The organism is Pseudomonas nitroreducens, assembly GCF_014204515.1.
GTDB lineage: Bacteria > Pseudomonadota > Gammaproteobacteria > Pseudomonadales > Pseudomonadaceae > Pseudomonas > Pseudomonas nitritireducens_A.
In genome coordinates this window covers 1-53,545 of the sequence record NZ_JACHLI010000041.1, presented here as the reverse complement: position 1 = coordinate 53,545, position 53,545 = coordinate 1, and the positions used below count along the sequence as shown (strand labels likewise).

The 53,545-nt window shown below is 65.5% G+C and carries 49 protein-coding genes; 32 read left to right on the top strand and 17 right to left on the bottom strand.

Annotated features, from left to right (window positions below):
• Window positions 1-356: 356 nt before the first annotated feature.
• The gene (locus HNP46_RS31755; RefSeq protein ID WP_184597101.1) at window positions 357-722 is read right to left on the bottom strand and encodes a GFA family protein; all 366 of its coding nucleotides are present in this window, start codon (window positions 720-722) and stop codon (window positions 357-359) included.
• Between the two features lie 150 nt (window positions 723-872).
• Between HNP46_RS31755 and HNP46_RS31750 the strand changes: the two genes are divergently transcribed.
• The 8 genes from HNP46_RS31750 to HNP46_RS31715 all read left to right on the top strand — a co-directional run bounded on the left by HNP46_RS31750 (window position 873) and on the right by HNP46_RS31715 (window position 10,491).
• Window positions 873-2,072, top strand: a complete 1,200-nt coding sequence (locus HNP46_RS31750) for an MFS transporter (protein WP_184597098.1) — start codon at window positions 873-875, stop codon at window positions 2,070-2,072.
• A 21-nt stretch (window positions 2,073-2,093) separates the two neighbouring features.
• Complete coding sequence (gene dkgB / locus HNP46_RS31745) at window positions 2,094-2,897, top strand: 2,5-didehydrogluconate reductase DkgB (RefSeq protein WP_184597096.1); 804 nt, start codon at window positions 2,094-2,096, stop codon at window positions 2,895-2,897.
• Window positions 2,898-2,955: 58 nt separating this feature from the next.
• On the top strand, window positions 2,956-3,963 hold the full coding sequence (locus HNP46_RS31740; RefSeq protein WP_184597094.1) for a zinc-binding dehydrogenase: 1,008 nt from the start codon (window positions 2,956-2,958) through the stop codon (window positions 3,961-3,963).
• Window positions 3,964-4,140: 177 nt separating this feature from the next.
• Complete coding sequence (locus tag HNP46_RS31735) at window positions 4,141-4,923, top strand: SDR family oxidoreductase (RefSeq protein ID WP_184597092.1); 783 nt, start codon at window positions 4,141-4,143, stop codon at window positions 4,921-4,923.
• A gap of 112 nt (window positions 4,924-5,035) precedes the next feature.
• Window positions 5,036-5,941, top strand: coding sequence for a LysR family transcriptional regulator (locus HNP46_RS31730; RefSeq protein ID WP_184597088.1), 906 nt, complete (start codon window positions 5,036-5,038; stop codon window positions 5,939-5,941).
• 102 nt (window positions 5,942-6,043) lie between these two features.
• Window positions 6,044-8,194, top strand: a complete 2,151-nt coding sequence (locus HNP46_RS31725) for an FUSC family protein (protein ID WP_184597085.1) — start codon at window positions 6,044-6,046, stop codon at window positions 8,192-8,194.
• 156 nt (window positions 8,195-8,350) lie between these two features.
• Window positions 8,351-8,968: a histidine phosphatase family protein gene (locus HNP46_RS31720; RefSeq protein WP_184597082.1), complete on the top strand. Its 618-nt coding sequence runs from the start codon at window positions 8,351-8,353 to the stop codon at window positions 8,966-8,968.
• Window positions 8,969-9,030: 62 nt separating this feature from the next.
• Window positions 9,031-10,491, top strand: a complete 1,461-nt coding sequence (locus HNP46_RS31715; RefSeq protein ID WP_184597080.1) for a mechanosensitive ion channel domain-containing protein — start codon at window positions 9,031-9,033, stop codon at window positions 10,489-10,491.
• A 12-nt stretch (window positions 10,492-10,503) separates the two neighbouring features.
• On the opposite strand, the gene HNP46_RS31710 is transcribed toward HNP46_RS31715, so the two are convergent.
• Complete coding sequence (locus tag HNP46_RS31710) at window positions 10,504-10,857, bottom strand: SH3 domain-containing protein (protein ID WP_184597078.1); 354 nt, start codon at window positions 10,855-10,857, stop codon at window positions 10,504-10,506.
• A gap of 39 nt (window positions 10,858-10,896) precedes the next feature.
• Window positions 10,897-11,604, bottom strand: a complete 708-nt coding sequence (locus HNP46_RS31705) for a 2OG-Fe(II) oxygenase (protein WP_260403319.1) — start codon at window positions 11,602-11,604, stop codon at window positions 10,897-10,899.
• Between the two features lie 380 nt (window positions 11,605-11,984).
• Between HNP46_RS31705 and HNP46_RS31700 the strand changes: the two genes are divergently transcribed.
• Complete coding sequence (locus HNP46_RS31700; RefSeq protein WP_184597074.1) at window positions 11,985-12,611, top strand: class I SAM-dependent methyltransferase; 627 nt, start codon at window positions 11,985-11,987, stop codon at window positions 12,609-12,611.
• Window positions 12,612-13,351: 740 nt separating this feature from the next.
• On the opposite strand, the gene HNP46_RS31695 is transcribed toward HNP46_RS31700, so the two are convergent.
• From HNP46_RS31695 to paaY, 5 genes are all read right to left on the bottom strand, one after another.
• Complete coding sequence (locus tag HNP46_RS31695) at window positions 13,352-14,842, bottom strand: aldehyde dehydrogenase family protein (protein WP_184597072.1); 1,491 nt, start codon at window positions 14,840-14,842, stop codon at window positions 13,352-13,354.
• 28 nt (window positions 14,843-14,870) lie between these two features.
• Window positions 14,871-15,275: a c-type cytochrome gene (locus HNP46_RS31690; RefSeq protein WP_184597070.1), complete on the bottom strand. Its 405-nt coding sequence runs from the start codon at window positions 15,273-15,275 to the stop codon at window positions 14,871-14,873.
• Window positions 15,276-15,689: 414 nt separating this feature from the next.
• Window positions 15,690-16,607: a transcriptional regulator FeaR gene (feaR, locus tag HNP46_RS31685; protein ID WP_184597068.1), complete on the bottom strand. Its 918-nt coding sequence runs from the start codon at window positions 16,605-16,607 to the stop codon at window positions 15,690-15,692.
• Window positions 16,608-16,771: 164 nt separating this feature from the next.
• The gene (paaX, locus tag HNP46_RS31680; protein ID WP_184597103.1) at window positions 16,772-17,695 is read right to left on the bottom strand and encodes a phenylacetic acid degradation operon negative regulatory protein PaaX; all 924 of its coding nucleotides are present in this window, start codon (window positions 17,693-17,695) and stop codon (window positions 16,772-16,774) included.
• Between the two features lie 77 nt (window positions 17,696-17,772).
• On the bottom strand, window positions 17,773-18,390 hold the full coding sequence (gene paaY / locus HNP46_RS31675) for a phenylacetic acid degradation protein PaaY (protein ID WP_184597066.1): 618 nt from the start codon (window positions 18,388-18,390) through the stop codon (window positions 17,773-17,775).
• 377 nt (window positions 18,391-18,767) lie between these two features.
• Here paaY and paaF point away from each other — a divergent pair, with 377 nt between their 5' ends.
• The 7 genes from paaF to HNP46_RS31640 all read left to right on the top strand — a co-directional run bounded on the left by paaF (window position 18,768) and on the right by HNP46_RS31640 (window position 25,904).
• On the top strand, window positions 18,768-19,541 hold the full coding sequence (gene paaF, locus HNP46_RS31670; RefSeq protein ID WP_184597065.1) for a 2,3-dehydroadipyl-CoA hydratase PaaF: 774 nt from the start codon (window positions 18,768-18,770) through the stop codon (window positions 19,539-19,541).
• Window positions 19,542-19,598: 57 nt separating this feature from the next.
• The gene (gene paaG / locus HNP46_RS31665; RefSeq protein ID WP_184597063.1) at window positions 19,599-20,390 is read left to right on the top strand and encodes a 2-(1,2-epoxy-1,2-dihydrophenyl)acetyl-CoA isomerase PaaG; all 792 of its coding nucleotides are present in this window, start codon (window positions 19,599-19,601) and stop codon (window positions 20,388-20,390) included.
• A gap of 3 nt (window positions 20,391-20,393) precedes the next feature.
• Window positions 20,394-21,911 carry a 3-hydroxyacyl-CoA dehydrogenase PaaH gene (paaH, locus tag HNP46_RS31660; RefSeq protein WP_184597061.1) on the top strand — a complete coding sequence of 506 codons (1,518 nt, stop codon included), beginning with the start codon at window positions 20,394-20,396 and terminating at the stop codon, window positions 21,909-21,911.
• On the top strand, window positions 21,904-22,344 hold the full coding sequence (gene paaI / locus HNP46_RS31655) for a hydroxyphenylacetyl-CoA thioesterase PaaI (RefSeq protein WP_184597059.1): 441 nt from the start codon (window positions 21,904-21,906) through the stop codon (window positions 22,342-22,344). Before paaH ends, paaI begins: the two co-directional genes overlap by 8 nt.
• Window positions 22,345-22,349: 5 nt before the next feature.
• Window positions 22,350-23,555 (top strand): 3-oxoadipyl-CoA thiolase, encoded by a 1,206-nt coding sequence (gene pcaF / locus HNP46_RS31650; protein ID WP_221455188.1) that lies wholly within the window; start codon window positions 22,350-22,352, stop codon window positions 23,553-23,555.
• 172 nt (window positions 23,556-23,727) lie between these two features.
• On the top strand, window positions 23,728-25,047 hold the full coding sequence (gene paaK / locus HNP46_RS31645; protein WP_184597055.1) for a phenylacetate--CoA ligase PaaK: 1,320 nt from the start codon (window positions 23,728-23,730) through the stop codon (window positions 25,045-25,047).
• A 503-nt stretch (window positions 25,048-25,550) separates the two neighbouring features.
• Entirely contained in the window at window positions 25,551-25,904 is a 354-nt protein-coding gene (locus HNP46_RS31640; RefSeq protein ID WP_184597053.1) for a DUF1428 domain-containing protein, read from the top strand.
• A gap of 122 nt (window positions 25,905-26,026) precedes the next feature.
• On the opposite strand, the gene HNP46_RS31635 is transcribed toward HNP46_RS31640, so the two are convergent.
• From HNP46_RS31635 to ftsK, 6 genes are read right to left on the bottom strand one after another with little or no spacing between them, the layout of a single operon-like run.
• On the bottom strand, window positions 26,027-26,368 hold the full coding sequence (locus HNP46_RS31635) for a lysozyme inhibitor LprI family protein (RefSeq protein WP_409372478.1): 342 nt from the start codon (window positions 26,366-26,368) through the stop codon (window positions 26,027-26,029).
• Window positions 26,369-26,370: 2 nt separating this feature from the next.
• The gene (gene cysG / locus HNP46_RS31630; protein ID WP_184597049.1) at window positions 26,371-27,756 is read right to left on the bottom strand and encodes a siroheme synthase CysG; all 1,386 of its coding nucleotides are present in this window, start codon (window positions 27,754-27,756) and stop codon (window positions 26,371-26,373) included.
• Window position 27,757: 1 nt separating this feature from the next.
• Window positions 27,758-29,038: a serine--tRNA ligase gene (serS, locus tag HNP46_RS31625; protein ID WP_184597047.1), complete on the bottom strand. Its 1,281-nt coding sequence runs from the start codon at window positions 29,036-29,038 to the stop codon at window positions 27,758-27,760.
• Between the two features lie 46 nt (window positions 29,039-29,084).
• On the bottom strand, window positions 29,085-30,410 hold the full coding sequence (locus HNP46_RS31620; RefSeq protein WP_184597045.1) for a replication-associated recombination protein A: 1,326 nt from the start codon (window positions 30,408-30,410) through the stop codon (window positions 29,085-29,087).
• 46 nt (window positions 30,411-30,456) lie between these two features.
• Entirely contained in the window at window positions 30,457-31,080 is a 624-nt protein-coding gene (lolA, locus tag HNP46_RS31615) for an outer membrane lipoprotein chaperone LolA (RefSeq protein WP_184597043.1), read from the bottom strand.
• A 19-nt stretch (window positions 31,081-31,099) separates the two neighbouring features.
• The gene (gene ftsK, locus HNP46_RS31610; protein ID WP_184597041.1) at window positions 31,100-33,511 is read right to left on the bottom strand and encodes a DNA translocase FtsK; all 2,412 of its coding nucleotides are present in this window, start codon (window positions 33,509-33,511) and stop codon (window positions 31,100-31,102) included.
• A gap of 221 nt (window positions 33,512-33,732) precedes the next feature.
• Between ftsK and trxB the strand changes: the two genes are divergently transcribed.
• The 4 genes from trxB to infA all read left to right on the top strand — a co-directional run bounded on the left by trxB (window position 33,733) and on the right by infA (window position 36,489).
• Complete coding sequence (trxB, locus tag HNP46_RS31605; protein WP_184597033.1) at window positions 33,733-34,683, top strand: thioredoxin-disulfide reductase; 951 nt, start codon at window positions 33,733-33,735, stop codon at window positions 34,681-34,683.
• Between the two features lie 39 nt (window positions 34,684-34,722).
• Complete coding sequence (aat, locus tag HNP46_RS31600) at window positions 34,723-35,427, top strand: leucyl/phenylalanyl-tRNA--protein transferase (protein ID WP_184597031.1); 705 nt, start codon at window positions 34,723-34,725, stop codon at window positions 35,425-35,427.
• Between the two features lie 31 nt (window positions 35,428-35,458).
• The gene (locus tag HNP46_RS31595) at window positions 35,459-36,166 is read left to right on the top strand and encodes an arginyltransferase (RefSeq protein ID WP_184597029.1); all 708 of its coding nucleotides are present in this window, start codon (window positions 35,459-35,461) and stop codon (window positions 36,164-36,166) included.
• Window positions 36,167-36,270: 104 nt separating this feature from the next.
• On the top strand, window positions 36,271-36,489 hold the full coding sequence (gene infA, locus HNP46_RS31590; RefSeq protein ID WP_002553999.1) for a translation initiation factor IF-1: 219 nt from the start codon (window positions 36,271-36,273) through the stop codon (window positions 36,487-36,489).
• A 91-nt stretch (window positions 36,490-36,580) separates the two neighbouring features.
• On the opposite strand, the gene clpA is transcribed toward infA, so the two are convergent.
• Both clpA and clpS read right to left on the bottom strand, forming a co-directional pair.
• Entirely contained in the window at window positions 36,581-38,854 is a 2,274-nt protein-coding gene (gene clpA, locus HNP46_RS31585) for an ATP-dependent Clp protease ATP-binding subunit ClpA (RefSeq protein WP_184597027.1), read from the bottom strand.
• Window positions 38,855-38,882: 28 nt separating this feature from the next.
• Window positions 38,883-39,245, bottom strand: a complete 363-nt coding sequence (gene clpS, locus HNP46_RS31580; RefSeq protein ID WP_184597024.1) for an ATP-dependent Clp protease adapter ClpS — start codon at window positions 39,243-39,245, stop codon at window positions 38,883-38,885.
• 229 nt (window positions 39,246-39,474) lie between these two features.
• Between clpS and cspD the strand changes: the two genes are divergently transcribed.
• On the top strand, window positions 39,475-39,750 hold the full coding sequence (cspD, locus tag HNP46_RS31575; RefSeq protein ID WP_184597022.1) for a cold shock domain-containing protein CspD: 276 nt from the start codon (window positions 39,475-39,477) through the stop codon (window positions 39,748-39,750).
• Between the two features lie 70 nt (window positions 39,751-39,820).
• On the opposite strand, the gene icd is transcribed toward cspD, so the two are convergent.
• Window positions 39,821-41,074: an NADP-dependent isocitrate dehydrogenase gene (gene icd / locus HNP46_RS31570; protein WP_184597021.1), complete on the bottom strand. Its 1,254-nt coding sequence runs from the start codon at window positions 41,072-41,074 to the stop codon at window positions 39,821-39,823.
• A gap of 356 nt (window positions 41,075-41,430) precedes the next feature.
• Between icd and HNP46_RS31565 the strand changes: the two genes are divergently transcribed.
• The 11 genes from HNP46_RS31565 to HNP46_RS31515 all read left to right on the top strand — a co-directional run bounded on the left by HNP46_RS31565 (window position 41,431) and on the right by HNP46_RS31515 (window position 53,381).
• Window positions 41,431-43,653, top strand: coding sequence for an NADP-dependent isocitrate dehydrogenase (locus HNP46_RS31565; protein WP_184597019.1), 2,223 nt, complete (start codon window positions 41,431-41,433; stop codon window positions 43,651-43,653).
• A gap of 109 nt (window positions 43,654-43,762) precedes the next feature.
• Window positions 43,763-44,206 carry an NUDIX hydrolase gene (locus HNP46_RS31560; protein ID WP_184597017.1) on the top strand — a complete coding sequence of 148 codons (444 nt, stop codon included), beginning with the start codon at window positions 43,763-43,765 and terminating at the stop codon, window positions 44,204-44,206.
• Window positions 44,207-44,279: 73 nt separating this feature from the next.
• Window positions 44,280-45,410: a tRNA 2-thiouridine(34) synthase MnmA gene (mnmA, locus tag HNP46_RS31555; protein WP_184597015.1), complete on the top strand. Its 1,131-nt coding sequence runs from the start codon at window positions 44,280-44,282 to the stop codon at window positions 45,408-45,410.
• Window positions 45,407-46,027 (top strand): high frequency lysogenization protein HflD, encoded by a 621-nt coding sequence (gene hflD, locus HNP46_RS31550; protein ID WP_184597013.1) that lies wholly within the window; start codon window positions 45,407-45,409, stop codon window positions 46,025-46,027. Before mnmA ends, hflD begins: the two co-directional genes overlap by 4 nt.
• Window positions 46,028-46,122: 95 nt before the next feature.
• A complete protein-coding gene (gene purB, locus HNP46_RS31545) occupies window positions 46,123-47,493 on the top strand; it encodes an adenylosuccinate lyase (RefSeq protein ID WP_184597011.1) in 1,371 nt (456 codons plus the stop codon).
• Window positions 47,494-47,553: 60 nt separating this feature from the next.
• Window positions 47,554-48,729: a cupin domain-containing protein gene (locus HNP46_RS31540; protein WP_184597009.1), complete on the top strand. Its 1,176-nt coding sequence runs from the start codon at window positions 47,554-47,556 to the stop codon at window positions 48,727-48,729.
• The gene (locus HNP46_RS31535; RefSeq protein WP_184597007.1) at window positions 48,722-49,150 is read left to right on the top strand and encodes a GNAT family N-acetyltransferase; all 429 of its coding nucleotides are present in this window, start codon (window positions 48,722-48,724) and stop codon (window positions 49,148-49,150) included. The genes HNP46_RS31540 and HNP46_RS31535 overlap by 8 nt, the downstream gene beginning before the upstream one ends.
• A 22-nt stretch (window positions 49,151-49,172) precedes the next feature.
• A complete protein-coding gene (locus HNP46_RS31530) occupies window positions 49,173-49,799 on the top strand; it encodes a histone acetyltransferase HPA2 (protein ID WP_184597005.1) in 627 nt (208 codons plus the stop codon).
• Window positions 49,796-50,611 (top strand): secretin N-terminal domain-containing protein, encoded by an 816-nt coding sequence (locus tag HNP46_RS31525; protein WP_184597004.1) that lies wholly within the window; start codon window positions 49,796-49,798, stop codon window positions 50,609-50,611. The genes HNP46_RS31530 and HNP46_RS31525 overlap by 4 nt, the downstream gene beginning before the upstream one ends.
• Before the next feature lie 510 nt (window positions 50,612-51,121).
• Window positions 51,122-52,717, top strand: coding sequence for an isocitrate lyase (locus HNP46_RS31520; RefSeq protein ID WP_045214761.1), 1,596 nt, complete (start codon window positions 51,122-51,124; stop codon window positions 52,715-52,717).
• Window positions 52,718-52,889: 172 nt separating this feature from the next.
• The gene (locus tag HNP46_RS31515; protein WP_184597002.1) at window positions 52,890-53,381 is read left to right on the top strand and encodes a DUF4442 domain-containing protein; all 492 of its coding nucleotides are present in this window, start codon (window positions 52,890-52,892) and stop codon (window positions 53,379-53,381) included.
• The last annotated feature ends 164 nt before the right edge of the window (window positions 53,382-53,545 follow it).

The following is a 53,545-nucleotide window of genomic DNA, read 5'->3' as shown; positions in this document are numbered from 1 at the left end:
GGGCCCGCTGCGAAGGGCCATCCCTGGCCCATCGCAGCTCTCGCGACATCCATGTCGCTCAACCCCTGGAACTCCGATCACCTTCGGCCTCCTGAAAGGGGCACTCCGGAGCGTGCGGATGTTTCGCTGGAAGACTTCAAATGCCAGAGCAGGAGCTAGAGCCAGCGGCAATCTGCGAGCGTAGGGCGCATAACCCGGCACGGGTTATCCGCCGTCTGCCTTCCGGCGGATAACGCTGACGCGTTATGCGCCCTACGAAGCTGAGGGCTTTCCCGTTGGCGTAGGAGCGGACCTTGTCCGCGAAATCCACCGCGGCGGACTCCAGGATTTCAGGCGGACAGCGAAGTGAATCGCCCCTACGAATTCCTTCCCGCCACAACGCTCATGCTCCTACCATCCACCCGCCGTGCCGGCAGCGCCTCCGGGTCGAACCCGTCGATGCAGCAGGCATTCACGCTGAGCAACGCCGGATTGCTGCGCCGCTGGTGGTAGACGTAGATGCCGCAGGTCCCGCAGAAATAATGCAGCGCCACCCCAGAGTTCCAGCGATACAGGCGCAAGGCCGAATCGCCGCGGGTGAGGCGGAAGGCATCCTTGGGCACCGTGGCCATCAGGGCATTGCGCTTGCCGCACAGCGAGCAGTCGCAGCGCACCAGTTCATCCAGGTCGGCGTCAAAGACGAAGGCCACCGCGCCGCAGTGGCAGGTGCCGGTGTAGTGCATGGCGAAATCCTCATACGAAGTCTCTGCAGCGTAGACCGCCGAGCAATTCGTGACTTGAGCTCAACTATCCTTTGCCCTTCACCGCGTTTTTCTCACAGGCGGACTTGCGGACAATGCCGCCCATCGCATCCATTGTCCGGAGCCCACTCCATGCCCCTCGCCCTTCTGGCGCTCACCCTCAGCGCCTTCGCCATCGGCACGACGGAGTTCGTCATCGTCGGCCTGATCCCCACCATCGCCGGCGACCTGGGCGTCACCCTGCCCTCCGCCGGCCTGCTGGTCAGCCTCTACGCCCTGAGCGTCGCCATCGGCGCGCCGTTGCTCACCGCCATGACCGGGCGCATCCCGCGCAAGGCATTGCTGGTCGGCCTGATGGCGCTGTTCACCGTCGGCAACCTGGTGGCCTGGCAGGCGCCCAGCTACGAGTCGCTGATCGTCGCGCGCATCCTCACGGGCCTGGCCCACGGGGTGTTCTTCTCGGTCGGCTCGATCATCGCCACCAACCTGGTGAGCAAGGAGAAAGCCGCCAGCGCCATCGCCACCATGTTCAGCGGCATGACCGTGGCTTTCGTCACCGGCATTCCGCTGGGCACCTTCATCGGCCAGCACCTGGGCTGGCGCGTGACCTTCCTGGTGGTCGCCGCCTTCGGCGTGGTCGCCCTGCTCGGCAGCCTGCTGTTCGTGCCGAAGAATATCCAGCACAGCCCGCCGGCGCCGCTGCTGCGCCAGGCCCGCGTGCTGCTGCAGCCGCGTCTGCTGCTGGTCTACGCGATGACGGCGGTGGGCTACGGCGGTTCGCTGATCGCCTTCACCTTCCTCGCGCCGATCCTCCAGGACCTCGCCGGCTTCAGCCCGAACATGGTCGGCGCCGTGCTGCTGGCCTACGGTGTCTCGGTGGCCATCGGCAATATCTGGGGCGGGCGCCTGGCGGATAAACGCGGCCCGGTGAGCGCGCTGAAGATCATCTTCGGCCTGCTGGCTTCGGTACTGCTGGTACTCACCTTAACCGCCGGCAACCCATGGCTGGTGGTGCTGACGGTGCTGGCCTGGGGCGCAGTCGCCTTCGGCAACGTACCGGGCTTGCAGGTCTACGTGGTTCAGCAGGCCGAGCGCGTGGCGCCGGAAGCGGTGGACGTGGCCGCTGGCTTCAACATCGCCGCGTTCAACCTCGGCGTGGCCGGTGGCTCCTGGGCTGGCGGGCTGGTGGTCAGTCATCTGGGCCTGGGCCATACGCCCTGGATCGCCGCCCTGGTCACCCTCGCCGCCTTCGGCCTGACCGTGCTCAGCGGTCGCCTGGATCGCAGCAATTCCATGGAACCGGCCGCCCCCGGCGCGGTTCCCACTCACTGAACGACCACAAGGAGTTATTCCATGAGCGTCCCCGCCTTCGGCCTCGGCACCTTCCGCCTCAAGGGCCAGACCGTCATCGACTCGATCCGCACCGCGCTGGAGCTGGGCTACCGCGCCATCGACACCGCGCAGATCTACGGCAACGAAGCCGAGGTCGGCGAAGCCATCGCCGGCGCCAGGGTCAAGCGTGACGAGCTGTACCTGACCACCAAGATCTGGACCGAGAACTACGCCGCCGACAAGCTGATTCCCAGCCTCAAGGACAGCCTGCACAAGCTGCGCACCGACCGCGTCGAGCTGACCCTGATCCACTGGCCGTCGCCCAAGGGCCAGGTACCGGTCGCCGAGTTCATGGGCGCCCTGGCCGAGGCCAAGGCCCAGGGCCTGACGGGCGAGATCGGCGTGTCCAACTTCACCATCGCGCTGATGCAGGAGGCCATCGCCGCCGTGGGCGCCGGCCAGATCGCCACCAACCAGGTGGAACTGCATCCCTACCTGCAGAACCGCAAGGTCGCGGACTTCGCCAGGAGCCAGGGCATTCACATCACCTCCTACATGACCCTGGGCTACGGCAAGGTGCTGGGCGACGAGGTGATCGTAGAGATCGCCAAACATCACGGCGCCAGCCCGGCGCAGGTCGCGCTGGCCTGGGCGATGCAGCTGGGCTACTCGGTCATCCCGTCCTCGACCAAGCGCGAAAACCTCGAAGGCAACCTGCGCGCAGTCGACCTGCGCCTGACCGATGCCGACATGGCCGCCATCGCAGCGCTGGACCGCAACGAACGCATCACCAGCCCGGAAAGCCTGGCCCCGGCCTGGGATTGATCCGCCGCTGTTCGCCAGCCGCCCCTCGGGGCGGCTTCGCCGTTTGCAAGGAGTCCCCATGAGTAACCACGATTACGCCGCCTGGACCTGGACGCCCGGCGCCGGCCTCGACGGCCTGAGCCTGGCCCGACTGCTGGTGCCCACCCCGGGGCCCGACGAAGTACTGGTGGCCAACACCGCCATCGCCCTCAATCCCGTCGACTGGAAGATGATCGATTGGGGCCGTGACGACTGGCAGCAGGGCCAGGTGCCCGGCGTGGATGGCGTCGGCATCGTCATCGCAGCGGGCAGCGAAGTGAACCTGCGCGCCGGCGCCCGCGTCGCCTACCACCAGGCGCTGCCCCGCGGCGGCAGCTTCGCCGAATACACCCTGCTGCGCGCCCGCGCCGTCTACCCGGTGCCCGATGCGCTGGATGACGCCACGGCCGCCAGCCTGCCCTGCCCCGGCCTCACCGCCTGGCAGGCGCTGGACAAGCTGCCGGCCTGCAGCAACCGCGACGTGCTGGTGACCGGCTCCGGCGGCGCGGTCGGTTACCTGCTGGCGCAACTCGCGCTGCAACGTGGCCTGCGCGTGTGGGTGACGGCCTCGGCCAGGCACCGCGAGCACCTGCTGCAACTGGGCATCGCCGGGGTCTTCGACTACCGCGACGGCCAGTGGTCCCAGCAGCTGCGCGAAGCCCTCGGTCCGCGCCGCCTGCACGGCATCTTCGACACGGTGAGCGGCAACCACGCCGCCAGCCTCGCCCCCCTGCTGGGCTACAACGGCCACCTGGTGTGCATCCAGGATCGCCAGGAAAGCGCCCCGTTGCCGGCCTTCAGCACCGCCATCTCGCTGCACGAAGTGGCGCTCAACAGCATCCATGCCCATGGCGAGTCGCTCGACTGGCAGGAACTGCACCAGGCGGCCGCGGGCCTGCTGCAGGCTGTCGCCGACGGCCAGCTGCAGGCGCCGGCGAAGCGCTTCTTCGACTTCGCCGAGCTGCCCGAAGCACTGCGCCGCTTGAAGTCCGGCGAAGGCAGCGGTAAATGGATCAGTCGCCTGCCGGCGCCGATGGTCATTGCCTGACCGGAACGCTCCAGGTAACGCCGAATCGCCGGCTCGCAGGACGAACACCTCGTAGGATGGCGTGGAGCGCAGCGATACCCATCAATGCCGTGCACCCGCCGCATGGGTATCGCTGCGCTCCACCCATCCTACAAAAATGCCCCCCGGAAAATCCGGCCGAACAAACAGGAGAACAGCATGGATCTGGGTATCAAGGGCCGCTGGGCCGTCGTCTGCGCCGCCAGCAAGGGGCTTGGCCGTGGCTGTGCCCTGGCGCTGGCCCGCGAGGGCGTGAACCTGGCGATCAACGCCCGCGACGTCGACACCCTCGCCGCCACCGCGGCCGAGCTGCGCCAGCTGGGCGTGGAAGTGCGCGAAGTGGCCGGCGACATCAGCCAACCGGACGTGCGCGCCGCGCTGCTGGCCGCCTGCCCGCAGGTGGACATCCTGGTCAACAATGCCGGCGGGCCGCCGCCCGGCGATTTCCGCGACTGGGAGCGCGAAGACTGGCTGCGCGCCCTGGAGCTGAACATGCTCACGCCCATCGAGCTGATCAAGGCCACCCTCGACGGCATGGCCGAGCGCGGCTTCGGGCGCATCGTCAACATCACTTCCGGCTCGGTGAAGGCGCCCATCGCCACCCTCGGCCTGTCCAACGGCGCGCGCAGCGGCCTGACCGGCTTCGTCGCCGGCGTTGCCCGCCAGCCCCAGGTTGCCGGCAACAACGTGACGATCAACGGCCTGCTCCCAGGCTCCTTCGATACCGACCGCCTGCGCAGCGGCTACCACCGCGCAGCGACTCTCAGCGGCCGTGACGAAGCCGAACTGGTAGAGGCCGGCAAACAGGAAATCCCCGCCGGACGCTTCGGCACCGCCGAGGAATTCGGCGCCTTCTGCGCCTTCCTGTGCAGCGCCCAGGCGGGCTACCTGACCGGGCAGAACCTGCTGCTGGATGGCGGGGCCTATCCGGGGACTTACTGACCTCGGCCCCCATCATGCCCCGCACCTGGCGCCTATCTCCCCTACGCATACGCTGACAATCGGCCCAGGCCGCTCCTACAATCCACCCCGCCGCTGCCGAACAGGTCCACCGATGAAAGCCCACTCCGACGAACTCAAGACCTTCGCCACGGTGATCGACTGCGGCTCCATCACTGCCGCCGCCGAACAGCTGGGGCTGACGCCCTCTGCGGTAAGCCGGGCCTTGTCGAAGCTGGAGGAAAAACTCGGCACCACCCTGCTCAACCGCACCACGCGGCGGATGAAGCTGACCGAGGAAGGCGAGTTTTTCCTCGAGAACGCCCGGCACATCCTCGAACAGATGGATGCCCTGGAAGAACGCCTCGCCCTGCGCCAGCAATCCCCGGCCGGACGCCTGCGGATCAACGCCGCCTCGCCCTTCATGCTGCACGCCGTGGTACCGCACATCGGTGCCTTCCGCGAGCAATACCCGGACATCGAACTGCAGCTCAACACCAACGACCTGAATATCGACCTGCTGGAGCAGAGCACCGACATCGCCATCCGCATCGGCCAGCTCGCCGACTCCAGCCTGCACGCCCGCCCGCTGGGCAGCAGCCGGCTGAACCTGCTGGCCGCCCCCGCGTACCTGGAGCGCCACGGCACGCCAGCCAACCTGGAGGAACTGCTGGGCCATTCGCTGCTCGGCTTCACCCAGCCCGAGGCGCTGAACGTCTGGCCGATCCGCCACGCCGGTGGCGACACCCTGACGGTCAACCCTTCGCTGTCGGCTTCCAGCGGCGAAACCCTGCGCCAGCTGGCCATCGGCGCCCAGGGCATCGCCTGCCTCGCCAGCTTCATGACCTGCGACGACATCCGCGCCGGGCGCCTGGTCCGCGTATTGCCGCAGATCACCAGCGAACGGCGCCAGCCGATCCACGCGGTGTACTACCGCAACTCCCAGCTGGCGCTGCGCATCCAGTGCTTCCTCGACTTCATCCAGGAGCGTCTGGCGCAATCGCTGCACGCCACCGGCTGAAGGAAAATTCCCGCAAAGCCGCCGAACCTCGACCACACTGATCAGGGTTCGCCGGCACTGCGCTGCAACGCCGTGCCGCCCGCCAAGACCAGAGGGCCTGGCATGTCCCCCATGCTGCTGTACCTGCGCGCCATCCTCCACCCTGGCCGCGATACCCTGCTGTTCGCCCTGCGCACCGTGCTCGCGGGTCTGCTGACGCTGTACCTGGCGTTCCTGCTGGAGCTCGACCAGCCCAAATGGGCGACCATGACAGTGGTGATCATCAGCACCCCGCTGGCCGGCATGACCCTGCACAAGAGCTTCGCCCTGGTGCTCGGCACCACCATCGGTGCCCTGGTCGCCGTGGCGATCGTGGCGCTGTTCGCCCAGGCGCCGCTGCCCTTCGTCGTCAGCCTGGCGCTGTGGCTGGCGCTCTGCACCGCCGGCGCCACGCTGCTGCGCTTCACTTACTCCCACGCCTTCGTGCTCAGCGGTTTCAGCGCGGTGATAATCGCCCTGCTGGCCCAGCCGATACCCGAGTCCAGCTACGCCCAGGCCATCACCCGCGTCAGCGAAGCCCTGCTGGGCGTGGCCTGCGTGACCCTGGTCAGCCTGTTCCTGGCCCGCCCGCAGAGTGTGGCGCGCGGCTGTTTCGCCAAGGTCGACCGGTTGCTCCGCCTGATCGCCGTGCACGCCGCCGCCGTGATCCGCGGTGACGAGCCGGAGGCGGACTTCCAGCAACGGCAGAAGCATCTGCTGGGCGAGATCGCCGCCCTGGAGATGCTGCGCCGCCACCTGTACTTCGACGCCCCGCACCTGCACGGCGCCAACGCGCTGGTGCAGCAACTGGCCAACCAGCTGATGCTGATGACCTCGCGTCTGGCTCTGCTGCGGCGCCAGCGCAAGCTGCTCGAAGCGCACCGGAGCGGCTCGCTGCCCGAGTCCGTTCGCCCGTTGCGCCAGGACGAGCTGGCCTGCCTGGAGGCACTGGCCGAGTTCGGCTGCGCCCTGCCTGGCAGCGTACGCCGGCGCATCACCCGGTTGCGCCAGCGCTTCGACGCCGCCGCGCGGCAGGCCGGGGAGCTGGCTGACGGTCCGCCCACCTCGCTGCGCTCCCTGTCCTGGGCGCTGCGCTTCGAGCGAGCGCGGCTGATGCAGCAGCTGGACGGGATGATCGAGCTGGGCGAGGCGATCCAGGAGGGCCGCCCCGGCAGCAGTTCCTGCCGGCAGAGCCAGACCCAGGCGCTGCACCTGGATTTCCACCTCGCCGCGATGAACGCCACCCGCGCCTTCGTCGCCCTGTGCTGCGCCGGCTGGCTATGGGTGGAAACCGCCTGGGACGGCGCGCGCGCCGGAATGCTGCTGATCGGTATCCTCTGCGCGCTGCTGGCCACTTTCCCGCGCCCGCTGCTGGCGAGCCTGGCCTACCTGCGCGGGCTGGCCATGGCAGTGGTGGCCGCGGCGCTGCTGCAGTTCCTGCTGCTGCCCAGCGTCGGCGACCTGGAGATGCTCGCGCTGTTCCTCGCCCCGCTGCTCTACGTGATCGCGGTGGGGCTGGCCAACCCGCAGACCGCCGGGATCGGCGTCGGCCTGGGTCTGTCGATCTTCCTGCTGGTCGGTCCGCAGGGCCAGGGCGCCTGGGTCGACACTGCGCTGCAGTGGTTCAAGTTCGCCGGCGGTTATGTGAGTGCCGGCGTGCTGGCCCTGCTGATCTATGCCTGGGTGTTCCCCTTCGATGGCGATGCGCGCCTGCGCCGGCAGTCGCGGCGCACCCGCGCCGAGGTGCGCTCGGTGCTGCTGTCCAAGCCCAGCGAGACGCGCCGCTTGCTCTTCGAGAGCCGCCTGGTCGAGCGCCTGGCGATCCTGCTCGGCCTGCTGCCGGCGGCACGCGATGGGCAGTCCGACGAGCGCTTCCAGTGCAGCCTGGCGAGCATGACTCTGGGCGTGGCGCTGCATCAGCTGCGCCGCGAGAGCCTCGACGCCGAAGGTCTGCCACAAGCCCTTCGGCAGCGCCTGTCGCTGCTGCTCGACGAGCTGGCCGCCTGCCTGGACCAGCCCCCCGCCGCACCGCTGCGCCGCGTGCTGCTGGCCATGGGCGAGCTGGGCAGCGAGCTGGACGACCTGCACAGCCACGGCGACGCCAGGCGCCCGGTACTCGACAGCGCTGCAGCGCTGCTGGTGGCCGCGGACCTGCTTGAGCGCTTCCGCGACCTGTATGGCGAATCCAGCGCCTTCCCCAGCGATCACAGCACGGCCGCGCTGCCTGCCCGCTGATCCCGGCTGGGTCCAGCAGACCCGGAGCTTCCGATGGGCTGGCGGAACTTTCATCACCGCTTCGTCATCAACCCATCGCGTGATTGTCACCCGCCCGGTGCAACATGCCTCCAGCTTCCCGCATTCCGCGCGGACGCCTGCGCACGAGGATGCCCCTTGCCCCGCCTTCGCCTTCCGGCTGCTGCCCTGCTCGCCTGTACCACCCTCGCCCTGGTTGCCTGGCGCTGGCTCCCCTCGCCGCTGGACGAAGTGCCGAGCAGCAGCCTGTTCGCCCAGAACTGGGCCCGCGGCGGCGTGGTCCTGCTGGTTCGCCACATGGAGCGCTGCGACCGCTCCAGCGCTGAATGCCTGGGCGCTGCCGACGGCATCACCGCCCGTGCCGCCGTGCTCGCCAAGGGCATGGGCGAGAGCATCGCCCGCCTCGGCCTCTCCGCCACCGACATCTACAGCAGCCCGGCCAACCGCACCGCGCAGACCGCCGACCTGATGTTCGACCAGCCCATCGCGCGCCAGGACTGGCTGCTCACCTGCAAGGACGGCGACCTCGCCACGCAGATCCGCGAACACAAGGCCGCGCACCGCAACCTGGTGCTGGTCACCCACAGCGAATGCTTCGACCTGCTGCGCGAGAACCTCAAGGTCGGCGAGACCGATACCCCCGAGTACGGCAGCGCCCTGGTGCTGTTCGACGAAAGCCAGCCGCCACTGCGCATCGCCGGCGAAGTCGAGACCGATGAGTGGCGCAACCTGGTAGCCCCGCGCAACCCGAGCTGAAGCCGCTGCCACAACAGCCTGATCTGTGCCATCTTCTTGCGATCGTTCCAAGGAGAGGCTCGATGCCCGCCCTGCTCACCACCCATCCCCTGTTCGCCGCGCCCATCCTGCTGCTGATCGACCTGCTGCTCTGGCGGCTGGTCGGTCCGGCGCATCCGCACTGGCGGTTGGCGGCGCGCCTGCTGTGCTTCCTGCTGTTCAGCCTGCTGCTGTTCAACGCCGGGATGAACCCGCTGCGCGCCGCGCCCTGGCCCGACGACCTGCCCAGCCACATGGTCGCCACCGCCGTGCAGATCTTCTGGTGGCTGTTCGCCGCGCGCTGCCTGACGGTGGTGCTGGGCTTCCTCCTGGTGCAACGCATCGGCCACGGCGGCCGCCTGCTGCAGGACGTGGTCGGCGCGCTGATCTTCCTCATCGCCATCATCGCCGCCGCCGGCTACGTGCTGGAACTGCCGGTGAAGGGCCTGCTGGCCACCTCCGGGGTGGTTGCCATCGTCCTCGGCCTGGCGCTGCAGAGCACCCTGAGCGACGTGTTCTCCGGCATCGTGCTCAACACCACCAAGCCCTACCAGCTGGACGACTGGATTTCCATCGACGGCATCGAGGGCAAGGTCACCGAGATCGACTGGCGCTCCACCTACCTGCAGACCTCCCAGGGCACCCTGGCCGTGGTGCCCAACTCCCTGGCGGCCAAGGCCAAGGTGCTCAACCTGAGCCGCCCGGCCAACCTCTATGGCGTCAGCGTGAGCCTGACGGTCAGCCCGCATATCCGCCCACGCAAGGTGATCGAAGCTCTGGAGCACGCCCTGGGCGGCTGCCGCGCCCTGCTGGCCACGCCGGCACCGGCAGTGAGCGTACGCAAGTCCGCACCCGACGGCGTGGAGTACGAAATGAGCGGCTTCGTCGCCGCCATGGGCGAGAAGCGCGAGGTGCGCAACCAGCTGTTCGACCTCGCCTACCGCCACCTGCAGGCGGCCGGCATCAACCTGCTGGCCGAGGCCGACGCACCGATGCGCGAGAGCGCCTCACGGGCGCGGGCGCTGCTGGTGCGCTCCGGGCTGTTCGACGCGCTGCGGGACGAGGAACGCGACGAACTGGCGACGCGCATGCAGCGCCGGCCGTTCAAGCGCGGCGAAGTGCTGCTGGCCCCGGGCGATGTCAGCGAGCGTCTGCTGATCATCGATTCGGGCGTGGTCAGCGTCACCCTGCCCCACGACAGCCAGACCATCGAGGCCGGCCGTATGGGGCCGGGCGAAGTCTTCGGCGAAGCCGGTGTGCTCAGCGGTGCTGGATGGCAGGCGCAGTTCACCGCCATCAGCGACGGCGCCGCCTACTACATCGACAGGGAAACCCTGGCGCCCTGCATGGAAGCGCGCCAGGAGATCGCCGAGGCCATGGGCCGGCTGCTGGACTTCCGCCAGAAGGCCAGCGCCGCGCTGCTGGTGGAACAACCGACCGTGGTGCAGCAACGCGGGCTGATGGCCTGGATCAAACAGCACGCCGGGCGTCGCTACAAGGCCTGACCCCACGCGGGATCAGGCGCCGACTTCCTGCAAGCAGTCCAGCGGCACCCAGCCGGACTCGCCGCCGCTGCGCACGCACCAGAGCCAGCCGCCCAGCTCGCGACCGCCCTCCAGCCGCTCGCCGACCTCCACATCGAGCTCGCGGGCGGTGTAGTCCTCCATCGCCACCCCGGCGCCCGGCGCGGTCATGTTGAACACCTGCAGCGGAACCCAACCCTGGCGCTGGCCGGGCGTTGCGCAGAAGTACCAGTCCTCCCAGCCCTCGGCGCCTTCGTAGCGTTCACCGACGAACAGCGGCGCGCCCTTGGCGAAGGTGATGGGCGCGGGGTATTCGCTGCGGTGACGTTGAATCACTTCGTAGTGCATGTCGCTCTCCCGGTTCCCTGGACCGATCCATGCTACTCCTCACAACGCGTCGTGGAAGATCAGCCCGAGGGTGAAGCGCTCGCCGGTATGCAGGCGACTGACACCGTGGCGCAGGTTGACCCGGTGATAGCCGCGCACGCCCCGCACTGGCCGCTGGGCCACGGCGAAAACCACGGCGTCACCCTGTTGCAGCGGCACCACGCTCACCCGCGACTGCAGGCGCGGGCGCTGCTCGGTCAGCACCAGCTCGCCGCCGCTGAACTCCTCGCCCGGTCGCGACAGCAGGATCGCCACCTGCAGCGGGAAGGCCAGCTCGCCGTACAGGTCCTGATGCAGGCAGTTGTAGTCGCCAGCGCGGTAGCGCAGCAGCAAGGGCGTCGGCCGCTGCTGGCCGGCAGCGTGGCACTGGGCGAGGAAATCGGCATGGTTTTGCGGGTAGGCGATGCCGGTGTCCATGCGCTGCTGCCAGCTGTTGGCGATGACGCTCAGCGGCGCATAGAAGGCTTCGCGCAACGCCTGCAACAGGCCAGGCAAGGGATAGGCGAAGTAGCGGTACTCGCCCAGGCCGAAGTTGTGCCGGGCCATGACCACGCGACTGCGAAACGGCGCGTCGTGCTCGTAGAGTCCGCGCAGCGCCTCGCACTGATTCTGCTCAAGCAGGCCGGGGATCACGGCGTAGCCATCGATGTCGAGCTGCTCGGCAATGGCAGGCCAATCGAGGGTGCTGAGGTTCTTGGTTGTGGGCATGGGCGTGGGCATGACGACAGTCCCTGATGCGGAACCTCAGTCTAGGATCGCCCCTTCATCCGCCGCACCCCAACCCCGGCTTTCAAACTCCCCACGTAGGAGCAACTGTCTTCTTCTGATCGTTCGTGCCTCGGATTTCCCCTCTCCCCCGCCCTGGCTGCGCGCCCCGCTCCGAAGGGAGAAGGTTAGGGAGAGGGCTGTCCCCGCGCAGAACTTCACGTAGGAGCGGACCTTGTCCGCGAAGTCTCCCGCGGCGGAATCTGCACCCATCAGGGCTCGTCGAGATACAGCGCCCGCTCCAATCGGCAAGTTCCAGCGCACAGGGCCACCTGCCGAACGACGCGGTAGAATCACCGACATCCCCCACACCGAAAACCGCCATGAACCCCGAAGACCCCATCCTGCGCGACATCTCCCGCGTCACCCTGCAGCACTACCAGGAGCGCGCTGAAGCTTTCCGCGAAGGCACCTGGGACCACGATGTCAGCCAGAACATCGCTGCGCTGCTGCGGCACATCCAGGGCGAGGCGCCTTTCGCCCTGCTGGATTTCGGCTGCGGTCCGGGGCGTGATCTCTGTGTCTTCCGCGACATGGGCCACGCACCCGTCGGCCTGGACGGCTGCGCCGACTTCGTCGCCATGGCTCGCCAGGCCAGCGGTGGCGAGGTCTGGCAGCAGGATTTCCTCGCCCTCGACCTGCCCGTGGCGCGCTTTGACGGCATCTACGCCAACGCCAGTCTGTTCCACGTCCCGCGCAGCGAACTGCCGCGCGTTCTGCGCCAGTTGCACGCGACACTCAAACCCGGCGGTGTCCTGTTCAGCTCCAACCCCCGCGGGGACAACCAGGAAGGCTGGAACGCCGGACGCTACGGCTCCTACCACGACCTGGAAAACTGGACCTGCTTGCTGCAGGACGCCGGCTTCCTCGAACTCGAACACTACTACCGCCCCGCTGGCCTGCCACGGGCGCAGCAGCCCTGGCTGGCGAGCGTCTGGCGCAAGGTCTGAGGGGACGGCGGGGGGCAGCATGGGTATCGCAAGCTCCACCCATCCTACGACGAGGCTCCTGTAGGCCCTGCAGAGTGCATTTCGCGAGCAAGCTCGCTCCTACAGGAGCGTAGGGCGCATAGCGCGCCAGCGTTATCCGCTGGGAGGCAAACGGCGGATAACCCGTTCCGGGTTATGCGCCCTACGTTCGCAGATCGCCGTTGACGCTGGCTCTGGCTCTGGCTCTGGCTCTGGCTCTGGCTCTGGCTCTGGCTCTGGCTCTGGCTTTTGAAGTCTTCCAGAAAAACATCCGCGCGCGCCGATGTGCCCCTTTCAGGAGGCCGAAGGTGATCGGAGTTTCAGGGGGAGAGCGGCATGGATGCCGCGCAAGCCGCGACTGGCCAGGGATGGCCTTTCGCGGCGGCCCCCTGAAACTCCGAGGAACCGAGGGTACTTTTCGCGAAGCGAAAAGCCGGATGGCAGGGGCGAAGACCTTTGCCTACTTTGGGTCGTTTGCCAAAGTAGGTCGCCCGAGGGGGCGAAACAAAATCTCCCAGCGCACGCCGAAGCGACGCTGGAACCCTCAACGACAAGCAAGAGCATCGCGGACAAAGTCCGCTCCTACGAAATACGGAAACATCGGCGTCAACCTAATAAGCGCCGGCCCTACCACCCAATCGCGGATATGCCCGCCTCCATCAGGCAAAAAAAAACGGGCCCGAAGGCCCGCTGCTAAACGAGGGTGTTGCTCTCACTATCAATCAGTGCGCAATGCACACCGACTTGATCTCGGTATAGGACTCGACCACCGCACGACCGAACTCGCGGCCCATGCCCGACTGCTTGACGCCGCCGAACGGCATGCTCGGGTCGAGCAGCACGTGGGCGTTGACCCACACGGTGCCGGACTCGATGCGCGGCACCAGGTTCATCGCCTTGGTCAGGTCGTTGGTCCACAGGCTCGCGCCCAGGCCGTACTCGCTGTCGTTGGCCATCTCGATGGCCTGCTCTTCGTCGTCGAATGGCAGCACCGCCAGCACTGGACCGAAGACCTCGTCGCGGGCCACGTTCATCTGCATGGTCACGTCGGCCAGCACGGTGGGCTGCACGTAGAAGCCGCTGCCGGCCACCTGCCCGCCACCGCAGACGATGCGTGCGCCCTGCTCGCCGGCACGGGCGATGTGCTCGAGCACGCTGCGCTGCTGCTTGGCGGAAACCAGCGGGTTGATCTGCGCGGTCGGGTCCATGCCCTCGCCCAGGCTCATGCCGGCGACGGCAGCAGCCAGCTTCTCGACGAACTCGTCATAGCGCGAGCGGTGCACGTAGAAGCGCGAAGCCGCGGCACAGACCTGGCCGTTGTTCAGCAGGCCGCCCAGCAGCGCGCCCTGCACGGCGTTGTCGATGTTGGCATCGGCGAGGATGATCATCGGGTTCTTGCCGCCCAGTTCCAGGGCGAAGTGGGTCATGTTCTGCACCGCTGCCAGGCCGACGCTGCGGCCTACCGCGGTGGAGCCGGTGAAGGAGACCTTGTTGACCAGCTTGTGGCTGGCCAGGCCGCCGCCGATGCGCGGGCCGTCGCCGGTCACCAGGTTGAACACGCCGGCCGGCACGCCGGCCTCGAAGGCCAGTTCGGCCAGGCGCAGGGCGGTCAGCGGGGTTTCCGAGGCGGGCTTGATCACCACGCTGTTGCCGGTGGCCAGGGCCGGGATCAGCTTCCACACGGCGATCATCAGCGGGAAGTTCCACGGCACGATGCCAGCCACCACGCCCAGCGGCTCACGGCGTGTGTAGGCGGTGAACTTGGCGCCCGGCGGCAGCGGGATGGATACGTTCAGGGTCTGGCCTTCGATCTTGGTCGCCCAGCCGGCCATGTAGCGCATGAACTCGACGGTGGCGCCCACATCGAGCATGCGCGAGATGTTGATCGACTTGCCCTGGCTGAGGGTTTCCAGCTGGGCCAGTTCCTCGCCGTTGGCTTCCACCAGGTCGGCGAAGCGCAGCAGGATGCGCTCACGGTCGGCCGGGCGCAGGTCAGCCCAGACGCGGGCCTTGTACGAGGCCTGGGCGGATTTCACCGCGCGGTCGAGCAGGTCGGTGTCGATGTCGGCGACGCTGGAGATCGCCTCGCCGGTGGCCGGGTTCAGCACGTCGGTGCGCGCGCCCTCGGGCACCACCCAGGCGCCATCGATGAAGCAGCCATGCTTGCGCTGCAGGAAGGCCGTGACCTGGGGCAGGATTTCAATGGCGTTCATGGTGTCTCCTGAAGAATCAGCTGAGGATTCAGTGCTGCTGGCTCAGCCAGCAGGTGAGCGCCCGCCGCTCGGCCGCGTCGGCCAGGCCTGCGAAGGGCATGTAGGTTCCCGGCACGGCGGCCTGGGGTTGGCTGACGAAGGCGTCGAGGTTGTCGCGCGACCAGGCCGCGCCCTTGCCCTTCATCGCCTGGGAATAGCTGAAGCCGGCGAGCGAGCCGGCCATGCGGCCGACCACGCCATGCAGGTTGGGGCCCATCATGCCGGGGCCGTCGGCCTTGGCGGTGTGGCAGATCGAGCAATCGCGGGCGAAGACCTGCTCGCCCTGCTGGGCGTCGTTCGCCGGGCAGTCGCCGGCAAAGGCCAGGATCGGTTGCAGCAGCGCGCCGGCCAGCAGCAGGCCGAGGGCGCCGAATCGGAGCTTGGTGCGGAACATCGGGGAATCACCTTCGAGTACAGCTTGCGGCCGGAGGGCGCGCGTCATCGAAGGTGATTGTTGCCAGCGGCGCGCGGGAGGGTCTTTTCCTCTGTGCCAGACGTATTGGCGGGAGTGCCAGGATGGCTCTCGGGTGATGCGGGGATTGGCGGGAATGCCTTCGCGAGCAGGCTCGCTCCTACGAAGAGCGGCTGCGGCGTAACCGGAGGTCTGTAGGAGCGAGCTTGCTCGCGAACCCGCCTGGCGTAGGAGCCGGCAATAAGCAGCATGGGTATCGCTTCGCTACACCCATCCTACGAAGGGTTCAGATGCAGACAGCGGTGCAGGCGAGCATCAACGTAGGATGGCGTGGAGCGCAGCGATACCCATCACTTGCGGCACAAGGCCGCCAGGTATCGCCGTCCACCGGCTGGATCAATTGGCGTAACGCTTGCGGTACTCGCCCGGCGACACGCCGAAGCGACCCTTGAAGGCCGTGGAGAAGTAGCTCGAATCGGAGAAGCCCCAGGCATAGCCCAGCGCCGACAGCTTCTGCTCGAACTGGGCGTTGCGCAGGGTCTCGGCGCAGAAGTCCAGGCGGCGGTTCTTGATGTACTGCGCCACCACCAGGCCCTTCTTGGCGAACATGCGGTACAGGCCGCGCACCGAGATGCCCACCTCGCGGGCGATCAGCTCGGGGCAGAGTTCCTCGGCGCCGATGTGCTGGTCGATGAAGGCGGTGGCCTTGCGGAACATGCGTTCGTGGTTGTCCTGCTCGGCGTCCTGGCAGGCCAGCGCCGGGCGCAGCAGGGTCACCAGGGCATCCAGGGTCGCCTCGCTTTCCAGCATGCCGAGGCTTTCCTGCTGGCTGGTCTCGACGATCAGGCGGTTGGCGAGCACGGCGATCGGCGAGCTGGCCGGGATCTTCGAGGCGCAGGTCACTTCCGACATGCGCAGGCCGCGCTCGATCACCTGGCGCGGCAGGATCAGCGAGAGCTGCCGGGATTCCTCCAGGTAGGTCATGTCGCTGGGCCGGCTGGCGTCGATCAGGCTGATGTCTCCGCGCGACAGCTCCACGCGGTTGTCGCCCTGCTCCAGGCGCGAGCGCCCTTCGAGCTGGAACACCGCGTAATAGTGCCCGCCGGCGCTGGTGCCGACTTCCTTGCTGGTGCGGTACAGATGCACCTGGGCCATATCGACCACGCTCAGCTTGATCGCCCCGCCCTGGTATTCGCGCAACCGTCCATGGAACTGGGGGCCGAGGGTGCGCGCATCGAAACGACCGCACGCCCGGTTGACCTGACCCAGCCACGCCTCGAAAGCGTCATCCCTCAATGTCGATGAAGAATTCATGACCTGCAAAGCCTCACACGCATTGTTTGTTGTTATTCAGCGACGGCCTCATGGACCTGTCGTCATCGTCCGCCGCGGCCCTTCTCAGGAAGGCTCCGTGGTGGTGTTCCCGCTGCGCAGCCGCAGTGCTGCACAGCGAGAGGCATTTTTCACGCCAACTCCCTTCAGTTCAATCCGCCGAACCGCTTGTAGAAGCTTTCCCCGACGTCCGGCAGCGGGCCGTCGGCGGTCTCCAGGTTGCGGTTCAGCCAGTCCTCGGCCTTGGCGTGGATCAGCCGATAGATGTTGCGGCACAGCTGCCGCGCCGCGCGTCCTTCCCAATCGCCCGGCAGCAGTTCGTCGGGCAGTTGTGGATCGCGAAGGAGCAGGCGGCGGTATTCGTGGATCAACAGGGTGCGCGCCAGGAAGCAGTCTTCCGGGCGCAGCTGGTCCTGCTCGCGCAGCGCTTGCCAGAGCGGGCGGAACAGCTGGATGAATTCGCTGTAGTGTTCGCCCAGCTCGTCGATCTTCCAGCTCTCGCGTACCTGCATGCGCATGGCGCGGGAGGCCAGTACGTCCTGGGCGCGGGTTTCGAAGACGATGCAGTCGTCGGCGACTTCCAGATCCTGCAGGGTCGCCACGACATCGCTGCGGTCAGCACGTGGGCAGGCCATGACGGTCGGCGAGAGCGCACCGAAGCCTTGCCATTCCAGCTCCTCGCGGACCTGCTTGCGCTTGTCGGCGGCGATCTGCGAGAGCATCACCAGGGTCCAGGAACCGTCCCAGGCCGGCAGGCTGGAGCTGTAGACACGCTTGAAGGCCTTCTCGAAACGCCGCCGACCGGTGCCGGTCAGGCTGTAGTAGCTGCGCCGGCCGACCTTCTCGGCGGTCAGCCAGTCTTCCTTGGTCAGGCGGAAGATCGAGGTACGGATCAGCCGCTCGTTGATGCCGAAGGGCTCCAGCAGGTTGATCAGGCTGCCCAGCCAGACGGTGCCGCCGTGGGGTTCGATGGCATCGCCATAGAGGGTGATGATCAGCGAACTGGCGCGGATCGGCGTCTGTTCCTGGAAGCGATTGATCAGCTGGTTCAGCGGTGCTAGAGCGGTCATGGCACGTTGCGCAGGCGAAGGAGCGGCGACTATACCTGCCCGCCGCACCGCCTGGCCATTGGAGCGAACCCCAGTACTCATGCGCCCTTTCCTGCCTCTGTCCCTGCCGCTACTTTGGGCCGGAAACCGGAATCGCCCAGGCGCGGACGCTCTGCTTCCAGCTCCGCCAGCGGCTGGCATTCCACCAGGCTGGTGATGCAGCGCTTGGCCAGGGCCTGGTACTCCTCGGTGCCACGGCGCTTCCAGGCGATTTCCTCGTCACTCAGGCTGCGCTTCACGCTGGCCGGCGCGCCCATCACCAGGCTCTGCGGCGGGCAGTCGAATTTGGCCTTGACGAAGGCAGCGGCTGAAACGATCGAGCGCGCGCCGATCTGCGCGTAATCCATCACCACCGCGTTCATGCCCACCAGGGCGTCTTCGCCGATGCGGCAACCATGCAGCACCGCACCATGGCCGATATGGCCGTTGCGCTCGACGACGGTGTCGCTGTCCGGGAACCCGTGCATGACGCAGGTGTCCTGAAGATTCGCGCCTTCTTCGAGGACGATCCGCCCGAAATCGCCGCGCAGCGCCGCCAGCGGACCGACATAGCAGCCGGGGCCGACGATGACGTCGCCGATCAGCACGGCGGTGGGATGGACATAGGCGGTGGGGTGGACCACCGGGCGCACGCCTTCGAGGCTGTAGCAGGGCATCGGGTTCTCCTGCGGCGTTGCCGGCATTCCGGCATCACCGCACAAAGCGATTTGTTCTTTTGCAAATTTTGTATCACATCAATCTGAAAGCCTCCAAACGAATTCTGTCGTATCGCTTCCAGGGAGCGTATCCGGAAGACGAAAAAGTCTTTCAAATCGAGAAAATACGCCACATACAGCGACATCAATGCTTGCCTGATCGTTCGAATTCGTGGCACCGCGAGAAACATTTTAGACACGCGATTCAACTTTCATAGTTGTTTTCTTGTATCGCTTTAGGCCTATACTGCGGGAAAGCCGGAGACGGGCCCTGCCCGCCTCGCATAATTCCAATACAGCCGGCCATGCAGCCGTGCGTGCAGCCTGAGGACGATGTCATGCCTCGCACCCTTGCCGTTCAGATGCCTGAAGCGGGCGTCCGCCTGATCACCCTGCAGCGCCCCGAGGCGCTGAACGCCCTGAACACCGAACTGCTCGGTGAGCTGGCCGCCGAACTCGATGCTGCCGAACAGGACAGCGAAACCCGCGCCGTGGTGCTGACCGGCAGCCGCAAGGCCTTCGCCGCCGGCGCCGATATCAAGGAAATGGCCGAGCGCAATCTGGTCGGCATCCTCAATGACCCGCGCGTCGGCTACTGGCAGCGCATCGCCGCCTTCTCCAAACCGCTGATCGCCGCCGTCAACGGCTTCGCCCTGGGCGGTGGCTGCGAGCTGGCGATGCACGCCGACATCCTCGTCGCTGGCGAAGACGCCCGCTTCGGCCAGCCGGAAATCAACCTCGGCATCATGCCCGGCGCCGGCGGCACCCAGCGCCTGCTGCGCGCCGTGGGCAAGCCGCTGGCGATGCAGATGGTGCTCACCGGCGAGGCCATCGACGCCCGCCACGCCCAGCGCGCCGGCCTGGTCAGCGAAGTCACCCAACCGGAATTCACCGTCGAGCGCGCCCTGCAGATCGCCCGCAGCATCGCCGCCAAGGCGCCGCTGGCCGTGCGTCTGGCCAAGGAGGCGCTACTCAAGGCCCAGGACACCGATCTGGCCAGCGGCCTGCGCTTCGAGCGCCACGCCTTCACCCTGCTGGCCGGCACCGCCGATCGCGACGAGGGCATCCGCGCCTTCCAGGAAAAACGCAAAGCGGCCTACCAAGGCCGCTGAGCTCCCCCTTTCTTTATCCGGCCCAAAGCCTGTCCCATTGATGGAGCCAGTCCGCCCATGAACTTCGAGCACATCCTGTTTTCCATCGAGGACGGCGTCGCCCTCCTCAGCCTGAACCGCCCCGAGCAGCTGAACAGCTTCAACGCCGCCATGCACGGCGAAGTGCGCGAGGCACTCAAGCAGGTCCGGCAGAATCCAGATGCCCGCGTCCTGCTGCTCACCGGCGAAGGCCGCGGCTTCTGCGCAGGGCAGGACCTGTCCGACCGCAACGTCGCCCCGGGCGCAGAAGCGCCGGACCTGGGCCAGTCCATCGAGCAGTTCTACAACCCGCTGATCCGCAGCCTGCGCGACCTGCCGCTGCCGGTCATCTGCGCGGTCAATGGCGTGGCCGCTGGCGCCGGCGCGAACATCCCGCTGGTCTGCGACCTCGTACTCGCTGCGCGTTCGGCCAGCTTCATCCAGGCCTTCTGCAAGATCGGCCTGATCCCCGATTCCGGCGGCACCTGGACGCTGCCGCGGCTGGTGGGCATGGCCCGCGCCAAGGCGCTCGCCCTGCTGGGCAATCGCCTGACGGCCGAGCAGGCCGAGCAATGGGGCCTGATCTACCAGGTGGTGGACGACGCCAACCTGCGCGAAGAAGCCCTCAAGCTCGCCCGCCACCTCGCCACCCAGCCGACCTACGGCCTGGCGCTGATCAAGCGCAGCCTCAACGCCAGCCTGAACAACAGCTTTGACGAACAGCTGGAGCTGGAACGCGACCTGCAGCGTCTGGCCGGCCGCAGCGAGGACTACCGCGAGGGCGTGTCCGCCTTCATGGAAAAACGCACTCCCAGCTTCAAGGGTCGCTGATCGATGAGCGCACTTTCGAAAGACGCAAAAGTCGCGGTGATCGGCGCCGGCGCCATGGGCGCAGGCATCGCCCAGGTCGCCGCGCAAGCCGGCCACCTGGTGAAGCTCTATGACAACCGCCCCGGCGCCGCCGCCCAGGCCATCGACGGCATCGACCGCCAGCTGGGCCGCGTGGTGGAGAAAGGCAAGCTGAGCGCCGAAGAGCGCTCCGCCATCGTCGCCCGCCTGCAACCGGTGGAAGCCATCGAGGCGCTGGGCGATTCGAAGCTGGTGATCGAGGCCATCGTCGAAAACCTCGAGGTCAAGCGCGGCCTGTTCCAGCAGCTGGAAGCGCTCTGCGCTAACGACTGCATCCTCGCCAGCAACACCTCCTCGCTGTCCATCACCAGTCTCGCCGCCGGCCTGAAGCGCCCGCAGCAGGTGGTCGGCATGCACTTCTTCAACCCGGCGCCACTGATGGCGCTGGTGGAGATCGTCTCCGGCCTTGCCACCGATCCGGCGCTGGCCGACAGCCTGTACGCCACCTCAGTGGCCTGGGGCAAGAAGCCGGTCCACACCAAATCCACGCCCGGCTTCATCGTCAACCGCGTGGCGCGCCCCTTCTACGCCGAAAGCCTGCGCCTGCTGCAGGAAGGCGCGGCCGACTGCGCCACCCTGGATGCGTTGCTGCGCGATGCCGGCGGCTTCCGCATGGGCGCCTTCGAGCTGACCGACCTGATCGGCCATGACGTCAACTACGCCGTGACCTGCTCGGTATTCGCCGCCTACTACGGCGACTTCCGCTTCCAGCCCTCGCTGATTCAGAAGGAACTGGTGGACGCCGGCCACCTCGGCCGCAAGAGCGGTCGAGGCTTCTATAACTACGCCGAAGGCGCCGAGCGCCCGCAGCCGTCGAGCCTGGGCAGCAGCACCAACGTCACCTCCTGCGTAGTGGAAGGCGACCTGGGCACCGCCCAACCGCTGGTGCAGCGCTTGAAGGAAGCCGGCATCGAGATCACCCAGCGCGCCGGCACTGGCCTGCTGCGTGTGGGGGATGCGGTCATCGCCCTTTCCGATGGCCGTCTCGCCAGCCAGCGTGCGAAGGAAGATGGCCTACGCAACCTGGTGCTGATCGACCTCGCCCTGGATTACACCAAGGCTGCGCGCCTGGGCATTTCCTGCTCGGCGGACACCGCTCCCGCAGCACTCGACCAGGCCGTCGCCCTGCTGGCCAAGGCCGGCATCATCGCCAGCCGACTGAGCGATACGCCCGGCCTCGCCGTGCTGCGTACCGTCGCCATGCTCGCCAACGAAGGGGCCGACGCGGTGCTCCAAGGCGTCGGCAGCGCCGCTGACATCGACCTCGCCATGCGTGCCGGGGTGAACTACCCGCAGGGCCCGCTGGCCTGGGCCGGGCAGATCGGCATCGGCAACGTGCTGCGCGTGCTGGACAACCTCCAGGCTGCCTACGGCGAGGACCGCTACCGCCCGTCCCTGCTACTGCGCCGCCTGCATGCCGAAGGGAGAAGCCTCAATGACTGACGCCACCCAACTGGCCCGCGACTGCGCCGAAAGCATGTACGAGCGCGACCAGGCCACCCGGCGCATGGGCATCCAGCTGCTGGATGCCGGCCCGGGCAGCGCCAAGCTGTCGATGCGCGTGCGCGAGGACATGATCCAGGGGCACGGCACCTGCCACGGCGGCTACCTGTTCGCCCTCGCCGACTCGGCGTTCGCCTTCGCCTGCAACAGCTACAACGACGCCACCGTCGCCATCGGCTGCAGCATCGACTACGTGGCGCCGGCCCGTGAAGGCGACGAGCTGATCGCCAGCGCCTTTGAGCAGAGCCGCAGCGGCCGCACCGGCAACTACGACGTGCGCATCGAGAATTCCCAGGGCCAGCTGATCGCCCTGTTCCACGGCAAATCCTACAAAGTGCGCGGCACCGTGCTGGCGCAGGAGACCTCCGAATGAGCGATATGACCGACGCCCTGATCATCGACGCCGTGCGCACGCCCATTGGCCGCTACGCCGGCGCCCTGTCCGGCGTACGTGCCGACGACCTCGCCGCCATCCCGATGAAGGCCTTGATGCAACGCCACCCCGAGCTGGACTGGAGCGCCATCGACGACGTGATCTTCGGCTGCGCCAACCAGGCCGGCGAAGACAACCGCAACGTCGCGCACATGGCCTCGCTGCTGGCCGGCCTGCCGACCAGCGTGCCCGGCACCACCCTGAACCGCCTGTGCGGCTCGGGCCTGGATGCCGTGGGCAGTGCCGCGCGTGCCTTGCGCTGCAACGAAGCCGGGCTGATGCTGGCCGGGGGCGTGGAATCCATGTCCCGCGCCCCCTTTGTCATGGGCAAGTCCGAGCAGGCCTTCGGCCGCAGCGCGGAAATCTTCGACACCACCATCGGCTGGCGCTTCGTCAACAAACTGATGAAGCAGCAGTTCGGCATCGATTCCATGCCCGAGACGGCGGAGAACGTTGCCGAGCAGTTCAACATCAGCCGCGCCGACCAGGACGCCTTCGCCCTGCGCAGCCAGCACAAGGCCGCCGCCGCGCAAGCCAACGGCCGCCTGGCGAAGGAAATCGTCCCGGTAGAAATTCCCCAGCGCAAAGGTCCGGCCAAGGTCGTCGAGCAGGATGAACATCCGCGCGGCGACACCACCCTGGAACAACTGGCCAAGCTCGGCACGCCGTTCCGCGAAGGGGGCAGCGTCACTGCCGGCAACGCCTCGGGCGTCAACGACGGCGCCTGCGCCCTGCTGCTGGCGACCCCGGCTGCCGCCGCGCGCCATGGCCTGAAGGCCCGCGCCCGCGTGGTGGCCATGGCCACCGCTGGCGTCGAGCCGCGGATCATGGGTATCGGCCCGGTGCCGGCGACCCGCAAGGTACTGGAGCTGGCCGGCCTGTCGCTGAACGAGATGGACGTGATCGAGCTGAACGAAGCCTTCGCCGCCCAGGGCCTGGCCGTGCTGCGCGAGCTGGGCCTGAAGGACGACGACGCACGGGTGAACCCCAACGGCGGCGCCATCGCCCTCGGCCACCCGCTGGGCATGAGCGGTGCGCGCCTGGTCACCACCGCCCTGCACGAACTGGAGGAGCGCGGTGGTCGCTACGCCCTCTGCACCATGTGCATCGGCGTCGGTCAGGGCATCGCCCTGATCATCGAGCGGATCTGATCCACAGGGGGCGTCGAACCCCGCGCCGCCAGTCGCCGAAGCCTGCCGACTGGCAGACAGAGCAAAGTCTCTGGCAGGGGTTCGAATCCACCCGCGAACGGGGGCGGTATGCTGCTCCCATGACACTCGCAGCCCTCACCGGCTGGCGTACAAGAACAAATCGAGTGAACCCATGAACATGTACCATGATGCCGAACGTGCCCTGCTTGACCCGATGGAAACCGCCAGTGTCGACGAGCTGCGCCAGCACCAGCTGGAGCGCCTGCGCTGGAGCCTCAAGCACGCCCATGACAACGTCCCGCTGTACCAGAAACGCTTCGCCGAGGCCGGCGTACACCCGGACGACCTGACCTCCCTGGACGATCTCGCCAAATTCCCCTTCACCGGCAAGAACGACCTGCGCGACAACTACCCCTACGGCATGTTCGCCGTGCCGCAGAACGAGATCGTGCGCCTGCACGCCTCCAGCGGCACCACCGGCAAACCCACCGTGGTCGGCTACACGCAGAACGACATCGACACCTGGGCCAACGTGGTCGCGCGCTCCATCCGCGCCGCCGGCGGCCGCAAGGGCGACAAGGTGCACGTGTCCTACGGCTACGGCCTGTTCACCGGCGGCCTGGGCGCGCACTACGGCGCCGAACGCCTGGGCTGCACCGTGATCCCGATGTCCGGCGGCCAGACCGAGAAGCAGGTCCAGCTGATCCGCGACTTCCAGCCGGACATCATCATGGTCACGCCGTCCTACATGCTCAACATCGCCGACGAGATCGAGCGCCAGGGCATCGACCCGCACAGCCTCAAGCTGCGCCTGGGCATCTTCGGCGCCGAGCCGTGGACCGCCGAGCTGCGCCGCGCCGTCGAGGAACGCATGGGCATCACCGCCCTGGACATCTACGGCCTCTCGGAAATCATGGGCCCGGGCGTGGCCATGGAATGCGCCGAGACCAAGGACGGCCCGACCGTCTGGGAAGACCACTTCTACCCCGAGATCATCGACCCGGCCACCGGCGCCGTGCTGCCTGACGGCCAATACGGTGAGCTGGTGTTCACCTCGCTGTCCAAGGAAGCGCTGCCGATGATCCGCTACCGCACCCGCGACCTGACCCGCCTGCTGCCGGGCACCGCGCGGCCGATGCGGCGCATCGACAAGATCACCGGGCGCAGCGACGACATGCTGATCATCCGCGGCGTCAACGTCTTCCCGACCCAGGTCGAGGAACAGGTGCTGAAGATCCGCCAGCTCGCCGAGTGCTACGAGATCCACCTGCACCGCACCGGCAACCTCGACAGCATCGACGTGCACGTCGAACTGCGCCACGACCAGCACGGCCTCTCGGCGGACCAGCAGAAAGCCATCGGCAACGAACTGGGCAAGCAGATCAAGACCCACATCGGCGTCAGCGCCCGCGTGCTCGTGCAGCCTTCGCACAGCCTCAAGCGTTCCGAGGGCAAGGCCTGCCACGTTTATGACAATCGGCCCAAGGGCTGAGTCTTCGCATGATTGAAAAGCCCCGCCTCGGCGGGGCTTTTCTTTTTAACGCCGGCCCTGCCGGCGAATCGCGGAGAAGCTCCGCTCCTACAAGAGCCGCACCGGCATTCCCCGTAGGAGCGGACCTTGTCCGCGAAATCCAACGCGGATGACGCCTGTCAGGTAGGAAGACACACCTGCAGTGCGCCTGCTCAGCGAACGGCGCTCCACCCACGTTTCGGCGCCGACGGAGAACGATCGCGGACAAAGTCCGCTCCTACGCTATCCCGTCCTTCCGTGGGGGAGCGGGCGTTGTCCGCGATCCGTCGGCAGGGCCAGCGCAGGTTCGCGAGCAAGCTCGCTCCTACAGTTCCCTGGACCTCTGTTCGCACCCACGGAATCTCCGTCACACACGACCATCCGTCGCCCCGCCACCCTTCCCTGTCGATCACCCAGCCCGCCCTTCGACTATTCCTCAAAGGCAGGCGGCATCCGGCCGTCGGCCCAATCTCAGGAGATGAACGATGAACTATGTCGATGGCTTCCTCGTACCGGTCCCCACCGCCCGCCGCGAGCGCTATATCGAGGTGGCGCGCAAGGCCGCGGCCATGTTCAAGGAATTCGGCGCGCTGGGCGTCGTCGAGTGCTGGGGCGACGACGTGCCCGAAGGCAAGGTGACCTCTTTCCCCATGGCGGTGAAGCTCAAGGAAGACGAAACCGTGGTGTTCTCCTGGATCACCTGGCCGAGCAAGCAGGCGCGGGACGCCGGCATGAAGAAGTTCATGGAAGACCCGCGGATGAAGAGCGAATTCACCGACATGCCCTTCGACGGCCAGCGCATGATCTTCGGCGGCTTCCAGGCCATCGTCGAAGCCTGAGCCAACGCCTCGCCAACAGTTCGCGGACGAAGGCCGCTCCTGCGCACTCGAACCCCGCGCAGGAGCGGGCAGTTACGGGATGCGCCTGTTCGTGAGCAAGCTCGTGCCGGGAAAGTCGCAGCTCAGATGGGCTTGTCGATGCCGTCGTAGACTTTCTGCAGCGCATCCAGGCGTTCCTGGTAACGCTGCCTGAGGCAGGCCTTGTTGGCGCCGCAGGCGCGGCGCTGTTCCAGCCAGGCGAGCTGCGAGTCACCCAGGTTGCCGCGCATGCCCATGGCGAACAGGCCGCGCAGCAGGCGATAGGTGGTGGCCACCTGCACATCCAGCTCGGACAGCTGGCGATCAGCGCAGATGGCCTTTTCGTCTGCCTGCCTGGCCTTCTTGCAGTCGAAGCTGGCCGCAGAGGCCGGCAGCGCAGTGAAACCCCATGCGCAGGCAGCGCCCAGGATCACCGCGCGAAGCACTCTCACTGCTGACCCTCGAACCAGGCCAGCTTCTCGCGCAGTTGCACCACTTCCCCGACTATCACCAGGGTCGGCGCATGCACTTCGTGCTCGGCCACCAGTTGCGGCAGGTTCGCCAGGGTGCCGGTGAACACCCGCTGATGCACCGTGGTGCCCTGCTGGATCAGCGCCGCGGGTGTATCAGCGGAGCGGCCATGGCGCACCAGTTGCTCGCAGATGACCGGCAAGCCGACCAGGCCCATGTAGAACACCAGGGTCTGCCCCGGAGCGACCAGGTCATTCCACGGCAGGTCGGTGCTGCCATCCTTCAGGTGCCCGGTCACGAAACGCACGGACTGCGCGTAATCGCGGTGGGTCAGCGGAATACCGGCATAGGCTGCGCAACCGCTGGCAGCGGTAATGCCCGGCACCACCTGGAACGGGATGCCATTGGCCGCCAGTTCGTCGATCTCCTCGCCACCACGGCCGAAGATGAACGGATCGCCGCCCTTCAGGCGCAGCACGCGCTTGCCCTGCTGGGCCAGTTCGACCAGCTTGCGATTGATCTCGTCCTGCGGCACGGCATGGTCGGCGCGGCGCTTGCCGACGTAGAGGCGGTCGGCATCACGGCGGCACAGTTCGAGGATGGCCGGCGCGACGAGGCGGTCATACAGCACCACATCGGCCTGTTGCATCAGGCGCAACGCGCGGAAGGTCAGCAAGTCGGGATCACCAGGGCCGGCGCCGACCAGATAGACCTCGCCGCGAGACTCGGCCTGCGGCGACTCCAGTTTGTCCGCCAGCAGGCGCTCGGCTTCGTTCGGCTGGCCGGCGAGCACGCGCTCGGCAACCGGGCCCTGGAACACCTCTTCCCAGAACTTGCGCCGCTGCTGCAGGTCCGGCAGGCGCTGCTTCACGCGTTCGCGGAAGCGGCTGGCGAGCCCGGCCAGTTGGCCATAGGTCGCGGGGATCCAGGTTTCCAGCTTGGCGCGCAGCAGACGGGCCAGCACCGGCGCGTCGCCGCCGCTGGAAACCGCCACCACCAGCGGCGAACGATCGACGATGGCCGGGAAGATCACGCTGCACAGCGCCGGCGCGTCGACCACGTTGACCGGTACGCCGCGCGCATTGGCGTCGCGGGAAACCTGGGCATTGAGCGGCTCGTCATCCGTGGCGGCGATGACCAGCACGCAGTCCTGCAGATCACCCTGGGCGTAGGGACGCAGGAGCAACTCGCCCGCGCCCTCCTCGACCAGCTCGCGCAGCTCCGAATGCACCTCCGGAGCCACGACACGCAGCACCGCGCCGGCCTCGTTCAGCAGGCGCGCCTTGCGCAGTGCGACATCACCGCCGCCGACCAGTAGCGCGCGACGTCCGCGCAGGATGTGGAACAGCGGCAGGAAGTCCATCTCAGCCTATCACCTCGATGCCGGCCATGTACGGCTTGAGCACTTCTGGTACGCGGATCGAGCCGTCGGCCTGCTGGTAGTTCTCCAGCACGGCAACCAGGGTGCGACCCACGGCCAGGCCCGAGCCGTTGAGGGTGTGGACCAGTTCCGGCTTGCCGGTTTCCGGGTTGCGGTAGCGCGCCTGCATGCGGCGCGCCTGGAAGTCGCCGCAATTGGAGCAGGAAGAAATCTCGCGGTACTTGTCCTGGCTCGGCACCCAGACTTCCAGGTCGTAGGTCTTGGCAGCGCCGAAGCCCATGTCGCCGGTGCACAGCGCCAGGGCGCGGTACGGCAGCTCCAGGGCCTGGAGGACCTTCTCGGCGTTGCCGACCAGGCTTTCCAGGGCTTCCCAGGACTTCGACGGCTCGACGATCTGCACCATCTCGACCTTGTCGAACTGGTGCTGGCGGATCATGCCGCGGGTATCGCGGCCCGACGCGCCGGCTTCGCTGCGGAAGCACGGGGTGTGGGCGACGAACTTCAGCGGCAGTTCCTTCGCGTCGAGAATCTGCCCGGCGACGATGTTGGTCAGCGAGACCTCAGCGGTCGGAATCAGGTACAGGTCCGCTTCGTCTTCACGCTGGATCTTGAACAGGTCTTCCTCGAACTTCGGCAACTGGCCGGTGCCCTGCAGCGCCGGCGCCTGCACCAGGTACGGGGTGTAGGCCTCTTCGTAGCCGTGCTCGCGGGTGTGCAGGTCGATCATGAACTGCGCCAGGGCGCGGTGCAGGCGGGCGATCGGCCCGCGCATCAGGGCGAAACGGGCGCCAGACAGGCGCGCGGCGGTCTCGAAGTCCAGCCAGCCGTGTTGTTCACCCAGGGCCACGTGGTCCTTGATCTCGAAATCGAAGCTGCGCGGGGTGCCCCAGCGGCGGACTTCGACGTTGCCGTCTTCATCGGCGCCCACCGGCACGGATTCGTGCGGCAGGTTCGGGATGTTCAGCAGCAGGTTGTCCAGCTCGGCCTGGATCGCGTCCAGCTCGCGCTTGCCGGACTCCAGCTCCTCGGCCATGCGGTTGACCTCGGCCTTCAGCGGCGCGACGTCCTCGCCATTCTTCATGGCCAGGCCGATGGCCTTGGAGCGCGAGTTGCGCTCGGCCTGCAGGGTCTCGGTGCGGGTCTGCACGGATTTACGCTGGCTCTCCAGCGCTTCGATGCGCGCCACGTCCAGGGTGAAGCCACGGGTGGCCAGGCGTTCGGCCACTTCCTGCGGCTGGGTACGAACCAGTTTGGAATCGAGCATGGTGTCTTCTCGTGTCGAGTGTCAGGCGGCGCTCGCGGGCGCCACTTCAGGATTTTCTGCGACGGCGGGCACTGGCCTTGTCGAGGCTGGCCAGGTGGCGCAGCTTTTCGCCGATCTTCAGTTCCAGCCCGCGCGGCACGGGTTGGTAATACTGGCGCGGTTCCATGGACTCGGGGAAGTAGTCTTCCCCGGCCGCATAAGCATCCGGCTCATCATGGGCATAGCGGTATTCATCGCCATAGCCCAGGTTCTTCATCAGTTTGGTCGGTGCGTTGCGCAGGTGCAGCGGCACTTCCAGCGAACCGCTCTCCGCCACATCACGGCGCGCCGTGTTGTAGGCGTTGTAGACGGCATTGCTCTTCGGCGCGCAGGCCAGGTAGACGATAGCCTGCGCAATCGCCAGCTCGCCTTCCGGGCTGCCCAGGCGCTCCTGCACATCCCAGGCGTGCAGGCACAGGGTCAGGGCGCGCGGGTCGGCATTGCCGATGTCCTCACTGGCCATGCGCACCACGCGACGGGCGATGTACAACGGATCGCAACCGCCATCGAGCATGCGCGAATACCAGTACAGCGCGCCATCGGGACTGGAGCCCCGCACCGACTTGTGCAGCGCGCTGATCTGGTCGTAGAAGGCCTCGCCGCCCTTGTCGAAGCGTCGGCGCGAGTCGCCCAGCAGGTTCTGCAGCAACTCGGCGCTGATTTCGCCGTTGTCCTCGGCGAGGTCGGAGGCGTTCTCCAGCAGGTTGAGCAGGCGCCGGCCGTCGCCGTCGGCAGCGGCCATGAGGATGGCGAAGCTGTCGTCAGGCAGGCTCAGGTGGCGCTTGCCCAGGCCCTTCTCTTCGCTGAGCGCGCGCTCGACCAGCCGGCGCAGCGCCGCTTCGTCGAGGCTTTTCAGTACATAGACGCGGGCGCGGGAGAGCAACGCGTTGTTCAGCTCGAAGGACGGGTTTTCAGTGGTCGCGCCGATGAAGATCAGCGTGCCGTCTTCCACATACGGCAGGAAGGCGTCCTGCTGGCTCTTGTTGAAGCGGTGCACTTCGTCGACGAAGAGGATGGTGCGGCGGCCGTACTGGGCGGCATGCTGCTTGGCCACCTCCACCGACTGGCGGATTTCCTTCACCCCGGACAGCACCGCCGAGATGGTCTCGAAGTGCGCGTCGGTGACCTGGGCCAGCAGCTTGGCCAGGGTGGTCTTGCCCACCCCGGGCGGCCCCCAGAAGATCATCGAGTGCAGCGCACCCTGTTCCAGCGCCTCGCGCAGCGGCTTGCCGCGGGCGAGCAGGTGCTCCTGGCCGACGTACTCGTCCAGGCTGGTCGCGCGCAGGCGCGCGGCCAGGGGCTGGGAAACGGGGGCGGAGCGGAACAGATCCACGAATCTTACCTATTACTCAGAACGGGTTACTCGACGCAGGCGTCGATCACTCCTGGATGACGTCGACGCCCTTGGGCACCTCGAAGACGAACTGCTTGGCGTCCATCGCCTCGTTCATCTTCACGTCGAAGAACAGGATATTGGTGCGCTGGCCGACGCTGTCGACCAGTTGCATGTCGTTCACCACGCCGCTGCGGAAGGAAATCCGCAGGCTGTCGAACAGGGTGTCCTTGGACTTGGGCTTGAGGGTGAAGTCCACCACGTTGCCGCCATCTTTGGCGGTGATGTCGAAGCTCTGGCCGATCTTCGACACGTCGCCGGAGAGCAGCAGTGCCGGGGTCTGGGTCAGGCGCTGGTCGAGTTTCTGGATGGTCACCTGCTCCAGGTCCGGGTCGTACAGCCAGATTTTCTCGCCGTTGGAGATCAGCAGCTGCTCGTTCGGCGCATCGGTGTGCCAGCGGAACAGGCCTGGGCGCTTGAGGCCCAGGGTACCGGCGGTTTCCTGCAGGCGCGTACCGCTGCCATCCAGGGTCAGCTGGGAGAAGCGCGCAGTCATGGTCTGGGCCTTGGTGAGCATCCCGCTCAAACGCTGCGCAGCAGCTTCGTCGGCATGGGCCTGGACGCCGGCAACAGCCAGCGCAGCAACGAACAACAGGCGGATCAGACGCATTGAAATCCTCGAAATCGAATCAATCACGGATCGGGGCCGGCGCGATCACTTCGCGCGAGCCATTGGTATTCATCGGAGTCACCACGCCGGCCATCTCCATCGCTTCGATCATCCGCGCGGCGCGGTTGTAGCCGATCTTCAGCTTGCGCTGCACGGCGGAGATGGAAGCCCGGCGGCTTTCGGTGACGAAGCGCACGGCCTCGTCGTAGAGCGGATCGTCCTCGCTGCCCTCGCTGCCTTCGCCACCGCCGCCACCTTCGAACGAACCGCCACCGCCTTCATCGGCGCCGGCGAGAATGTCCTCGATGTAGTTCGGCGCGCCACGCAGCTTCCAGGCTTCGACCACGCGGTGCACTTCGTCATCGGAGACGAAGGCGCCATGGACGCGGATCGGCAGGCCGGTGCCCGGCGGCAGATAGAGCATGTCACCGTGGCCCAGCAGCTGCTCGGCGCCACCCTGGTCGAGGATGGTGCGCGAGTCGATCTTGCTGGAAACCTGGAAGGCGATCCGGGTCGGGATGTTCGCCTTGATCAGGCCGGTGATCACGTCCACCGACGGACGCTGGGTCGCCAGGATCAGGTGGATGCCCGCCGCCCGCGCCTTCTGGGCGATACGGGCGATCAGTTCTTCCACCTTCTTGCCGACGATCATCATCATGTCGGCGAACTCGTCGACCACCACCACGATGGTCGGCAGGGTCTGCAGCAGCGGCGCCTCGTCTTCCATGCTCTCGCGGCGATACAACGGGTCGGTCAGCGGCGTGCCGGCCTCCTCCGCGTCCTTCACCTTGCGGTTGAAGCCGGCGAGGTTACGCACACCCATGGCCGCCATCAGCTTGTAGCGGCGTTCCATCTCGGCGACGCTCCAGCGCAGCGCGTTGGCAGCCTCCTTCATGTCGGTGACCACCGGACAGAGCAGGTGTGGAATGCCTTCGTAGATCGACAGTTCCAGCATCTTCGGGTCGATCATGATCAGCCGCGCCTCTTCCGGCGTGGACTTGAACAGGATCGACAGCAGCATGGCGTTCACGCCCACCGACTTACCGGAGCCGGTAGTACCGGCCACCAGCAGGTGCGGCATCCTTGCCAGGTCGGTAATCACCGGGTTGCCGCCGATGTCGTGGCCCAGGGCCAGCGGCACGGTGGACTTGTGCTCGTCGTATTCCGGGGTCATCAGCACTTCGGAGAAGCGCACCATCTGCCGGTCTTCGTTGGGAATCTCGATGCCCACGGTGGTCTTGCCGGGAATAACCTCCACCACGCGCACGCTGATCACCGCCAGCGAACGCGCGAGGTCCTTGGCCAGGTTGGAGATGCGGCTGACCTTCACGCCGGCGGCCGGCTGGATTTCGAATCGGGTGATCACCGGGCCCGGATGCACGGACTCGACGATGACTTCGACGCCGAATTCCTTGAGCTTGATCTCCAGCAGGCGCGACATGGCCTCCAGGGATTCGGGCGAGTAACTCTGCTTCTTCTCGGAAGCCGGGTCGAGGATCGACAGCGGCGGCAGCGTGCCCTCCACGGCGGTATCGACGAATAGCGGCGCCTGCTTCTCTTTCAGCACGCGCTTGCTCGGCTCGGCCGGCTTGCTGGGCGGTGGCGGGACGTCGATCTTCGGCGCCACGCGCTTCTCGCGTTCCTGCACGCTTTTGACCAGCGCTTCCTCGCGCTCGATCAGGCGCTCCTTGACCTTGGCTTGCTCGCGACGGTCGGCGACGATGGGCGCGGCGACTTCGGCCACGCGTTCATCCACTTCACGCAATTGCGCGACCAGTTGCTTGTGCTCGCTGCGGGCGCTCCACCAGCGGTTGGTGGCGTTGTGGATCAGCTCGAAGAGGTCGAGGGTGATCTTGCCGGTGACGTCCATCACCTTGAACCAGGACAGGTCGGCGAACACCGTCATGCCGAACAGGAACAGCGCCAGGAACAGCAGCGTGCTGCCCTGTACGTTGAGCGCATTGATGCCCAGCTGGCCCAGGCTCTCGCCCAGAGCGCCGCCAGCGGTCGCCGGCATGTGGCTGCCGGTGGTGTGGAAATGGATATAGGCCAGCGCAGAACCGGACAGGACCAGGAACACCAGGCCGATCAGGCGCCAGGAGAACAGCCAGCCGCTCCACTCCCAGGGCATGTGGCGCTTGCGGAATACCTGGTAGGTCTTCACCGCCAGCAGCAGCGGGAACAGGTAGGCGAAATAGCCCAGCACCATGAACAGGATGTCCGCGCTCAGCGCGCCCAGGCGGCCGGCCGCATTCTGCACCTGTTCAACGTGACTGGAATGGCTCCAGCCCGGATCGGAAGGATCGTAGGTGAGCAGCGCCATCCACAGGTAGAGGCAGAGCGCGCCGAGCGCGATCAGAGCCCCTTCCTTCAGACGGTAATGCAATTGCTGGCGCCAGGCGGCGGCATGGCTTGCTGTGGTGTCCTTCAAAACGCGTCTATTCCTGCGCTATGCGCGCTTCCGAGAGTCGTTGGGCCGCAAAACGGGCCTATTGTACGGCTTTGGCCGGCCGATGCCAGCGAACCCGGGCATGCTCGACTGCGCTTTTGCCGGCTTTCCGGGGTTCGGTGTAGCATAGCCCAACACCGCTTTGCGGCTGCTCAATTGGAGCATGCATTCTCTTACGTGACAAAGGCTTATGGAGTCTTTTTATGAGTGAAGTCAAGCATTCGCGCCTGATCATCCTGGGCTCCGGTCCCGCGGGTTACACCGCGGCCGTGTACGCCGCGCGCGCCAACCTCAAGCCTGTTGTCATCACCGGCATCCAGCCCGGCGGCCAACTCACCACCACCACCGAGGTCGACAACTGGCCCGGCGACGTCGAGGGCCTGACCGGTCCGGCCCTGATGCAGCGCATGGAGCAGCACGCCAAGCGTTTCGATACCGAGATCGTCTACGACCACATCCACACCGCCGAGTTGCAGAGCAAACCCTTCACCCTCAAGGGCGACAGCGGCACCTACACCTGCGATGCACTGATCATCGCCACCGGCGCCTCGGCCCAGTACCTGGGCATGTCCTCGGAAGAAGCCTTCATGGGCAAGGGCGTTTCCGCCTGCGCCACCTGTGACGGCTTCTTCTACCGCAACCAGGTGGTCTGCGTGGTCGGCGGCGGCAATACCGCCGTGGAAGAAGCGCTGTACCTGTCGAACATCGCCAAGGAAGTCCACCTGATCCACCGCCGCGACAAGCTGCGTTCGGAGAAGATCCTGCAGGACAAGCTGTTCGAGAAGGCGAAGAACGGCAACGTGCGCCTGCACTGGAACACCACCCTGGACGAGGTCCTGGGCGACAACATGGGCGTCATCGGCGTGCGCCTGAAGGACGCCAACAGCGGCGAAACCCGTCAGCTGGACCTGGCCGGCGTGTTCATCGCCATCGGCCACAAGCCCAATACCGACCTGTTCAAGGGCCAGCTGGAGATGCACGACGGCTACCTGAAGATCAAGGGCGGCGCCGAAGGCAACGCGACCCTGACCAGCATCGACGGCGTGTTCGCTGCCGGCGACGTGGCCGACCACGTCTACCGCCAGGCCATCACCTCCGCCGGCGCCGGTTGCATGGCCGCGCTGGACGCTGAAAAGTTCCTCGACGACAACTGATCGGCGCAAGGGGAGGCTCACCCTCCCCTCCTCCCTCTTATGCTCAAGTGGCTTTCGCGCAGCAATTTCGACTTCCCTCCTCTGGACAAGGCTCTGCATGAGCCCAACGGCCTGCTGGCGGCCGGTGGCGACCTCAATCCGCAGCGGCTGATCCAGGCCTATCGCCACGGCTGCTTCCCCTGGTACCAGGATGGCCAGCCGATCCTCTGGTGGTCGCCCGACCCGCGTACCGTGCTGTTCCCCGATGAGCTGCATGTTTCCCGCAGCCTCGCCAAGTTCATTCGCCAGCAGCAGTACCGGGTCACCATCGACCAGGCCTTCACCCAGGTCATCCAGGGCTGCGCCGGCCCGCGCGACTACGCCGATGGCACTTGGATCACCACGCCGATGCAGGACGCCTATTGCCAACTGCACCGCCTGGGCATCGCTCATTCCGCGGAAGCCTGGCACGGCGATGAGCTGGTAGGCGGGCTTTACGGGTTGGCCATCGGCCGCCTGTTCTTCGGCGAATCCATGTTCAGCCGCGCCGACAACGCCTCCAAGGTCGCCTTCGTTGGCCTGGTGCAGCGCCTGAAAGCCGCCGGCTTCGTGCTGATCGACTGCCAGATGCCGACCCAGCACCTGCACAGTTTCGGCGCCCGCGCCATTTCCCGCGGCGAATTCGCCAGCTACCTGCGCCGTCATCTCGACGAAACACCCTCGCAGGACTGGACTTCGCGAGCGGACCTGCCCAGCCTGTCTTAAACTTGCCTGAGGGACCTCGCAGGGGTTGAAGATGACCGAGCTCGCCCGCCTGAAGTTTTACGCCACACAACCGCATCCATGCAGCTATCTGCCCGAGGAGCAGGCCACGACCCTGTTCCTCGACCCCAGCCAGCCCATGGATGCACAGTTGTATGCCTCGCTGTCCGAGGTCGGCTTCCGGCGCAGCGGCGAACATCTCTACCGGCCGCACTGCCAACATTGCACGGCTTGCATCCCGGCGCGCATTCCCGCCGCCGACTTCCAGCCCAGCCGCCAGCAGAAGCGCATCATCAAGCGCAACGCCGACCTGGAAGTCATCCGCAAGCGCCCGGCTTTCACCGAGGAGTACTACGCGCTGTACATGCGCTACATCGAGCAGCGCCATGCCGATGGGGATATGTACCCGCCCAGCCGCGACCAGTTCGCCACCTTCCTGGTACGCGACCTGCCGTTCAGCTGCTTCTTCGAATTCCGCCTGCAGGGCCGCCTGCTGGCCGTGGCAGTCACCGACGTGCTGCCCAACGGCCTGTCTGCCGTCTACACCTTCTATGATCCGGACGAGGAACGCCGCAGCCTGGGGCGTTTCGCCATTCTCTGGCAGGTCGGCGAGACCGAGCGCCTGAACCTGCACGCCGTCTACCTGGGCTACTGGATCAAGAATTGCCGGAAGATGAACTACAAGACCCAATATCGCCCGATCGAGCTGTTCGTGAACCAGCGCTGGGTGGCTCTGAACTGAGCGCAAAACACCCATTGGCGTTGTGGGGCGATTTCAGGCACAATGTGTGCCTTTTTTAATGCCCTGAAACTTCAGGCAACCATAGATACCGAGGGTTCTACTGCATGTCGAAAGAAGACAGCTTCGAAATGGAAGGCACTGTCGTCGACACCCTGCCCAACACCATGTTCCGCGTGGAGTTGGAGAACGGGCACGTCGTTACCGCGCACATCTCCGGGAAGATGCGCAAGAACTACATCCGCATCCTGACCGGCGACAAAGTTCGCGTTGAACTGACGCCCTATGACCTGTCCAAGGGTCGCATCACCTACCGCGCTCGCTGACAGACGGTAGGTGCCGGCAAAGTCCGGCACACAGAAAAACGCCCGGCATTGCCGGGCGTTTTCGTTTGCGCGTGATGTTATCAGCCAGCCATCAGGCCGGTTCCGCCGCGATCACTTCGAACTCGAAGGCCAGCTCGCCGTCCTTCAGGTCCACATGGGCCACGCCACCGTGCTCGGCCAACTCGCCGAACAGGATTTCCTCGGCCAGCGGCCGCTTGATCTTGTCCTGGATCAGCCGCGCCATCGGACGCGCACCCATCTGCGGATCGTAGCCCTTGTCCGCCAGCCAGCCGCGTGCGGTGTCGCTGACTTCGATCTGCACGTGCTTGTCCTCCAGCTGCGCCTGCAACTCGGTGAGGAACTTGTCAACGATGCTCTTGATGGTCTCGTGACTGAGGCGGCCGAACTGGATGATGGTATCCAGGCGGTTGCGGAACTCCGGCGTGAAGCTCTTCTTGATCACTTCCATGGCATCGGAGGTGTGATCCTGCTGCGAGAAGCCGATGGAGGCCCGCGCGGCGGTTTCCGCCCCGGCGTTGGTGGTCATGATCAGGATGACGTTGCGGAAGTCCGCCTTGCGCCCGTTGTTGTCGGTCAGGGTACCGTGGTCCATCACCTGCAGCAGCAGGTTGAAGACTTCCGGGTGCGCTTTCTCGATCTCATCCAGCAGCAGCACGCAGTGAGGCGTCTTGGTGATCGCCTCGGTGAGCAGCCCGCCCTGGTCGAAACCGACGTAGCCCGGAGGCGCGCCGATCAGACGGGAGACGGTGTGCCGCTCCATGTACTCGGACATGTCGAAACGCACCAGCTCGACACCCAGCGCCTTGGCCAACTGGCGAGCCACTTCGGTCTTGCCCACCCCGGTCGGACCGGAGAACAGGAAGGAGCCGACCGGCTTGTCCGGTGATTTGAGGCCGGCGCGTGACAGCTTGATGGCGGTGGACAGCGACTCGATGGCCGCCGCCTGGCCGAACACGGTCAGCTTCAGGTCGCGCTCAAGGTTGCGCAGCAGTTCCTTGTCGGAGCTGGAGACGTGCTTGGGCGGAATCCGCGCAATCTTCGCGACGATGTCCTCGACCTGCGGCACCTCGATGCGCTTCACGCGCTTCTCTTCCGGCTGCAGGCGCTGGTAGGCACCGGCCTCGTCGATCACGTCGATGGCCTTGTCCGGCATGTGCCGGTCATTGATGTAGCGGGCGGCCAGCTCGGCGGCGGCGCGCAGCGCTTCATCGCTGTACTCGATGTGGTGGTGCTGCTCGAAGCGCGGCTTCAGGCCCTTGAGGATGCCGAAGGTGTCCTCGACGGACGGTTCGGTGACGTCGACCTTCTGGAAGCGCCGGGCCAGTGCACGGTCCTTCTCGAAGATGCCGCGGAACTCCTGGAAGGTGGTCGAGCCGATGCAACGGATTTCACCAGACGACAGCAGCGGCTTGAGCAGGTTGGACGCATCCATTACCCCACCCGACGCCGCACCAGCGCCGATGATGGTGTGGATTTCGTCGATGAACAGCACCGCATGCGGGCGCTTGCGCAGCTCGTTGAGCAGCGCCTTGAAGCGCTTCTCGAAGTCGCCGCGGTATTTGGTGCCCGCCAGCAGCGCGCCCAGGTCCAGGGAGTAGACGACGCTGTCGGACAGCAGGTCCGGCACCTGGCCGTCGACGATGCGCTTGGCCAGGCCTTCGGCGATGGCGGTCTTGCCCACGCCGGCCTCGCCGACCAGCAGCGGGTTGTTCTTGCGGCGACGGGCGAGGATCTGCGCAACGCGCTCGACCTCGGACTCGCGGCCGACCAACGGATCGATGCGACCCTGGCGTGCCAGGTCGTTCAGGTTGCTGGCGTAGGCGTCCAGCGGATGGCTGGAGGTAGAGGACTCGCCGCCCTCCTCGTCCTGCATCTCCTGCTCGCTGTCCTGGTGCTCGGCATGGCCCGGCACCTTGGAGATGCCGTGGGCGATGTAGTTGACCACGTCGATCCGCGCCACGCTCTGCTGCTTGAGCAGGAACACCGCCTGGCTTTCCTGTTCGCTGAAGATCGCGACCAGCACGTTGGCGCCGGTGACTTCGCGCTTGCCGGAACTCTGCACATGGAACACAGCGCGCTGCAGGACGCGCTGGAAGCCCAGGGTCGGCTGCGTCTCGCGGTCCTCGTCATGCTGGGGGATCAGCGGCGTGGTGGAATCGATGAACTCCTGCAGGTCGCGCCGCAGCTTGTCCAGATTCGCACCGCACGCCCGCAGGACTGTGGCGGCCGCTTCATTATCCAGAAGCGCCAACAGCAAGTGCTCAACGGTCATGAACTCATGCCGCTTCGCCCGCGCCTCCTTGAAGGCGAGATTGAGGGTGACTTCGAGCTCTCGATTCAACATGGCTTCACCTCGCTCCCAAACATCCGCATCAACCTTCTATCTCAATTTCGCACAACAGTGGATGTTGGCTCTCCCTCGCATATTGATTGACCTGCATGGCTTTGGTTTCCGCAACATCACGGGTAAAGCTCCCGCAATTCGCCTTGCCCTGGGTATGCACTGTCAACATGACCTTGGTGGCCTGCTCGCGGTTCATGTTGAAGTACAACTCCAGCACCTCGACCACGAAGTCCATCGGGGTGTAGTCATCGTTGAACATGATGACCCGATACATCGACGGTGGTTTCAGCGCCGGCTTGGATTCCTCGACCGCGAGTCCCGCTCCTTCGTCTTCCAGTGGATCCGGGCGGTCCTGATTGAATGTTAGTCGAATCTGGCTACTTGCATGCATGCTGGAATAAAAGCTTTGCGAGAGGGTGAATGAGCGGACCGAGCGGAGTTTGAAACGTATCTCAGGCCCGGACGACGCCGCCTTGACTAACGGCAAAAGGGTGTTACAACCAAAGGATACCCCCCGGAGGGTATCAGGAGTTCCGGACGCCGGTCTCTATAAAAAGACTGTAACGGAATAGTAGTGGATGATACTCCAGCAATGGAGTCCTTTGCAGAGGGATATCAGCATGCTCAGCGGTAAGGTCAAGTGGTTCAACAACGCCAAGGGCTACGGTTTCATCCTGGCTGACGGCCGAGATGAGGACCTGTTTGCTCACTACTCGGCAATCCAGATGGATGGCTACAAGACACTCAAGGCCGGCCAGCCCGTCAGCTTCGAGATCCTGCAAGGTCCGAAGGGGTTGCACGCAGTAAACATCCAGGCCGTCAACGCCAATGCATCCACCCAACCCGCTCAGACTGCTGCAAGCAGCGAGGTTCAGAACCTCACGGCGGAAGCCTGATTCCCGGCGGATCAGACCCAACGGAAAAGGCCGGCAGTATGCCGGCCTTTTTCATGGGCGAAGCACCCGGTTACATCTTGGCGATGATCGCGTCGCCGAACTCGGAGCACGACAGCAGCTTGGCGCCATCCATCAGGCGCTCGAAGTCGTAGGTCACGGTCTTGGCGGCGATAGCGCCGTTCACCCCGTCGATGATCAGGTCGGCCGCTTCCGGCCAGCCCATGTGGCGCAACATCATCTCGGCGGAAAGGATCACCGACCCCGGGTTGACCTTGTCCAGGCCGGCGTACTTGGGCGCGGTGCCGTGGGTCGCCTCGAACATCGCCACCGAATCGGACAGGTTGGCCCCCGGCGCGATGCCGATGCCGCCCACCTCCGCCGCCAGGGCGTCGGACAGGTAGTCGCCGTTCAGGTTGAGGGTGGCAATCACGTCGTACTCGGCCGGGCGCAGCAGGATCTGCTGCAGCATGGCGTCGGCGATCACGTCCTTGACCACGATGTTCTTGCCGGTGGCAGGGTTCTTGAACTGCATCCACGGGCCGCCGTCCAGCAGCTGGGCGCCGAACTCGTCGCGGGCCACTTCGTAGCCCCAGTCCTTGAACGCACCCTCGGTAAATTTCATGATGTTGCCCTTGTGGACGATGGTGACCGAACTGCGGTCATTGTCCACGGCGTATTGCAGGGCCTTGCGCACCAGGCGCTTGGTGCCCTCCTGGGAAACCGGCTTGATACCGATACCGCAGTCGTTGGTGAAGCGGATCTTCTTGACGCCCATCTCCTCGGTGAGGAACTTGATGACCTTCTGCGCTTCGGGCGAGCCGGCCTTCCACTCGACGCCGGCATAGATGTCTTCGGAGTTCTCGCGGAAAATCACCATGTCCACGTCACCGGGCTTCTTCACCGGACTGGGAACGCCCTCGAACCAGCGCACCGGGCGCAGGCAGACGTAGAGGTCGAGCTGCTGACGCAGAGCCACGTTCAGCGAGCGGATGCCACCACCCACCGGAGTGGTCAGCGGGCCCTTGATCGAAACGACGTAATCGCGAACGGCATCCAGGGTTTCCTGGGGCAGCCAGGTGTCCTGGTCGTAGACCTGGGTGGCCTTCTCGCCGGCGTAGACTTCCATCCATGCGATCTTGCGGTCGCCCTTGTAGGCTTTCTCGACGGCAGCGTCGACGACCTTGATCATGACCGGGCTGATATCCACGCCAATGCCATCCCCCTCGATGAAGGGAATGATCGGATTCTTCGGTACATTCAAGGACATATCGGCGTTGACGGTGATTTTGTCACCGGCCGGCACCTGGATCTTTTGGTATCCCATGCTGAACTCCGCTTTTTGGTTGAAACCGCTTGCAGCCACTGAGGGTAGCTCACAAGTCGGTAATCGAACTACATCATTCCTTAGTCTAAAAAAGGTGCACGCATCACCCTGCCTTTAGGGTGGTATACTGGCCGGCATGACTTAATGGTCATCGAGGTCCGAGCAGTCTGGGACCAGACTCTCTCCTCGCAGCGGCGCACATCCCCACCAGGATTCCGCCGTACAACGCTCTACTGGCGCCCCAATATCCCCGCGGCAATTCTCGAAGGTCGGTCAACCACTTCGTTGAGCGCAAGCGTGTACCAACGCGATTCGAGACTCTGTGCGCGCCCAGCAAAGAAGAGAGTTAGAACGAGATGTCCATCCGCTCGAAGATCACCTACACCTTCACCGACGAAGCACCCGCCCTTGCGACCTATTCGCTTCTTCCTATCGTAAAAGCCTTTGCCGCCTCCGCCGGCATCGACGTCGAGACCCGCGACATCTCTCTTTCGGGCCGTATCCTGGCCTCCTTCGCTGACAAGCTCGGCGACCAGGCGATCGAAGACGATCTGGCCTACCTGGCCGTGCTGGCCACCGACGCCAAAGCCAACATCATCAAGCTGCCGAACATTTCCGCCTCGGTACCGCAGCTCAAGGGCGCCATCGCCGAGCTGCAGAAGCTGGGCTACGCCGTTCCGGACTTCCCGGAAGATCCGCAGACCGACGAAGAGAAAGACACCCGCGCCCGCTACGCCAAGGTCCTGGGCAGCGCCGTGAACCCGGTCCTGCGTGAAGGCAACTCCGACCGCCGCGCCCCCGCCGCCGTCAAGGCCTACGCCCGCAAGCACCCGCACAGCATGGGCAAGTGGAGCATGGCTTCGCGCTCCCACGCCGACTACATGCGTGGCGGCGACTTCTTCTCCAGCGAGCAGTCGGTCACCATCGGCAAGGCCGGTGAAGTCCGCATCGAGTTCGTCGGCAAGGACGGCAAGGTCGAGACCAAGAAGACCCTGAAGATGCAGGACGGCGAAGTCCTCGACAGCATGTTCATGAGCTGCAGCAAACTGCGCGCCTTCTTCGAGAAGACCCTGCAGGACTGCAAGGAAACCGGCGTCATGTGGTCCCTGCACGTCAAGGCCACCATGATGAAGATCTCCCACCCGATCGTCTTCGGCCACGCCGTCACCGTCTACTACAAGGACGTGTTCGAGAAGTACGGCCAGCTGTTCGAAGAGCTGGGCGTGAACCCGAACAACGGCATCTCCAGCGTCTACGACAAGATCAAGTCGCTGCCGGCCTCGCAGCAGGAAGAAATCCTGCATGACATCCACGAGGTGTACAGCCACCGTCCGGAAATGGCGATGGTCGACTCGGTCAAGGGCATCACCAACCTGCACATCCCCAGCGACGTGATCGTCGACGCCTCCATGCCGGCCATGATCCGCAACTCGGGTCAGATGTGGGGCAAGGACGGCAAGCAGAAAGACACCAAAGCGGTAATGCCGGAAAGCACCTACGCCCGCATCTACCAGGAAATGATCAACTTCTGCAAAACCAACGGCGCGTTCGACCCGACCACCATGGGCAGCGTACCGAACGTCGGCCTGATGGCGCAGAAGGCCGAGGAATACGGCTCCCACGACAAGACCTTCGAACTGGAAGCTGACGGCGTGATGCGCGTCGTCGACGCCGACGGCAAGGTCCTGATGCAGCACGAAGTACAGGCCGGCGACATCTGGCGCGCCTGCCAGACCAAGGACGCGCCGATCCGCGACTGGGTCAAGCTGGCCGTTACCCGCGCCCGCCAGTCCAACACCCCGGCCATCTTCTGGCTGGATCCGGAGCGCGCCCACGACAACGAGCTGCGCAAGAAGGTCGAGCTGTACCTGAAAGACCACGACCTGACTGGCCTGGACATCAGCGTCAAGGGCTACAACGAAGCCATCCGTACCAGCATGGAGCGTCAGCTGCGCGGCCTGGACACCATCTCGGTGACCGGCAACGTGCTGCGCGACTACCTGACCGACCTGTTCCCGATCATGGAACTGGGCACCTCGGCCAAGATGCTGTCCATCGTTCCGCTGATGGCGGGCGGCGGCATGTACGAAACCGGCGCCGGCGGCTCGGCTCCGAAACACGTACAGCAACTGGTGGAAGAGAACTACCTGCGCTGGGATTCCCTGGGCGAGTTCCTGGCCCTGGCCGTCTCCTTCGAAGAAGAAGGCATCAAGACCGACAACGCCAAGGCCAAGGTACTGGGCAAGTGCCTGGACATCGCCACCGGCAAGCTGCTGGACAACAACAAGTCGCCGTCGCGCAAGATCGGTGAGATCGACAACCGCGGCAGCCACTTCTACCTGGCCACGTACTGGGCCCAGGCCCTGGCCGAGCAGAACGACGATGCCGAGCTGAAGGCTCACTTCGCCGGCCTGGCCAAGACCCTGACCGAGAAGGAAGCGGCCATCGTCGCCGAACTCAACGGCGTACAGGGCAAGCCGGCGGAAATCGGTGGCTACTACCGTTCCGATGCGGAGCTGACCAGCAAGGTCATGCGCCCGAGCGCGACCTTCAACGCCGCGATCGACGCACTGGCGTAAGCCGCTTCGTGTGACAACAGAACCCCCGGGCCTTCCCGGGGGTTCTGCTTTCTGCGCCCCGCAACGTTAAACTCGCGACTTTTATTCTTCCGAAGGGGAGTCCAAATCCATGCGCTGGCTAGCACACGTCACCGTCGCCACCATCGTCGAAGACCAGGGTCGCTTCCTGCTGGTGGAAGAAACGTCCGCTGACAAAAAGCCGGTCTTCAACCAGCCTGCCGGCCACCTGGAAGCCAACGAAAGCCTGCTCGAAGCCGCCGTGCGCGAAACCCTGGAAGAGACCGGCTGGGACGTGGAGCTGACTGCCGTCACCGGCATCTACCTGTACACCGCACCGAGCAATGGCGTGACCTACCAGCGCGTCTGTTTCGCTTCTCGCCCGCTGCACCATCACGCAGAGCGCGTGCTGGACGACGGCATCCTCGGCGCCCGCTGGATGACCCGCGAAGAGCTGGCCGCACAGCCCGAACGCTGGCGCAGCCACCTGGTGCTGGACTGCATCGACGATTACCTGCGGGGTGAACGCTATCCCCTCAGCCTGATCAAGGCCTGACGCGCAAGCAGCGCCTCTGCCGTCCGGCTCTGGTAGAATCCCCGCCTTTAATCTGCACCCGTGATGCGCCGCCATGCCTGATTCTTCACTGAAAAGCCCCCAGAACACCCGCGTCATCGTCGGCATGTCCGGCGGCGTGGACTCCTCCGTCTCCGCCCTGCTCCTCAAGGAACAGGGGTACCAGGTGGAAGGCCTGTTCATGAAGAACTGGGAAGAGGACGACGGCACCGAGTACTGCACCGCCATGACTGACCTGGCCGACGCCCAGGCCGTCTGCGACCGCATCGGCATAAAGCTGCACACCGCCAACTTCGCCGCGGAATACTGGGATAACGTCTTCGAGCACTTCCTCGAGGAATACCAGGCCGGCCGCACGCCGAACCCGGACATCCTCTGCAACCGCGAAATCAAGTTCAAAGCCTTCCTCGACTACGCCGTCGCCCTGGGCGCCGACCTCATTGCCACCGGCCACTACGTGCGCCGCCGCGATATCGACGGCCGCAGCGAACTGCTCAAGGGCCTGGACCCGAACAAGGACCAGAGCTACTTCCTCCACGCCGTAGGCGGCGAACAGATCGGCAAGACCCTGTTCCCGGTGGGCGAACTGGAAAAGCCCGAGGTCCGCGCCATCGCCGAGAAGTACGGCCTGGCCACCGCGAAGAAGAAGGACTCCACCGGCATCTGCTTCATCGGCGAGCGCCGCTTCAGCGACTTCCTCAAGCAGTACCTGCCGGCGCAGCCGGGCAACATCGAGACCACCGACGGCCAGGTCATCGGCCAGCATGTCGGACTGATGTACCACACCATCGGCCAGCGCCAGGGCCTGGGCATCGGCGGCCTGAAGAACGCCGACGACAGCCCCTGGTACGTGCTGGAGAAGGACCTGGTGCGCAATGTCCTGGTCGTCGGCCAGGGCAACGACCACCCGTGGCTTTTCTCCCGCGCCCTGCACGCCTCGCACATCTACTGGGTCAACCCCATCGACCTGGACCAGCCCAAGGCCCTGCGCGCCAAGGTACGCTACCGCCAGGCCGATCAGGATTGCGTGCTCGAGCGCACCGCCAACGGCTACCGCGCGGTATTCGACGAGCCGCAGCGCGCCGTGACGCCCGGCCAGTCCGTCGTCTTCTACGACGGTGAAATCTGCCTCGGCGGTGGCGTCATCGAATCCGCAGAACCCGCGTTCGCTAAGGAAACCGCATGAGCGATCTGCACGACCAGATCATCGCCCTTTCCGGCGTCTTCGAAGCCGCCGCCCTGGTAGACCGCCTGGCCCGCACCGGGCAGGTACCCGAGGCCCCGCTGGGCTGCATGCTCGGCAGCCTGCTGGTGCGCGACCCGAAGACCACCCTCGACGTCTATGGCGGCGACACCGCCAACCTGCGCGAGGGCTTCCGCGCCCTGGTCAGCGCCCTGGAGCGCGACCCCAACAGCCTGCAGCGCGAGCCGCTGCGCTACGCCCTGTCGCTGATCGGCCTGGAACGCCAGCTGAACAAGCGCGACGACATGCTCGACATCATGGGCAGCCGCCTGGACCAGATCCAGCAGCAGGTGCAGCACTTCGGCCTGGTCCACGAGAACGTCATCGCCTCCTGCGCCGGCCTCTATCAGGACACCCTGAGCACCTTCCGCCAGCGCATCCAGGTGCACGGCGACATGCGCCACCTGCAGATCAACGCCAACGCCGCGCGCATCCGCGCCCTGCTGCTGACCGGCATCCGCTCCGCACGCCTGTGGCGACAGCTCGGCGGCAACCGCTGGCAGATGCTGTTCAGCCGGAAGAAAATGCTCAACGAACTGCGCCCCCTGCTGCGAGGCTGAAACCTGCCCATCCGGTCGCCGCAAAGGCGACCGGTTCGCGCCATTCATGTATGATGTGCGCCCTTTTCGTTGACCGACAGCCACGAGAACGCCCCATGCAGCTTTCCTCCCTTACCGCGGTTTCCCCCGTTGACGGCCGTTACGGCAGCAAGACCAGCGCCCTGCGTCCGATTTTCAGCGAATACGGTCTGATCCGTTTCCGCGTCCTGGTGGAGGTCCGCTGGCTCCAGCGTCTCGCCGCCCACGCCGGCGTCCCTGAAGTGGCGCCCTTCTCCGCCGAAGCCAACGCCCTGCTCGACCAGCTGGCCGATGACTTCCAGCTGGAGCACGCGCAGCGCATCAAGGATATCGAGCGCACCACCAACCACGACGTCAAGGCCGTGGAATACCTGCTCAAGGAACAGGCCGCCAAGCTGCCAGAACTGGCCAAGGTCAGCGAGTTCATCCACTTCGCCTGCACCTCGGAGGACATCAACAACCTGTCCCACGCCCTGATGCTGCGCGAAGGCCGTGACACCGTGCTGCTGCCGCTGATGCGCCAGATCGCCGACGCCATCCGCGAGCTCGCGGTGAAGTTCGCCGACGTGCCGATGCTCTCGCGCACCCACGGCCAGCCAGCCTCCCCGACCACCCTGGGCAAGGAACTGGCCAACGTCGTCTACCGCCTGGAGCGCCAGATCAAGCAGGTTGCTGCGGTCGAGCTGCTGGGCAAGATCAACGGCGCCGTGGGCAACTACAACGCCCACCTGTCGGCCTACCCGCAAGTGGACTGGGAAGCCAACGCCCGCGAGTTCATCGAAGGTGACCTGGGCCTGAACTGGAACCCCTACACCACCCAGATCGAGCCGCACGACTACATCGCCGAGCTGTTCGACGCCGTGGCGCGCTTCAACACCATCCTCATCGACTTCGACCGCGACGTCTGGGGCTACATCTCCCTGGGCTACTTCAAGCAGAAGACCGTCGCCGGCGAAATCGGCTCCTCGACCATGCCGCACAAGGTCAACCCGATCGACTTCGAGAACTCCGAAGGCAACCTGGGTATCGCCAACGCCCTGCTGCAGCACCTGGCCAGCAAACTGCCGATCTCCCGCTGGCAGCGCGACCTGACCGACTCCACCGTGCTGCGCAACCTCGGCGTCGGCTTCGCCCACAGCGTCATCGCCTACGAAGCCAGCCTCAAGGGCATTGGCAAGCTGGAGCTGAACGCCGCGCGCATCGCCGATGACCTGGACGCCTGCTGGGAAGTCCTGGCCGAGCCGGTACAGACCGTCATGCGCCGCTACGGCATCGAGAACCCCTACGAGAAGCTCAAGGAGCTGACCCGCGGCAAAGGCATCAGCGCCGAAGCCCTGCAGGTGTTCATCGAAGGCCTCGACATGCCCGCCGAAGCTAAGGCCGAGCTGAAGAAACTGACCCCCGCGAACTACATCGGTAACGCTGCCGCCCAGGCCAAGCGCATCTGAGATTCGCCCTGACTTTGCACGCCCGGCTGTGCCGGGCGTTTTTGTTTCAAGGACTTACACATGAATCCTGCTATTCCTCTTCAGCTTTTGGGCGGCATCAGCGCCGAAGAATTCCTCCGCGACTACTGGCAGAAAAAGCCCCTGCTGGTGCGCCAGGCGATCCCCGACTTCAAGAGCCCGCTGGACCCTGACGAGCTGGCCGGCCTCGCCCTGGAAGAGATGATCGAGTCACGCATCGTCCTCGAACACGGCGACAGCCCGTGGGAACTGCGCCGCGGTCCGTTCCAGGAAGACACTTTCAGCCAGATGCCCGAGCGTGACTGGACCCTGCTGGTGCAGGCTGTCGACCAGTTCATTCCGGAAGTCGCCGAACTGCTGGAACACTTCAAGTTCCTGCCCAGCTGGCGCATCGACGACGTGATGATCAGCTATGCCGCACCCGGCGGCGGCGTTGGCCCGCACTTCGACAACTACGACGTGTTCCTCCTGCAGGGCCACGGGCACCGCCGCTGGAAAGTCGGCCAGACCTGCGATGCCAGCAGCCCGATGCTGCCCCATGCCGACCTGCGCATCCTCGCCGAATTCGAAGAGAGCGCCGACTGGGTGCTGGCGCCCGGCGACATGCTCTACCTGCCGCCGCGCATCGCCCACTACGGCATCGCCGAAGATGACTGCATGACCTACTCGGTCGGCTTCCGCGCCCCCAGCGCCGCCGAAGTACTGACCCACTTCACCGACTTCCTCGCCCAGTTCCTCTCCGACGAAGAGCGCTACAGCGACGCCGGCATGGCGGCGATGAAAGGCGACTCCGACCAGCACCAGATCCAGCGCGACGCCCTTGATCGCCTGAAGAACCTGCTGCAGGAGCACATGAGCGACGAGCGCCTGCTGCTCACCTGGTTCGGCCAGTTCATGACCGAGCCGCGCTACCCGGAACTGGTCGCCGGCGAAGAGATCGAGGAGGACGACCTGACCGCCGCCATCGAAGACGGTGAAGTACTGATCCGCAACCCCAGTGCCCGCATGGCCTGGAGCGAAGTGGACGTCGGCCTGCTGCTGTTCGCCAGCGGCCAGACCGTGGTCCTGCCGGAAAAACTGCGCGACCTGCTCAAGCTGGTGTGCTCGGCGGAGTCGCTGCACGAAGGGAATCTCGGCCAATGGCTGGCCGACGACGATGGGCGTAAGCTCATCGGAGAACTGATCAAACAGGGCAGTCTGGAGTTTGCCGATGAGTAGCGAGATCAGGGTTCGCGTCGCCGATTGGCAGAAGGATAATGCCGATCTGCGGCGCATTCGCGAGGCGGTCTTCATCGCCGAGCAATCGGTCCCACCGGAACTCGAATGGGACGCCGAGGATGTCGAAGCCGTGCATTTCCTGGCCTTCGAAGGCGACTATGCGATCGGCACCGCCCGCCTCCTGCCGGACGGGCACATCGGCCGGGTCTCGGTCCTCAAGGACTGGCGCGGCCTGAAGGTCGGCGACCTGCTGATGCGCGCCGCCATCGAGCAAGCGGAAAGCCAGGGCCTGCAACGCCAGCTGCTGACCGCCCAGGTCTACGCCATTCCCTTCTACGAACGGCCAGGCTTCCAGGTAGCCAGCAGCGAATTCCTCGACGCCGGCCTCCCCCACGTGGACATGGTGCGCGAGAGCGCCTGAGCAGCGACTGACAAGGAGCGACATGGACAACGCCCCGGAACAAGACGACCTCCCGGTAGAACTGCCGGACATAGAGTTCCAGTCACCGGGGCGTTTTGCCGTCCACAACCCGCCCAGCGAAGCGCTGCCGCCCGCCATCCTGGAGCCCGCACCCTTCGTGCTGGGCCAGGGTGATGAGCTGCAGCGGTTCAACAAGCCTGACGACGCTCGCGCCCACGCCCTGGCGCTGATACAGCAGGCACGCCGCACGCTCTACCTCTACACCCCCGACCTGGAACCCTGGCTGTATCACCACAGCAGCATCCAGGAAGCCTGCACCCAACTGCTGCTGGGCAATCCGCGCAATCGCCTGATGATCCTGGTGCGCGACAGCACCCGCGCCGTGAAGGAAGGCCATCGCCTGCTGAATCTCAGCCGCCGACTGTCCAGCTACTGCCAGATCCGCAGAATCAACCCGGATTATCCGAGCGAGGAACATGCCTTCCTCCTCGCCGATGACTGCGGCCTGCTGCTGCGCCCCGAGCCCGCTGAATACGCCGGTTACGCGCACTACAACAACGCCGGGCGGGTCCGTCAGCTGATCGCGCAATTCGAACAGACCTGGAACACCAGCGTCCTCGACCCGAACCTGCGGAGCTTCCTGATTTGACTCGCCAGCCACTCGCCCTGTTCGTCGCCTGCAGCCTCAGCCTCGCCGCCGTGGCGCAGCCGCGCACCGAAGTCATCCCGCTGAACTACCGCACCGCCGAGGAAGTGCTGCCGATCGCCCAGCAGGTGCTGGGCAACGAAGGGCGCGTCAGCGCCTATGGCAACCAACTGGTGGTGAACGCCGAGCAGGCGAAGATCCGCGAGCTGCAGCAGGTGCTCAACCAGCTCGACACCCGCCCCCACCAGTTGCTGATCAGTGTCGATACCGTCAGCGGCAGCCAGGGCGGCCAGAGCGGCTATTCGGTGGATGGTTCAGTCAGCGCCGGCAACGTGGAAATCCAGTCCGGCCGCGGCGAAGTCAATGGCCGCGACCAGGTGCGCATCATCAACCGCTCCACCAACAGCCGCGGCGGCGGCACCCAGCAGGTGCGCGCCACCGAAGGCTCGCCCGCTTTCATCCAGGTCGGCCAGAGCCGCCCGGTGACCGACGCCGGCATCGGCCCCTACGGCCAGGTCTACAGCCAGACCCAGTACCGCGACGCCAACCAGGGCATGTACGTGACCGCCAGCCTCACCGGCAACCTCGTACACATCACCCTCAGTACCCGCAACGACCGTTTCAACGAAAGCTACCAGGGCGCGATGAATACCAGCTCGGCGCAAACCAGTGTCAGCGGCCCGCTCGGCCAGTGGATCGAAGTGGGCGGCACCAGCGAGAGCAACCAGAGCACCCAGAGCGGCTTCGCCCGCCAGTACAGCACCCAGGGACGCAGCGACAGCAGCCTGCGGGTGAAGGTCGAAGTGCTCGACTAGGTCTTCGGTAGGTGACTTGCCGGTCCACGTTAGACCTTCGTGTAGTAGTCCAAAAAAAACACTACAAAACGTTTGACGAACGCTCGTTTGAAAGTGCATGATGGCTTCGCTCCCGCTAACCAGAGGGCCTCAAAGCCCTTCGGACCGAGCCAGTGGCCCACCCGCCATGCAGGTCCGTGTTGTTAAGCCCACAAGGCGGATCGACGAGGTTGCGACTGGCAAGAGGTTGTCCTGAGGGACGGGGAAGCAAGCCTGAGTAACAGCACGAAGTGACGGATTCAGCCGTCCACCATCGCCCAACGGCTGCCACGAGCCGGCAAGCGATCTGGATGTCATCGCTGCAGTCACCCGTCTGTACGCCGCTCTACCCCACTCCTCCAGTGTCATTCCTTCTTTTCGGTCGCCCCTTCGCCATCCCGCGGCGAGCAACCCGCAGCCAATTCCGTTTCGATACAGGTTTTGAGTGGGTAAGTCGGTGCTCAACCAAACACATACTTTGAAGGATTGACCATGTCCGCTTATCAAAACGACATCAAAGCCGTTGCCGCCCTGAAAGAAAAAACCGGCAACAGCTGGAGCGCTATCAACCCCGAGTCGGTTGCCCGCATGCGCGCTCAGAACCGCTTCAAGACTGGTCTGGACATCGCCAAGTACACTGCGGCCATCATGCGCAAGGACATGGCCGAGTATGACGCCGACACTTCCGTCTACACCCAGTCGCTGGGCTGCTGGCACGGCTTCATCGGTCAGCAGAAGCTGATCTCGATCAAGAAGCACCTGAAGACCACCAACAAGCGCTACCTCTACCTGTCCGGCTGGATGGTTGCCGCGCTGCGTTCCGACTTCGGCCCGCTGCCCGACCAGTCCATGCACGAGAAGACTGCCGTTTCCGGCCTGATCGAAGAGCTCTACACATTCCTGCGCCAGGCTGACGCCCGCGAACTGGACCTGCTCTTCACCGCCCTGGACAGCGCTCGCGCCGCCGGCGACAAAGTCAAGCAGGATGAAATCCAGGCCCAGATCGACGGCTACGAAACCCACGTGGTACCGATCATCGCCGACATCGACGCCGGCTTCGGTAACCCGGAAGCCACCTACCTGCTGGCCAAGAAAATGATCGAAGCCGGTGCCTGCTGCATCCAGATCGAAAACCAGGTTTCCGATGAGAAGCAGTGCGGCCACCAGGACGGCAAAGTGACCGTTCCGCACGAAGACTTCCTCGCCAAGATCAACGCCGTTCGCTACGCGTTCCTCGAGCTGGGTGTCGACGACGGCGTGATCGTTGCCCGTACCGACTCCCTGGGCGCCGGCCTGACCAAGCAGATCGCCGTGACCAAAGAGCCGGGCGACCTGGGCGACCAGTACAACTCCTTCCTGGACTGCGAAGAAGTTTCCGCTGCCGAACTGCAGAACGGCGACGTGGTGATCAACCGCGGCGGCAAGCTGCTGCGTCCCAAGCGCCTGGCCTCCAACCTGTTCCAGTTCCGCAAGGGCACCGGTGAAGACCGTTGCGTCCTGGACTGCATCACCTCGCTGCAGAACGGCGCCGACCTGCTGTGGATCGAAACCGAGAAGCCGCACGTTGGCCAGATCAAGGGCATGGTTGACCGCATCCGTCAGGTCATCCCGAACGCCAAGCTGGTCTACAACAACAGCCCGTCGTTCAACTGGACCCTGAACTTCCGTCAGCAGGTGTTCGATGCATTCGTCGCCGAAGGCAAGGACGTTTCCGCCTACGACCGCGCCAAGCTGATGAGCGTCGAGTACGACGAGACCGAACTGGCCCAGGTTGCCGACGAGAAGATCCGCACCTTCCAACGTGACGGTTCGGCCCACGCCGGCATCTTCCACCACCTGATCACCCTGCCGACCTACCACACCGCCGCGCTGTCCACCGACAACCTGGCCAAAGGCTACTTCGCCGACCAGGGCATGCTGGCCTACGTGAAAGGCGTTCAGCGTCAGGAACTGCGTCAGGGCATCGCCTGCGTCAAGCACCAGAACATGGCTGGTTCGGACATCGGCGACAACCACAAGGAGTACTTCGCTGGCGAAGCCGCTCTGAAAGCCTCGGGTAAAGACAACACCATGAACCAGTTCCACTAAGAACTGGCTCACCGGCCCCTCGGGGCTGGCAGGCTCAACGAAACCCCGGCCTCGGCCGGGGTTTTGCTTTTTGCGCTTGGCCGAACCGCCAGACCTCCTCTCCCCGCCCGCCAAGGGCAGGCTCGTCTCCACATGCCAGCCTCGCGCTTCCTTTATATGAATGGAAACGCCCATGCCCAAGCGCAACCGCCTCGCCTTCGCCGCCCACCTGATCCAACGCCTGCCGCACCGCTTGCGCGAACCGCTGCTGACCCGCCTGTTCTGCTCCCAGGTGCGTTTCGCCGGCACGGCCGGCGTGCGCATCCAGAGCCTCGCCAGCGACGAGGTACGGATGAGCCTGGCCAATCACCGGCGCGCCCGCAATCACATCGGTGGCGTGCACGCGGCAGCCATGGCGCTGCTCGCGGAGTCCGCCAGCGGCTGCCTGGTCGGCATGAACCTGCCCGACCACAAGCTGCCGCTGATCAGGAGCCTCAAGGTGGACTACCTGCGCCGGGCCGGCGGCGGCCTGCGCGCCATCGCCACGCTGACGCCGCAACAGCGCCGCGCCATGCTGGAGGAGGACCGCGGTGAAACCCTGGTCCAGGTGACCCTGCTGGATGATTCCGGCGCCGAACCGGTACGTTGCGAGATGCGCTGGGCGTGGGTCGGGAAGAGAAAATGAACCACGCCAACCGAGGGGTGACCAACCAGACTGCAGCGGGATAATCCAGCGCTGCCCTTTTGCAGGAAATTGGTTTGGCCCCCTGTATCTGAGGGCAGGGCCTCACGCTTAAACTAGGAGATAGTCTTGTGACTGGTTTTAAGCGTATGCCCAATGGAAGTGAT

Excerpts from the sequence above, each read along its gene's own strand:
- infA (WP_002553999.1), top strand. The coding sequence starts at position 36,271 with ATGTCGAAAGAAGACAGCTTCGAAATGGAAGGCACTGTCGTCGACACC.
- pcaF (WP_221455188.1), top strand. The coding sequence starts at position 22,350 with ATGACCGACGCCCTGATCATCGACGCCGTGCGCACGCCCATTGGCCGC.
- HNP46_RS31515 (WP_184597002.1), top strand. The coding sequence starts at position 52,890 with ATGCCCAAGCGCAACCGCCTCGCCTTCGCCGCCCACCTGATCCAACGC.
- HNP46_RS31740 (WP_184597094.1), top strand. The coding sequence starts at position 2,956 with ATGAGTAACCACGATTACGCCGCCTGGACCTGGACGCCCGGCGCCGGC.
- icd (WP_184597021.1), bottom strand. The coding sequence starts at position 41,074 with ATGGGATACCAAAAGATCCAGGTGCCGGCCGGTGACAAAATCACCGTC.
- clpS (WP_184597024.1), bottom strand. The coding sequence starts at position 39,245 with ATGCATGCAAGTAGCCAGATTCGACTAACATTCAATCAGGACCGCCCG.
- hflD (WP_184597013.1), top strand. The coding sequence starts at position 45,407 with ATGAGCGATCTGCACGACCAGATCATCGCCCTTTCCGGCGTCTTCGAA.
- dkgB (WP_184597096.1), top strand. The coding sequence starts at position 2,094 with ATGAGCGTCCCCGCCTTCGGCCTCGGCACCTTCCGCCTCAAGGGCCAG.
- serS (WP_184597047.1), bottom strand. The coding sequence starts at position 29,038 with ATGCTCGATTCCAAACTGGTTCGTACCCAGCCGCAGGAAGTGGCCGAA.
- HNP46_RS31735 (WP_184597092.1), top strand. The coding sequence starts at position 4,141 with ATGGATCTGGGTATCAAGGGCCGCTGGGCCGTCGTCTGCGCCGCCAGC.
- HNP46_RS31540 (WP_184597009.1), top strand. The coding sequence starts at position 47,554 with ATGAATCCTGCTATTCCTCTTCAGCTTTTGGGCGGCATCAGCGCCGAA.
- HNP46_RS31700 (WP_184597074.1), top strand. The coding sequence starts at position 11,985 with ATGAACCCCGAAGACCCCATCCTGCGCGACATCTCCCGCGTCACCCTG.
- aat (WP_184597031.1), top strand. The coding sequence starts at position 34,723 with ATGCTCAAGTGGCTTTCGCGCAGCAATTTCGACTTCCCTCCTCTGGAC.
- trxB (WP_184597033.1), top strand. The coding sequence starts at position 33,733 with ATGAGTGAAGTCAAGCATTCGCGCCTGATCATCCTGGGCTCCGGTCCC.
- paaG (WP_184597063.1), top strand. The coding sequence starts at position 19,599 with ATGAACTTCGAGCACATCCTGTTTTCCATCGAGGACGGCGTCGCCCTC.
- HNP46_RS31560 (WP_184597017.1), top strand. The coding sequence starts at position 43,763 with ATGCGCTGGCTAGCACACGTCACCGTCGCCACCATCGTCGAAGACCAG.
- paaF (WP_184597065.1), top strand. The coding sequence starts at position 18,768 with ATGCCTCGCACCCTTGCCGTTCAGATGCCTGAAGCGGGCGTCCGCCTG.
- HNP46_RS31755 (WP_184597101.1), bottom strand. The coding sequence starts at position 722 with ATGCACTACACCGGCACCTGCCACTGCGGCGCGGTGGCCTTCGTCTTT.
- cspD (WP_184597022.1), top strand. The coding sequence starts at position 39,475 with ATGCTCAGCGGTAAGGTCAAGTGGTTCAACAACGCCAAGGGCTACGGT.
- paaH (WP_184597061.1), top strand. The coding sequence starts at position 20,394 with ATGAGCGCACTTTCGAAAGACGCAAAAGTCGCGGTGATCGGCGCCGGC.
- HNP46_RS31715 (WP_184597080.1), top strand. The coding sequence starts at position 9,031 with ATGCCCGCCCTGCTCACCACCCATCCCCTGTTCGCCGCGCCCATCCTG.
- lolA (WP_184597043.1), bottom strand. The coding sequence starts at position 31,080 with ATGCGTCTGATCCGCCTGTTGTTCGTTGCTGCGCTGGCTGTTGCCGGC.
- paaI (WP_184597059.1), top strand. The coding sequence starts at position 21,904 with ATGACTGACGCCACCCAACTGGCCCGCGACTGCGCCGAAAGCATGTAC.
- cysG (WP_184597049.1), bottom strand. The coding sequence starts at position 27,756 with ATGGACTTCCTGCCGCTGTTCCACATCCTGCGCGGACGTCGCGCGCTA.
- HNP46_RS31705 (WP_260403319.1), bottom strand. The coding sequence starts at position 11,604 with ATGCCCACAACCAAGAACCTCAGCACCCTCGATTGGCCTGCCATTGCC.
- paaK (WP_184597055.1), top strand. The coding sequence starts at position 23,728 with ATGAACATGTACCATGATGCCGAACGTGCCCTGCTTGACCCGATGGAA.
- mnmA (WP_184597015.1), top strand. The coding sequence starts at position 44,280 with ATGCCTGATTCTTCACTGAAAAGCCCCCAGAACACCCGCGTCATCGTC.
- purB (WP_184597011.1), top strand. The coding sequence starts at position 46,123 with ATGCAGCTTTCCTCCCTTACCGCGGTTTCCCCCGTTGACGGCCGTTAC.
- feaR (WP_184597068.1), bottom strand. The coding sequence starts at position 16,607 with ATGAATTCTTCATCGACATTGAGGGATGACGCTTTCGAGGCGTGGCTG.
- HNP46_RS31725 (WP_184597085.1), top strand. The coding sequence starts at position 6,044 with ATGTCCCCCATGCTGCTGTACCTGCGCGCCATCCTCCACCCTGGCCGC.
- HNP46_RS31730 (WP_184597088.1), top strand. The coding sequence starts at position 5,036 with ATGAAAGCCCACTCCGACGAACTCAAGACCTTCGCCACGGTGATCGAC.
- HNP46_RS31690 (WP_184597070.1), bottom strand. The coding sequence starts at position 15,275 with ATGTTCCGCACCAAGCTCCGATTCGGCGCCCTCGGCCTGCTGCTGGCC.
- HNP46_RS31695 (WP_184597072.1), bottom strand. The coding sequence starts at position 14,842 with ATGAACGCCATTGAAATCCTGCCCCAGGTCACGGCCTTCCTGCAGCGC.
- HNP46_RS31535 (WP_184597007.1), top strand. The coding sequence starts at position 48,722 with ATGAGTAGCGAGATCAGGGTTCGCGTCGCCGATTGGCAGAAGGATAAT.
- HNP46_RS31640 (WP_184597053.1), top strand. The coding sequence starts at position 25,551 with ATGAACTATGTCGATGGCTTCCTCGTACCGGTCCCCACCGCCCGCCGC.
- HNP46_RS31595 (WP_184597029.1), top strand. The coding sequence starts at position 35,459 with ATGACCGAGCTCGCCCGCCTGAAGTTTTACGCCACACAACCGCATCCA.
- HNP46_RS31530 (WP_184597005.1), top strand. The coding sequence starts at position 49,173 with ATGGACAACGCCCCGGAACAAGACGACCTCCCGGTAGAACTGCCGGAC.
- HNP46_RS31750 (WP_184597098.1), top strand. The coding sequence starts at position 873 with ATGCCCCTCGCCCTTCTGGCGCTCACCCTCAGCGCCTTCGCCATCGGC.
- paaY (WP_184597066.1), bottom strand. The coding sequence starts at position 18,390 with ATGCCCTGCTACAGCCTCGAAGGCGTGCGCCCGGTGGTCCACCCCACC.
- HNP46_RS31565 (WP_184597019.1), top strand. The coding sequence starts at position 41,431 with ATGTCCATCCGCTCGAAGATCACCTACACCTTCACCGACGAAGCACCC.
- paaX (WP_184597103.1), bottom strand. The coding sequence starts at position 17,695 with ATGACCGCTCTAGCACCGCTGAACCAGCTGATCAATCGCTTCCAGGAA.
- HNP46_RS31710 (WP_184597078.1), bottom strand. The coding sequence starts at position 10,857 with ATGCACTACGAAGTGATTCAACGTCACCGCAGCGAATACCCCGCGCCC.
- clpA (WP_184597027.1), bottom strand. The coding sequence starts at position 38,854 with ATGTTGAATCGAGAGCTCGAAGTCACCCTCAATCTCGCCTTCAAGGAG.
- HNP46_RS31520 (WP_045214761.1), top strand. The coding sequence starts at position 51,122 with ATGTCCGCTTATCAAAACGACATCAAAGCCGTTGCCGCCCTGAAAGAA.